Source organism: Plantactinospora sp. DSM 117369 (assembly GCF_053764795.1).
Map to the genome: position 1 here is coordinate 1,812,811 of NZ_CM132446.1, position 57,115 is coordinate 1,869,925.

Below are 57,115 nucleotides of genomic sequence, written 5' to 3' on the forward strand. Positions count from 1 at the left end.
TGTCCGACCCGGGCCAGCGGCCGGAGCGAGCCGGGCAGCGGCGCGTCCACCAGCAGCGGGGCCAGCCGGTCCAGTGTGGGCGGTACCGGGGCGCCGGGGCGGGACGGGGCCAGGGCCCGCACCGCACGGGCCAGTGGGCGGTGCCCGCTCGCCTGCCACAGCGCGACCAGACCGGGTCCGGCCGGGTCGGCCAGGGTGAGCCGACAGGCCCGGGCGACGGCGGCCGGGGTGGCCCGGCGCAGCGCGGTGAGCGCGTCGTGCGGGTCGGACGCCGGTGCCGCCGGTGCGCCGGCCAACCAGGTCGCCAGGACCGCCAGCGTCTCGACCGCCCGCACGGCTTCCGGCTCGGCGACCGTCGCCGCCGCCAGTTCGTCCAGGCGGTGACCGAGGTCACGCAGCACCCGTACGGCGGGTCGGGTCCGGGCGGCCCGGGCTGGCCGGTCGGAGGCGGTCTCGTCGTGCGGGCCCGCCCGGCGCGGCCGCGGGATCGCGCGCTCGGGCGGGGGGACGGCGCGGAGCCAGCTGGCGGTCCGGCGCAGCAGCACCGGATCGGGATCCTCGTTGAAGCGGGCCCGGATCTCTTCGAGCCGCCAGCCGCGCGCGCTCGGCCGCAGCTCGGCGTTGACCAGGATGCGGCCGTCCGGCGCGCGGAGGGCGATCAGCGCACTCCGGCCCCGGGTCGCGTCCTCGACGTAGTGCGGACCGGCGATGCAGTTGCCCATGTAGTGGGACCAGTCCGCCAACTGCCGGGCCGTCCGGGCCAGCTCGATCCGGGCGTCGGTGCCGGGCAGCACCGTACCGTCGAAGTGCTCGACCGGGGCCGGCACGGCGAAGGCGGCGGTCAGCGCGGTGGCGATGGTGGCGTCGTCGACCAGCCCGGCGACCAGTTCCGGCCAGCTCCGGCAGCGGGGCGGCACCTTCGCACCGAGGTCCACCAACTGTGCGGCGCCGGCCACGGCGAGCGGGATGGACTGCGACCGGGGCACCAGGGGCTCGTCCGGCGGTGCCGGATCGGTGTCGGCGGTCGGGCCGTGCCGGTGCGGGGAGATCACGGCGTGCGGGTGGCCGTTGAGCTGGGCGAGCGCGTCGGCGAGTTCGGCGTACCAGAGCAGGTCGCCGATGGTCTCGACCTCGGCCACCGGGCGGTGCGGTGCGGCGCGCAGCCGGTCGGCCAGCGCTGGGAGGGGCGGCGGCTCCGCACCGAGGATCGGCTGCTGGTCCCAGCGCTCGGCCCGGCCCGGCGACAGGTAACCCACCCGGTCCCGCCAGTCGGCCAGCGGCCGGCCGGCCCATCCGGCGAGCTGTTCCCGCAGCGAGACCGAGTCTTCGCCGACGAGCGAGCCGACGAGGTCGTCGACGGCCGCCAGCACCACCCGGCCGTAGTCGCCGGCCCGGGCCAGCCGCTGCCCGAGGTAGCTCGCCGCCCGGGAGTCGAGCGGGTCGCCGGGGCGGCTCCGGGCGAGAATGTCCCGCAGGTACGACCCGGGGCGGGCCGGCAGGCCGGTGAGGCCGGGCGTCCGGCGGGCCGACAGCGACGCCTCGGGCCGGGACAGTTCGGCAGCCGCCACCTCGATCTCGTGCCGGTGTCCGGCCAGGGCGGCGTCGAGGCCGCGGTCGACCGCAGCGACCGCGACCCGGGCCAGCACCGTCGCCGCCAGCGCGTCCCGGAGCACCCGGGTTGCCCGGGTCAGCCAGTATCCGGCCGACGGCTGCCACAGCGCGGCCCGCAGCACCGTCGGCTCGGGCCCCAACTCCCGGCGCAGCCGCAGGGTCAGCTCCTCCTCCTCGTACCGCCGGTAACGCGCGGTCAGGTCGGCGGTGCGATCCTGCCGGCCCTGCGAGGCGCGCAGCCGCTCCCGGCGGAGCCGGGTCGAACCGTCGGCGCAGACCCGCTGCCACAGGTCGGTCAGCAGGACGAGGCGGCGTGGCCGGGGCACCTCCCGGAGTACCCGGGTGAGCTGCCCGCCCACCACCGAAGGCAGCCCGACCGGGAACGGGTCGACCCCGTCCGGTGCCCGCAGTTCCAGTACCCGGACGAGATGTTCCGGCCCGAGTACGTCGCTCGCCGCGACCGCGAAACGCAGCACCGGCCACCGACCCTCGTCGAGTACGGCCTGCGCGGCGGCGCCGAGCGGCTTCGTCGCGTCCGGGCCGAAGAGCGCGACGAGTACCGCCCGCCGGTCGCCGAGCCGTCCGGCCAGCCCCGGCACCATGAGGGCGGCGAGTACGGCGTCCCGCCGGTCTCCGGCGGCACCCTCGGCGCGGGCCGAGTGGAACCCGTATCCGAGGTCGACGCCGGCTCCGGCGGCCAGCGGGCCACCGGCGGCGAGCAGCCGGGTGAGTTCCGCGATCGCCCGGTCGGCGGCCTCCGGCCCGGCCGAGCGGGGTCCGAGCACGACCGGACTGCCGGGGACGGCTTCCCCGTCCGGGTCGACGGCCCGACCCCGTGGACCGGGGGCCCAGATCCGCCGGTCCGGTCCGGGCACCACTCCGCCCGACAGCCGCAACGTCACGAGTTCATGATGCTGCCGCTGTCCACCCCATTTGCCGGTCCCGGATGACGCCCGATCGGGCATACCATGCGGTGGTGCCGCTGATCATGTCGTACTTTCCGCAGGTCAGGACCGATCCGACTGCGCGCCGGCCTGGCGGCGCCGGATGCTGAGCCCAGGCGTCGTCACCGCGTACGCGGGCGGGGGCCTGGACCGCGCGGCCGGGCTGCGGCGGGATCCCGACGGGTTGCGCCGGCTGTTCGCCAGTGATCGGGCCGAGGTGGTTCCGCTGTGGCGGGACCGCTGCCTGCTGGCCCGGCACGCCGGTGCGGGCGAGGACTCGTTCGCGCTGCTCGCCGGCTTCCTGGAGGTCGGCGAGAGCCTGGAGGACGCGGTCCGCCGGGAGCTGGCCGAGGAGGCCGGGATCGCCGTCGACTCGGTGCGCTATGTCGCCTCCCAGCCGTGGCCGTTCCCGGCCGGCCTGATGGTGGGCTTCTTCGCCACGGCCCGGGACGAGGTCACCACGGTGGACGGCGAGGAGCTGCTGGAGACCCGGTGGTTCAGCCGGGCGGACCTGCGGCACCGGCGGGTGGTACGCGGCCGGCTCGGCAACCCGGACTCGATCGACCGGCTGCTGCTGGAAGCCTGGCTCGACGGCGACCCGGATCACTGAACCTCTTTCCACCTCCCCTCGCGGTCCGTCGTGACCGCAAGTGGAAGTCGGGGCTCACCCGCCGCGCGGCTCAGGGGGAAAGGTTCACCCGTAGCCCCGGGACGCGGGTGTCCCCGCCCCGCGGGGTCGCGCGGGGCGGGGACGACGTGCACCGGTCAGCGCAGCCGTGCCGGTGCGGAGTCGAGCCCGCCCCGGACGCTGACCGCCCGTACCGTGACCGACTCGGCCTCGGTCTTGCTGACCCGCAGCGTCACCCGTTGCTTCTTCCCGCCGTCCAGGAAGAACTGCGGAGCCTCGCCGACCAGCCGCGCGCCCTGCACCTCGACGGTGTCCGGAGCCACGATCTTGACTTCCTTCGCCTGCTCCAGCGCGGTGGGGATCCGGCCGGTGTTGGTGACGGTGGCGGTGATCTCGTGCGTCGCGCCGTCGCTCTGCCCGTCCCGGAGCGTGCGCACACCGACCTGGGAGAGCGCCACCCGCGGCAGCGACTCGGTCAGGTAGATGTTGAACCGGGCCTGGTTCGCCGCCCACTGCCCGATCAGGTCCGGCGAGGGGTTCTGCGCCCAGAACTTCGGGTTGATCCCGCCGACCTCGACCGCGCCGAGCAACGGGTGCTGAATCTTCGTCCAGGGCAGGAAGCAGTTGGTCCGCCGGTTCTCGGCGCACCACCGCGACCGCTCCCAGTCGGCGAACCGCTGGTCTTTGTCGTAGTCGACGAAGTCGCCGCCGTTCCAGATCTCGTCGCCGTACCAGACGGCGCCGTACTGGAAGTAGCCGAAGTCCGGGCCGTGCCCGAAGAGCGGCTCCGGGTCGCCGCCGTTGCGGGTGGCGTAGTCGATGTAGACGCTGCCGGAGTACCGGTAGCCGGTGAAACCGACGCCGGCCCGGTCGAAGTGCTCGTAGAGCTTGCGGTCGCCGGCATACATGCACTCGACCGGGTCGCAGGTCGACGGGCCGCGCAGGTGCATCGGCACCCGGGTGTCCATGCTGTTCACCGCGCCGATGTTGGTGTGCGACATCAGCCAGGTGTAGACGTGCCGGGTCTCCGGCTCCGACAGCGGGTACTCGCCGGCGCCGACCTGGGTGAGGTTCCGGCCGGTCTCGTCGTAGCCGGGCATGACGTGCCAGTTGTACGGGTAGTTCCGGTGCAGGTCGAGGCCGCCGACGCCGTCCTCGTTGTCCCGGCCGTCGGCGTCGTTGTCGACCCCCTCGGAGAACATCAGGTAGTCGCCGTTGCCGGCCCCGACGCTGCGCATCACGACCTTGGCCGGATCCCGGTCGTCGACCACGTGGCTGCCCTTGCCGGCGCCCACGTACTGCCGTAGCTGACTGAGGTAGCCGTCGCCGTTGAGGTCCTCGCCGGGGTCCTCGTCGAGCTTGCCGTCGGCGTCGTTGTCGGTCGGCCGGACCGACGAGCGGTTGGTCTGGGCGGTGTAGAGGTAGAGGTTGTGCCCGTCCGGGTTGTTGACCGGCCGGATGTAGACGGTCTTCTCGTCGAGGATCCGGTCCACCTGCCGGTCCCGGCCGGCCCGGCTGATCAGGTGGTGCGCCAGCCAGAGCGAGCTCTCGGCCGAGGAGACCTCGCCGGAGTGCCGGTTGCCCTCGAAGAACGCGGCCGGCTTGTCGGTGTCCTTGCCGGTCGACTTGTCGGTGATGGTGAGCTGATAGATCGGCTCGCCGCTGAAGCTCTCGCCGACGATGTAGAGGTCGACGATGTCCGGCCGCTGGTGCGCCCACTTCTTCAGCCACCACTCGATCTCGATCCCGGTGTGGAAGTGGTCGAAGTCCAGCTGGCCCGGCTTCTTCGGCTGCACCTGCGGATACCGTACGACGGCGAAGGTGCTCTCGCCGTCCCGCTCGCCGGCGACGGTGATGGTCGGGGTGGTCGGGGTGACGCTGCCGGGGAACGGTCCCGGGTCCACCGCCGGCTGCAACCCGATCGTGTACGTCGGCGCCGCCGACAGTTCGGCGTCGTCGAGCGCGACCGGACCGTCGGTGCCCCACAGGGGCGTACTCGCCAGCACGACGGCGGCGCCCGCCAGCAGGGTCACCAGCTTCGAGGTCGGCCGCCGGACGGTTCGGGGTACGGGCGGCGGGATCGGCTCGCCGGCAGCGGGTTGGTCGGGTGAGGGTCGGGTGATCTCGGAGCCCACGGTAGATCTCCTGTCGTCACTTCGGTGACGGCCCTGCCGGGTCGGCAGGGGTAGTCACTTCCCGTGTCGGGGGCGCCACCCAACGTGTACTCACTGGTGATCATGCTAATCGAGGTGTGTGCCGGTGTAAATATCCCGTGCTCATGGCGGCGGTGACCGGCTGGGTCGGCGCGGCGCCGAACACCAGGGGGTCTGCGAGGCGGTCACGACATCTTCCTGGACGACAGCGTCAAGATCGCGGACGACTCGGTGAAGGCGATCGAGAAGCAGTTCGGCGTGGCGGATCAAGAGAAGCAGCTCCAGACCGCGCTCACCGGGCTCGCCGGCCAGGTGGAGGCCGAGGCCGCCAAGGCGATCGACCCGAAGGTCAAGGCACCGGTCCAGCCGCCTGACCGGCCGCTGGACCGGTGGCACCGCCCGTGCCGTGCCACCGGCCCACGCCGTACCGCCCGGACCTGGCGGCGTTCCTGCCTACCGGGGTAGACCCTGGTAGTCGGCCTGGCCGGCGATCTGTCCACCGTCGCCGGCGACCTCGCTGCCGGTGACGAACCGGGAATCGTCGCTGGCGAAGAAGAGCACGATCCCGGCGATGTCGTCCGGCTCGCCCACCCGGCCGAGCGCGATGTTGGCGGTGTCGAAGGTGACGCCGGCGGTCATCGGCGTGTTGATCTGACCGGGGTGCACGGCGTTCACCCGGATCCCGTACCCGCCCAGTTCCAGCGCGGCGGTCTTGGTCAGACCACGGACCGCCCACTTGGAGACGACGTACCCCGACATCCTCGGCACCCCCTGGAGGGCGCCGACGGAACCGATGTTGACGATCGAACCGCCGCCGGCTCGTTTCATCGCCGGAACCACGGCCTGGATGCCGTTGAAGACACCGATCAGGTTCACGTCCAGGGTGCGTTGCAGCCGCGCGGCGTCCCACTGCTCCAGCGGAGCCGGGTCTGCGATGCCCGCGTTGTTGACCAGGATGTCGACCGAGCCGAACCGCTGCTCGGTCCGTTCGACGACCCGGGCCCACTCCTCCGCGGACCGCACGTCGAGCTTCTCGGCGGCGGCGGTGGGGCCCAGTTCGTCGGCGAGGGCCCTGGCCGCCGTGACGGCTACATCGGCGATGACCACGTTCGCGCCCTCGGCGACGAGCCGCCGGACGGCCGCGCCGCCCATGCCCATCGCGCCACCGGTGACCACCGCTGTCTTTCCCGTTACTCGCCCCATCGCGAGCTCCTTTCTCACCCCGCACCATCCGGTGCGGGTGGTCTCACTCGGCGAAGTCGGTGCCTCGGATGACGGACTCCCAGGCGGCTCGTTCGTCCTGCGTCTGCTTGGCCGCGGCGTTGAGCCGGTCCAGGGTCTCGTTGCCCAGCGGCAACCGCAGCGGCGTGTGCTCGTCGGCCAGGGCGGTCAGGATCGCGGCGGCGATCTTCACCGGATCACCCGGCTCCCGGCCGCCGACCTCGTCGACGTGTTCGCGTAGCTTGCGCACCGTGCCGTCGTACGCGGGCAGATGCGCGGACTCGCTGATGGCGGCACCGGCGAAGTTGGTGCGCATCGGTCCGGGCTGCGGGATCAGCACTTTGATGCCCAGCGGGCCGACCTCCTCGGCGAGTGCCACCGAGAAGCCCTCCAGGGCGAACTTGCCCGCCGAGTACGCCGACATCCCGGGCACCGACATCTGTCCGCCGAGGCTGCTGACCTGCACGATCGCGCCGCTGCCCCGGTTGCGCATGTGCGGCAGGACCGCCCTGGTCAGGGCGGCCGGACCGAAGAAGATCAACTCCATGAGGCTGCGGAGTTCGATTTCCGTGGTTTCCTCGACCGCACCGATGTGGCCCCGGCCGGCGGTGTTGACGAGTACGTCGATCCGCCCGTACCGGGCGACGACCTCGGTCACGACCGAGTCGATCCGGGCCGGGTCGGTCACGTCCAGTTCCACCGCACGAGCCCGGTCCGGGTACGCGGCGACGACTTCCCCCGCTCCCGCCGTACGGCGATCGGTCAGTACGACCGTGTCTCCGGCGGCGAGCGCCGCTCGGGAGATCTCCCTGCCGAGGCCGGAGCCGGCTCCGGTGACCAGCCAGACGCGTTCCATGGTGACGGTTCCCTTCGATGCGGACCTGTCGCGGTGCGGTCGGTGTTCGATGGCGTGGCGTCGGGTGGTCCCGGGGTTCTCCCGGAGGCGCTCCGACGCCGGCAAGCGTAGTCAACGCAAGGTGACGCGTCACCCTTCCGTGAGAGGTGACACATCACCCTGCAAAACCGGGGTGGACCGCAGGTTGATCTAGTTCAGGATCTGCTGCCGGTGCGGAGGGCTCGGGAGGACTGTTCCGCCCGTCACTTCACCTGCGCATTGTCAGCTATTCCCCGGTGTCGGTGAGGCGGGCGCGTCCTCCCCTTCGATGGGCCGGTGAATCTCGACGTCCGGTGGAGGATCGATTCGAGTGCCGATGAGCTGGGCGAGGGGGGTTGACGAGTCACCCTTAGACGCGGGTGGGTGGAGGAGTCGCCTCAGTGGATGCGGCTTCGCGGTTCATTCGTCGAAGGGGTCGTCCTTCAGGTTCTCCAGCACGGTTTCCGAGATGGCGGCCAGTGTGTCGAGCTGGCGAGGGCTGAGCACGTCGATGAAGAACTCGCGTACGTAGCGGAGGTGCAGCCGGCTGGCCTTCTCGATCACCGAGCGCCCCTCCTCGGTCAGGGCCACGTGGTTGCCACGGCTGTCCTCGGCGCAACTGCGCCGCTCGACCAACCCGCGCGAGATCATCCGCGAGATCTGGTGGGTGAGCCGCGTCTTCTCCCACCTGAGGACTTCCCGCAACTCGAAGACCCGCAGCGGACCATGCGGCGACTGGTGCAGGGCGCTCAGGACGGCGAAGTCCGGCAGGGAGATGCCGGCCTCCCGGAGCAACTGCCGGTTCATGTGGCGCCGGACGTCCTCCTGCATCGTCAGGAAGCCGTACCAGGCGCGTCGCTCGCGCTCGTTCAGCCACTCGGGCTCAGTCACTCCCGCAACGCTACCGGCAGGGTGACCCCGCCCAGGAGCTGACGGCAGCCGGGTCACCTGCCGCGTCGAGCCGTGCCGGGCCGGCGGGCCGGGTGTGCTGCCCGGTCGGTCCGCCCGGTGGGTCGGGCCGTAGGGCGGCGCCCGGCCGGGGCCAGCGGGCATGATGGGCGGGTCGCGCCGGCCGATCCGGAGCCGGCGACGGACAACCCGGGAGACAGGAAGACATGGCCACTACTGCCGACACGACCATCGCCGCCCTCCGCTCGGGCCACGACGAACTCGCGGCACTGGTCCGCGATCTCGGCCCGTCCGACCTGACCCGGCCGTCCGGGGCCAGCGAGTGGCAGGTGTCGCAGGTGCTCAGCCATCTCGGCAGCGGCGCCGAGATCAACGAGGCCACCCTCGATGTGGCGCTGGGCAGCCGCCCCGCACTGGAGGCGGACTTCAACAAGCAGGTCTGGGCCCGGTGGGACGCGAAGACCCCGATCGAGCATGCCGAGGGCTTTCTGGAGGCCAACCGCCGGCTCGTCGAGCGGTACGAGTCGCTGGACGCGGCCACCCGGTCCAGCGTGCGGATCGACCTCGGTTTCCTGCCCGAGCCGGTCGATCTGGCGACCGCGGCCGGGATGCGGCTCAGCGAGTTCGCCCTGCACGAGTGGGACGTGGAGGTTGCCTTCAACCGGTACGCGACGGTGGCACCGGAGGCGGTGCCGCTGCTGCTCGACCGGCTCGACGGCCTGCTCGGCTGGATCGGCCGGCCGGACGCGGTCGGTGACCGGCCGGTGGAACTGGGGCTGCGGCTGACCGACCCGGACCGGTCCCTGGGGCTGCGGCTGACCGACCGGGTCGAGCTGGTGGAACGGCCGGAGCAGCCGGCCGGCGAGATCAGCGGACCGGCCGAGGCGTTCCTGCGGTTGGCCGCCGGCCGGCTGTCGCCCGAGCACACGCCCGACACGCTGACCGTGACCGGCAGGCTCGGCCTGGACGACCTGCGCCGGGTCTTCCCCGGCTACTGACCGGCACAATCCACCCGGTCGGCACGGTTCACCCGGTCGGTCCGGGCGGTGATCGGACAGAATCTCCGGCCTGGGTCCTCAGTCGAGGCCCCGCCGCCCCGGAGCCCAGAACGGCTTGACCACGATCTGGCGCCGGGACCAGCCCCGGTCCCGGACCAGATGGTCCCGGACGGCCTGACAGGTGCGGGCCTCGCCGGCCAGGTAGGCGGTGCCCGGCTCGCCGGGCAGGTCGAGTGCGCGCACCGCCGGGAGCAGCGTTCCGCTGTCGGCCGGGTCGGCGTCGCCCCGGTAGACCCAGTGGAGTTGCCGCCCGGCGGGCAGCGGTACCTCTCCGCCGGGGCGGTCGGTGACCAGCACGCCGTACGCCGGAGTCCGGGCGGGCAGCGCCCGCAGCATGGCCCCGAAGGCGACGGCGGCGGTCTCGTCGCCGACGAACAGGTGGTACGCCGACTCCCGCAGGGTCAGCCGACCCTCGGGACGGGACAGGCTGATCGACTGACCCGGCCGGGCGTTACGCGCCCAGGACGCGCCCGGCCCGTCGCCGTGGTCGAGTACGCCGAGGTCGAGGCTGCCCCGGTCGCGGTCCAGTGCCCAGACCGAGTAGCTGCGCCGGGCGTCTCCGGGGCGGCGCAGCCAGTCGCGTGGCGGCGTGACGTTGACGCGTACGTGCTGGCCGGGGAGCCACGGGACGGTCCGGAGCCGGTCGCCGGTGACGCGCAGCCGGCGCATCCGGTGGGTCACCGGCTCCACCTCTTCCACGACGCCGGACAGGAAGAGCAGGTCGGCGGGGCTTTTCATCTCGATCCTCTCTGGCCGCCCGGAATGGAACCGGGCGGTGACCGGATGGACGGGCTCGGCGAGGCGCGGCCGGCGAGCGTTAACTGACCGACTGTCGGTCGGTAACGGTGGACCCAACCTACCGACCGCTGGTCGGTTGTCAAGGCCGGCGTTAGGCTCCGGCGCTATGAGCGGCACCAGAGCGACGGCACGGCGGCCCCGCGCGGCCCGGGCACCGGCCGAACGACCGGCACAGATCCTGGACGCGGCGGCCCGGGTGCTGCTCCGGGACGGTGTCGAGGCGACCATCGACGGCATCGCCGCCGAGGCCGGCCTCGGCAAGGGCACCGTCTACGAGTACTTCGGCTCCAAGGCCCAGGTCTTCACCGCGTTGCGGAACCGCTGCAACGAGCAGATCCTGGCCGCCGGTGCCGCGGCGGTCTCGGCCGCACCGGACGCACCAGCCTTCGACCGGGTACGCCGGTTCGTCGCCGGGATGGTGGAGTTCGGGGTGGCGAACGCCGCCCTGATCGGGGTGCTGTTCCACGAGGCCGGCATCGAGGAGCGCGACGAACTCGGGCCGATCCGGGCCGGCCTGCTGGACCTGGTCGAGCGGGGGGTGCGCGGCGGCGAGCTGGCGGTCGAGGACCCCGCCTTCACGGTCGAATTCCTGCTGCACGGGCTGCACGGGGTGCTGGAGGGCGCCCTGGCGGGCGGCCTGGACGCCGGCCCGCTGCTCGACCGGGTGGACGGGGTGCTCGTCGCGCTGCTCAATCCGGTCCGCGCGCAGACCTGACCGGGGTCCGCGCACCGGGCCTGCTGCCGGTGACCGGGCGGTCGAGCAGTACTTGACAGTGCTCGTCAAGTACTTGACACTGAACGTCAAGTGAGGAGGGTGGCGTGCCGCCGACCCATGGCGAACTCGTCGAGCAACTTCTCCGGACGATGGACGTCCGGTTGCTCGATCCGCTGGAGATCCTGCTGGACGGGGACGACGTGGTCGACGCGCTGCGTACGGTGGTGCGGGTTCGGGCCGAGGCGTGGGCTCACCGGCTGGTCGACGGCGACGACCGGGAGGCGGTCGGCACCGCGATGCGGATCGTCTCGACGCTCTATCCCGGCGACGGCCCGTTCGAGCCCCCGCTCGACTGGTGGCGCAGCCCGCTGGGCCAGGTCGTCGCGCGCCGGGTCGGGCACCCCACCGCCGACTCGGTGACGTACGCGGTGGCCGGGGCGATGCTCGGGATCACCCGGCAGGGCGTCCACGACCTGGTCAACCGGGGAAAGCTGGTCCGTCATCCGGAAGGCGGTGTGCTGCCCTCCTCCATCCGCGACCGGCTACTGGAGGAAGGACGGCCCCGCCGTGTCTGATTTATCTGCCAGCTCCGAAATATCCATCAACTCTGGCCCGGTGCCGATCGTCGCCCGGGACTTCGGCGGGTCCGGCTCCCCGATGCTGCTGCTGCACGGCGCGGGCGGCAACCTCGTCACCATGTCCGGGCTGGCCGAGGGGCTGCGCCCGGCGCATCGGGTGGTCGCGGTGGACCTGCGCGGACACGGCCGCTCCGGCGACGGCCCGTGGAAGTGGGACGAGGTGCTCGACGACCTCGGTGCCGTCGCCGACGAGCTGGAGTTGACCCGCCCGTCGGTGGTCGGCATGTCGCTGGGCGGCATGCTCGCCAGCCTCTGGGCGGCCCGCCATCCCGACTGCCCCGGCGCGGTCAGCCTGGACGGCAACCCCACACCGAGCCGGCCGGAGGACCTCGCCGGCCTGGAGCCGGACCGGGCGGCGGCCGAACTCGCCCGGCTCCGCGAGGTCTTCGCCGGGATGTCCGCCGCGACGGCTCGGCCGCTCACCGCCGAGCAGGTCGCGGCGGCGGTTGCCGGACAGCGGGCCATGGCCCGTGGGTACGGCTCAGCCGAGGAGGTCTGGGTGGAGGCGTTCCGGCGCAACCTGGTGCCGGTGGACGGCGACACGAGCCGGCTGCGCCCCGATCCAGGGCTCACCGAGGAGTTGCGACTGGCCATGGAGTCGCTGGACCTCGTCCCGGTCTACCGCGACGTCCGCTGCCCGCTGCTGCTGGTGCTGGCCACGGTGGACATGCCCGAACAGCGCCCCTTCCACGACCTGTACGCCGCGCACCGGCGTCGGGTCCTGGAGCGGTTGGCGGCGGTCCGGGACAACCCGTGGCTGGAGGTGCGCGAACTCGACGGCGCCAGCCACGCCATGGTGGCCGAGCGCCCCGGCGAACTGGCCGAACTGATCACCCAGTTCCTCCGCCGGTAACCCGCCCGCCTCCTCCGGTCCGGACCCGAACGTCCCGTGCGTGGTGCCGGTCCGGCGTACGTGCTTGCGGATAGTGCCACTTGTTCTAGTAGAATGCGAACATGTTGTTTCGGGTGGCACCGGGCAGCGGCGTACCGCTGGCCGAGCAGATCGCCGGCAACGTGCGCCGGGCACTGAGCGACGGCGCACTCAGCCCGGGAGACCGGCTGCCGGCCGCGCGGGAGTTGGCCGGCACGCTCGACGTGAACATGCACACCGTGCTCCGGGCGTACGCGGTGCTGCGCGAGGAGGGGCTGATCGAGCTTCGCCGAGGCCGGGGCGCGGTGGTGACCGGTCAGGTCCCGCACGAGCGGGCCCGGGTGATCGAGTCGGTACGGGAGTTGGTGACGGCTGCCCGCCGGGCCGGCGTCGGCCTGGACGAGGCTGTCGTGCTGCTGCGGCAGCAGTATTCGAGAGAGGTGAGCCCATGAGGAGCGTCCGGTGGATGATCGGCAGCGGTCTGCTGCCCGCGGCCCTGGTCGGCGGTGCGGCGGCGGTGACACTGGCCTGGCGGAGCCGCCTCCCGGAGAGCCTGCCCAACTCCGGCGGCGTCGGTGACCGGCCGATGCTCAGCACGATCGGTGTCGACACCCTGGCCGGAGTGCTGCTCGGCGCCGCGCTCGCGGTCTGGGTGACCGGGTTGCTGGTCTTCGCGCTGACCCGCCGGCTCTCCTTCATCGGGCGGCACTGGCTTCGGCTCGGCGCCCAGGTCGCGGTGAACGGCACCGCCGCGGCCAGCGGCACGGTGCTGCTGATGATGCTCGGTGCCGCGCTGGACGCGCCGACGGCCGCCGACGTACGCCTCTCCTGGGGCTACTTCGCCGCGCTGATGGCGCTGCCGATGGTGGCCGCGGCGGTCGCCGGACTGCTGGCGTACCTGCTGGCCGGGGCGGCGCCCCCGGCGTCACCCGGCACCGGGTCCCCGACCCTGACCCGGGCGGCGGTCGGGCCCGACGTCCCGGAGCGGACCGTCGCGGCCGGGCCGGTGCTGGCGGCCGGGACCGACGAGCGGCTGCTCTGGTGGGAGTTCCGGGCACTGCGCCCGATGCTCTGGACGACCGGGGCGCTGGCCCTCACCGGGGTGCTGATGGTCGCCGTCCTGGTGCCGCTGGTCGGCGTCGCCGGCTGGGCCGGTGCCGCACCGATGGTCTCGGCCCTGGCGATGCTGCCGTTCACCCGCTACCGGCTGGTCATCGACGGCGAGGCGGTCCGGGTGGCGATCGGTCCGCTGCGACGGCGGGTGCCGATCTCCGCCATCGCCGCCGCCGAGGCGGACCACCTGGCGGTGGAGGACTGGCTGCTCCGCAGCATGCTGCGCGGGTCCACCGCCCGCGACCTGCCGCTGCTGCCCGGCCCGGCGCTGGCGCTCCGGCTGACCGACGGCAGCCGCCGGCTGGTCACCTGCCGGGACGTGTCGACCGCGGTGGCGATGGTGAACACCCTGCGGGCCCGCCGGGCCTGACGCGGCGGCGAGCGCGGGTCACCCGTCGGGGGTGCCCGCGTTCGCCGTCGTGCTCACTCCGGGACGCGCCGGTAGGCGCCGTCGCTGGCCGAGGTCGCCATCGAGGCGTAGGCGCGCAGTGCGGCGGAGACCGGCCGGTCCCGGTCCACCGGCGTGTACGGCCGCTCCCGCTTCTCCTGCGCGATCCGGCGCGCCTCCAGCACCTCCGGGGCCACCGCCAGCTCGATGCTCCGGGCGGGGATGTCGATGACGATCTCGTCGCCGGACTCGACCAGCGCGATCAGCCCGCCACCGGCCGCCTCGGGGGAGACGTGCCCGATGGAGAGCCCGGAGGTGCCGCCGGAGAACCGGCCGTCGGTGATCAGCGCGCACTCCCGGCCGAGGCCGCGTCCCTTGAGGAACGAGGTGGGGTAGAGCATCTCCTGCATCCCCGGCCCGCCCTTCGGGCCCTCGTACCGGATCACCACCACGTCACCGGCGACGACCCGCTTGCCGAGGATCGCGTCGACGGCGGCCTCCTGGGACTCGTAGACCTTGGCCGGGCCCCGGAAGGTGAGGCACTCGGCCGGCACCCCGGCGGTCTTCACCACCGCGCCCTCCGGGGCGAGGTTGCCGTGCAGGATGGCCAGCCCGCCGTCGGCGGTGTAGGCGTGCGCCCGGTCCCGGATGCAGCCCCCGGCCGCGTCGGTGTCCAGGGTGGACCAGCGGTTGGCGGTGGAGAACGGCTCGGTGGTGCGTACCCCGCCGGGGGCGGCGTGGAACAGCTCGATCGCCTCCCGGCTCGCCTTGCCGCCCCGGATGTCCCAGTCGGCCAGCCAGCCGTCCAGGTCGGCCGAGTGCACCGCGTGTACGTCCCGACGCAGCAGCCCGGCCCGGTCCAGCTCACCGAGGATCGCCGGGATGCCGCCGGCCCGGTGCACGTCCTCCATGTGGTATTTCGGGGAGTTCGGCGCGACCTTGGCCAGGCACGGCACCCGGCGGGAGATCTCGTCGATGTCCGCGACGCCGAAGTCCAGCTCCGCCTCGCGGGCCGCGGCCAGCAGGTGCAGCACCGTGTTGGTGGAGCCGCCCATCGCCACGTCCAGGGCGACCGCGTTCTCGAACGCGGCCCGGGAGGCGATCGACCGGGGCAGTACCGAGGCGTCGTCGTCGGCGTACCAGCGGTTGGCGATCTCCACGACGAGCCGGCCGGCCCGCTCGAAGAGGTCCTTGCGGGCGGCGTGGGTGGCCAGCACCGAGCCGTTGCCGGGCAGCGCCAGGCCGATCGCCTCGGTGAGGCAGTTCATCGAGTTGGCGGTGAACATGCCGGAGCAGGAGCCGCAGGTGGGGCAGGCGGAGCGTTCGATCGCGCCGAGCTGGTCGTCGGTGACCGCGTCGTTGGACGAGGCGATCATCGCGTCGATCAGGTCGATCTTGTCGTGCACGATCCCCTCGATCGCCACCGTCTTGCCGGCCTCCATCGGGCCGCCGGAGACGAAGATCGTCGGGATGTTCAGCCGGAGCGCGGCGAGCAGCATCCCGGGCGTGATCTTGTCGCAGTTGGAGATGCAGACCAGGGCGTCCGCGCAGTGCGCGTTGACCATGTATTCGACGGCGTCGGCGATCAGCTCGCGGCTGGGCAGCGAGTAGAGCATCCCGCCGTGCCCCATCGCGATGCCGTCGTCGACCGCGATGGTGTTGAACTCCCGGCCGACACCGCCGGCCTCCGCCACCGCGTCCGCGACCAGCCCGCCGAGGTCCTTGAGGTGGACATGCCCCGGTACGAACTGGGTGAAGCTGTTCGCGATGGCGACGATCGGCTTGCCGAAGTCGTCGTCGGTCATCCCGGTGGCCCGCCACAGCGCGCGGGCGCCGGCCATCGTCCGGCCGTGTGTGGAGGTCTTCGACCGCAGGTCAGGCATTCGACCAGTGTGGCACTCCGGGCCGCGCTCCGCCGCCTTCGCGGTCCGCCGGGTCCAGCCAGCGGGACGACGGCGGGGCCCCGACCCGGTCAGCCTCCGCCGGAGCGGGCCGGCTCGATCTGGCCCGATGATCCCGGTGATGCCCGAATGGGCGGTCTGTGCCTCTGATCGAGGAACCGGCGCGCGCTCCCCCATGGAGTGCGGTCGATCCGGCAGAGTGAACCCGTGCAACTCGTCTCCGGTGCGCCGGCCCTCGCCGTGGCGGCCGGCCTCGCATCCTGCTGCGGGCCGGTCATGCTGGCGTTGTCGGCGCACCGGCACACCGGTGCGCGCCGGACCGGGCACTGGCTGCTCGCGATCGGTGGCGCACTCGCGGCGGCCAGCGCCGCCCTGGGGCTGTTCGCGCTGGTCACCATGACCGAGCACTGGCAGCACGAGCAGGCCCAGCGCGGCGGCCTGGCGACCCTGATCGCGGCGGGGATGGCGGTCAGCGGGGCGCTGCTCTGCGCCGGTCTGCTCCGGTTGCCCGGCGTCGCCGAGACCCCCGCCGCGGCGCTCCGGCTGGTGCTGGACGGGCTGGTGATCGGGGCGGCGCTCTGGTTCGTCGGCTGGGTGCTGCTCACCGACCCGACCCGGGTGCTCGGCGACCTCACCCCGAGCGGCTGCCTGGCCATCCTGGTGGCCACCGTCACGGCCGCGGTGGCGGTCGGGCTGACCTTCATCGTCGGCGCCCGGGCGCGGGCGCCCCGGCGCGGGCTGCTGCTGGCCGGTACCGGCGTGACCGTGGTGACCGGGTCCGGGCTGGCCATCTCGGCCGGGATCTGCCAGGCCGGCCCGGTGGTCGCGCTGGTCGGGGCGGTGCTGCTGCCGATCGGCCTGCTGATGGTCGCGCTGGCCGGTCGGGCACCCGACCCCGCCGGCGGGCCGGACGGCGATGTCATCCGGCGCGGCACCTACGCCGTGCTGCCGATGGTGGCGATGGCCGTCTCCGCCGTCTACCACCTGCTGGTCGGCGGCAGCTTCACGATCCTGGCGGTGGTGGCCGGCATCGTCGAGGGGTTCGGCCTGGTCGCCCGGCAATACCTGGCGCTGGCCGACGTACGGGCCTACGCCGGTCGGCTCGCCGAGCGGGAGGCGCACTTCCGGGAACTGGCGCACACCGACCCGCTGACCGGGCTGGCCAACCGCCGGGGGCTGCTCCGGGCGGTGCAGCAGCAGGCCGACTCGGAGACGCCCTGGGTGCTGCTCGGGCTCGACCTGGACGGCTTCAAGAACGTCAACGACATGCGTGGGCACGATGTCGGCGACGCGGTGCTGATCGAGGTGGGCCGGCGGCTGAAGAGCAACCTGCGCCCCGGCGACCTGGCCGCGCGGCTCGGCGGTGACGAGTTCGCCGTACTGATGCGGGCCCGGCCCGCCGAGGCGCAGCGGATCGCGCAGCGGCTGCTCGGTGTGGTCGGCTCGGCGTACCGGCACGAGGCCGGGTCGGTCTTCCTGTCGGTCAGCATCGGGGTGGCGGACAGCGCCGACGCCGCCGACGTGGAGAGCCTGCTGCGCAACGCCGACCTGGCCCTGCGGTACGCCAAGCAGCGCGGCAAGAACCGCGTCGAGCGGTACGACGTGGCCTACGACAACCTGCTGCGCCGGCGTACCACGCTGGAGCACGAGCTGCGCGGCGCGATCGAGCGGGACGAGCTGCACCTCGCGTTCCAGCCGGTGGTGGCGGTCCCGTCGGTCCGGCCGGTCGGCGCCGAGGCGCTGCTCCGCTGGCACCATCCCGAGCTGGGCAACGTCGGCCCGGACGAGTTCATCCCGCTCGCCGAGGAGTGCGGGATGATCGCCAAGCTCGGTGCCTGGGTGCTGCACCGGGCCTGCCACCAGCTCTCCCTCTGGCTGGCCGCCGGGCACGACGTCTGGGCGTCGGTCAACGTCTCGCCCCGGGAACTGCACGCCCCGGAGTACGTCCTCCAGGTCACCGAGGCGCTGCGCGCCCACCGGGTGCCGCCCCAGCGGCTGGTGCTGGAGGTGACCGAGCACGCCGTGGCGACCGATCTGGACGAGCTGATCCGCCGGCTCCGGGCACTGCGGCTGACCGGGGTACGCATCGCGCTGGACGACTTCGGCGCCGGGTACTCCTCCCTCGGCCAGCTCCGCCGGCTGCCGATCGACATCCTCAAGATCGACCACAGCCTGGTCGCCGGCCCGGAGCCGATCCGGCCACCGGACGGCCGGGCCTTTGCCCCGATGGTGGACGTGGTGATGCGGCTCGGCCACCAGCTCGGGCTGGAGGTGATCGCCGAGGGGGTGACCAACCGGACGGAACTCGCCGCCGTGGTCGAGGCGGGCTGCCGGTTCGGGCAGGGCCAGCTCTTCGGCTGGGGAGTGCCGGCCGAGCATCTGGAGGCGATGCTGGAGGCGGCCAGCCCGCCCGAGGGGAGCGGATCGGAGTCCCGCCCGCAGGGCGACACCAGCACGTCCACCTCCCGGATCGGCGGCAACAACCGCAGCGCGCCCCGGCAGCGCAGACCGAGCGACGGGCCGGTGGACCCGAAAACCGACAGTGCCCAGAATGCGGGATCAGTTGACTCATCGCGTGAGATGCGTCAGGCTTAGCCACATGTCTGCGACCAGGTCCTTCCGAGTACTTATCTGAGCGCACTCTCGACTCCCGAGAGTGCGCAGGCCCCGTGCATCAGCACGAGGGCCGTTTTTATTGGCCACGTATCCCGCGCTGGCGGCGCAGTCGCCCCGGTTGGCGTTCACTCCTGCCGGTTTGTGTGGATCGGCCGCCGGCCGAGGCGGCCCGCCCGCACCGCACCGTACATCTGGAAAAGATCACTGCTCCGAGCCGAAGGCCTGAATAGCCATGACGAGACCCACACCCGAGACCCTGGCCAACAGCGCGCGGCGCCACCGGTCCGCCGCTGCCGAGGGGAGCAACGACCCCTCCGACCAGTTCCCCCGCCGACTCCGCCCGGGTGCCCAGCCGGCCGCTGACCAGGCCGGCCAGCTCGCCGAGCCGGTCCGGGCGGCCGGAACCGGGCAGGTGGTAGCACCGGTCCGGGTCTCCGGGGCCGGTTCGCTGGTGAAGTCGCTGGAGGCGCTCGGCGTCGATGTCGCGTTCGGCATCCCGGGCGGGGCGATCCTGCCGGCGTACGACCCGCTCTACGACTCGTCGGTGCGGCACATCCTGGTCCGCCACGAGCAGGGCGCCGGGCACGCCGCCACCGGGTACGCGCAGGCCACCGGCCGGGTCGGGGTCTGCATCGCCACCTCCGGGCCGGGCGCGACGAACCTGGTCACGCCGATCGCGGACGCATACATGGACTCGGTGCCGATGGTGGCGATCACCGGTCAGGTGGCCCGGCCGGCGATCGGCACGGACGCCTTCCAGGAGGCGGACATCCAGGGCATCACCCTGCCGATCACCAAGCACAACTTCCTGGTGCAGACCGCCGAGGAGATCCCGCGGATCCTGGCCGAGGCGTTCCACCTGGCCGCCACCGGCCGGCCCGGCCCGGTGCTGGTCGACATCCCCAAGGACGTGCTCCAGGCGCAGACCACCTTCAACTGGCCGCCCACCCTGGACCTGCCGGGCTACCGGCCGACCCTGCACCCGCACGGCAAGCAGATCCGCGAGGCGGCCCGGCTGATGACCACGGCCCGCCGCCCGGTGCTCTACGTCGGCGGCGGCGTGCTCAAGGCCGGTGCCACCGACGGGCTGCGCAAGCTGGCCGAGCTGACCGGCATCCCGGTGCTGACCACGCTGATGGCCCGGGGCGCCTTCCCGGACTCGCACCCGCAGCACCTCGGCATGCCCGGCATGCACGGCACGGTCGCCGCGGTCTACGCCCTGCAGAAGTCGGACCTGATCGTGGCGCTGGGGGCCCGGTTCGACGACCGGGTGACCGGCAAGCTGGACTCGTTCGCCCCGGGGGCGGCGGTCGTGCACGCCGACATCGACCCGGCGGAGATCGGCAAGAACCGCGCCGCCGACGTGCCGATCGTCGGCGACGCGAAGTACGTGATCGACGAGCTGATCGAGGCGGTCCGGGCGGCCACCGCCGGCCAGACCGCCGCGATCGACCGGACCGAGTGGTGGGCGCAGTTGAACGACCTGCGCGAGCGGTACCCGCTCGGCTACGACGAGCCGACCGACGGCACCCTGGCCCCGCAGTACGTGATCGAGCGGCTGGGCGCGATCGCCGGCCCGGAGGCGATCTACGTGGCCGGGGTCGGCCAGCACCAGATGTGGGCGGCGCAGTTCGTCTCGTACGAGAAGCCGTACACCTGGCTCAACTCCGGCGGCCTGGGCACCATGGGGTACGCCGTGCCGGCGGCGATGGGCGCCAAGGTCGGCAAGCCGGACACGGTGGTCTGGGGCATCGACGGCGACGGCTGCTTCCAGATGACCAACCAGGAGCTGGCGACCTGCGCCCTGGAGGGGATCCCGGTCAAGATCGCCGTGATCAACAACGGCAACCTGGGCATGGTCCGGCAGTGGCAGACGCTCTTCTACGGCGAGCGCTACTCCAACACCGAACTGGGCACCCACAAGCACCGCATCCCGGATTTCGTCAAGCTGGCCGAGGCGCTGGGCTGCGTCGGGCTGCGCTGCGAGAGCAAGGCCGACGTGGACAAGACCATCAAGGCCGCGATGGAGATCAACGACGCGCCGGTGGTGGTCGACTTCGTGGTCGGCAAGGACGCCATGGTCTGGCCGATGGTGGCCGCCGGCACCAGCAACGACGAGATCATGTTCGCCCGTGGGGTCCGCCCCGCCTTCGACGACGACGAGCTGTGAGGCCGGAGCGATGAGCGAGCGTAGTGAGCGAATCAGTCAACTCAGTGCGATTGTGCCTCATGACGGCACGGAGCGAAGCGGAGTGCCGGCATGAGCAAGCACACCCTGTCCGTGCTGGTGGAGAACAAGCCCGGTGTCCTGGCCCGGGTGAGTGGGCTCTTCTCCCGCCGGGGCTTCAACATCGACTCGCTGGCGGTCGGTGAGACGGAGAACCCGGACGTCTCCCGGATCACCATCGTGGTCAACGCCGAGACCTCGCCGCTGGAGCAGGTCACCAAGCAGCTCAACAAGCTGGTCAACGTACTCAAGATCGTCGAGCTGGACCCGGGCGTCTCGGTGGCCCGGGAGCTGGTGCTGGTCAAGGTCCGGGCCGACCGCTCGCAGCGGGCCCAGGTGCTGGAGACGGTGAACCTGTTCCGGGCCAGGGTGGTGGACGTCGCGCCGGACACCCTCACGATCGAGGCGACCGGCACCGCTGACAAGCTGGACGCGCTGCTGCGCGATCTCGAACCGTTCGGAATCAAGGAAATGGTGCAGTCGGGTCTGGTGGCCATCGGGCGGGGCTCCCGTTCGATCACCACCGGTTCGGCGCTGCGGGCCGCCTGAGCACGGCGGACCCCGCATAACGATTGGCAACGGCGGGCCCGGCCGGGTCGCGCCGCAGGAGAGGAAAGTCATGACCGCTGAGGTGTTCTACGACGACGACGCCGACCTGGGGCTCATCCAGAGCAAGAAGGTCGCGGTGCTCGGGTACGGCAGCCAGGGCCACGCCCACGCGCTGTCGCTGCGCGACTCGGGCGTCGACGTGGTGATCGGTCTGCCGGAGGGTTCCAAGAGCCGGGCCAAGGCGCAGGAGCAGGGCCTTCGGGTGCTGACCCCGGCCGAGGCGTCGGCCGAGGCCGACGTGATCATGGTATTGGCGCCGGACACCGCGCAGCGGTCGCTCTACGCCGAGGCCATCGCGCCGCACCTGACCGCGGGCAAGGCGCTGTTCTTCGGCCACGGCCTGAACATCCGGTACGGCTTCATCACTCCGCCGGCCGACGTCGACGTGGCGATGGTCGCCCCGAAGGGCCCGGGTCACCTGGTCCGCCGGCAGTACGTCGACGGCAAGGGCGTGCCCTGCCTGGTCGCGGTGGAGCAGGACGCCACCGGCACCGCCTTCCCGCTCGCGCTCGCCTACACCAAGGCGATCGGCGGCACCCGGGCCGGTGCGATCCGCACCACCTTCAAGGAGGAGACCGAGACCGACCTCTTCGGCGAGCAGGCGGTGCTCTGCGGCGGCGCCTCCGCGCTGGTGCAGACCGGTTTCGAGGTGCTCACCGAGGCCGGGTACGCGCCCGAGGTGGCGTACTTCGAGTGCCTGCACGAGCTGAAGCTGATCGTCGACCTGATGTACGAGGGCGGCATCGCCCGGATGCGCTACAGCGTCTCCGACACCGCCGAGTACGGCGACTACTCGCGCGGCCCGCGGGTGGTCGACGCCAGGGTCAAGGACGAGATGCGGAAGATCCTCTCCGAGATCCAGTCCGGCGAGTTCGCCCGGGAGTGGATCGCCGAGGACGACGCGGGCCGGCCCAACTTCACCAAGTGGCGGGCCGAGGGCGCGGCGCACCCGATCGAGGAGACCGGCAAGAAGCTGCGCGGCATGATGAGCTGGGTCGACCGTCCGATCACCGAGACGGCCTGACGTGGTGGTCGCTCCGGGCCGGTGAGCGTACCGGCCCGGAGCGGCACCGGCACGTGGTGGAGATCAATGTCGTTACCGGATCTTCCCCCCGGCGAGTTACCGGATCATTGCCATTCGGAGTCCAATCGCTACCCCGACCGTTGTCGTCAGGAAATGGTCGGCGGTTACGGGCGGTTAATGCGTCCGCTCGGGTACTGTCGCCGCATGCGTCTGGAGCAATCGCACCGCACCGAGCGTTTCGGCGCCGTCCGTATCCACGAACTCCAGCGTGTCATACAGCTGGACTCGGGAGACGCCACGGGGACCACCGGCGAGGGGATCGTCTCGCAGGCGGCGATGCGCGCGATCGAGCGGCAGATGGTCATCGTCATTCCCTGTATGAATGAGACACGCAGAGTAATCGAAGGCGTGCTCTCGGGGATTCCGCACGACTGCCTGATCGTGCTGGTCTCGAACAGCGCCCGACATCCGGTCGATCGCTACGACATGGAAGCGCAGACCCTGGAGCAGTACTGCCGGGCGACCGAGCGGCCGGCGATCATGGTGCACCAGCGGGATCCGGGGCTGGCTGCCGCCTTCAAGGCCGCCGGCATGCCCGAGCTGATCGACGACGACGGGCTGGTCCGGGCCGGCAAGGGCGAGGCGATGCTGATCGGCATGGCGGTCGCCGCGCTGACCGGTCGCAGGTACCTCGGCTACATCGATGCGGATAACTATGTGCCGGGTGCCGTGCACGAGTACGTCAAGGTGTACGCCGCCGGCCTGCACCTGGCGGCCAACCCGTACGCGATGGTCCGGATCTCCTGGCACTCGAAGCCGAAACTGCGGGACGGGCGGCTCTTCTTCAGCCGGCGCGGCCGGAGTTCCGAGATCACCAACGAGTTCCTGAACCGGCTGGTGGCCGAGTATTCCGGGTTCGGCACCGAGGTGATCGCCACCGGCAATGCCGGCGAACACGCGCTCAGTCTCGACCTCGGGTTGCGGATGCGGCTGGCCGGCGGCTTCGCGGTCGAGCCGTTCGAGTTCGTGGAGTTGTTCGAACAGTTCGGCGGGCTGCTCGACACCGCCCATCCCGAGGTGATGGCGAGTTCCGTTCCGGTACTCCAGATCGAGACCCGCAACCCGCACTTCCACGACAACAAGGGCGAGGACCACGTGCAGGGCATGCGGATGCAGGCGCTGAACGTGCTCTACCACTCGCCGGTCGCGCTGCCCGCGGTCCGCCAGGCGATCCTCGACTTCATGGTCGCCCAGCAGGCGCTCTCGCCCGGCGAGGAGCCGCCCCGGGAGCGGATCTATCCGCCGGTCGGTTCGCTCGACCTGGACCTGCTGCGCGACGTACTGGAGACCGAGGCGGGGACCTTCCGCCAGCTCGGTACCCGGTCGCTGGTCAGCCAGCTCCGGCCGCACCCCGCGCTGCCCGGACCCGAGGTCTTCACCTCGGCCTGAGCCGCCGGCACGCCGTCCCGTCCCGTCCCGTCCCGTCCCGGTCGGCCGCGGCGACGACCAGCGGTTCCGCCGGAGGTTCCGGGATTCGGCGGCGCCGTCGGCGTCGGCGGCACCCGCCCCGCCGGCGTGCCTTGTGAGGGCACTCACGCGGTTCGGCGCCGCACCGTGCGCAGCAGGGCGCCTACGATCGGCAGATAGGTGCGTCCGCACCGTAGGGAAGCACCCGTTTGGCGGAGCGCGGGACGCAGTGCGGCGCCCACGTGGCCGCAGACCTCGCCCGGACGACATATACGAGGACCAATGACTCCCGTCGTACTGATCGCTGAAGAGCTCGCTCCCGCCGCAATCGACGTGCTCGCGCACGACTTCGACGTACGCCACGTCGACGGCACCGACCGCCCGGCCCTGCTGGCCGCGCTCGCCGAGGCCGACGCGGTCATCGTACGCAGCGCCACCCAGGTCGACGCCGAGGCCATCGCCGCGGCACCCCGGCTCAAGGTGGTGGCCCGGGCGGGCGTCGGGCTGGACAACGTCGAGGTGGCGGCCGCGACCGCCCGGGGCGTGATGGTGGTCAACGCGCCGACCTCCAACATCGTCTCCGCCGCCGAGCAGGCGCTCGCGCTGCTGCTGGCCGTCGCCCGGAACACCGCGAGCGCCAGCGCCGCGCTGAAGGCGGGGGAGTGGAAGCGGTCCAAGTACACCGGCGTGGAGATCCAGGGCAAGACCGTCGGCGTGGTCGGGCTCGGCCGGATCGGCGTGCTCTTCGCGCAGCGGATCGCGGCGTTCGGCACCCGGCTGATCGCGTACGACCCGTACGTGCAGCCGGCCCGGGCGGCGCAGCTCGGCGTACGCCTGGTCGGGCTGGAGGAGCTGCTCCGGGAGAGCGACTTCATCTCGATCCACCTACCGAAGACCCCGGAAACGGTCGGTCTGATCGGTGAGAAGGAACTCGCCCTGGTCAAGCCCGGTGTCCGGATCGTCAACGCGGCCCGGGGCGGCCTGATCGACGAGCAGGCGCTGGCCGACGCGATCGCCGAGGGACGGGTCGGCGGCGCCGGCATCGACGTGTACTCGAAGGAGCCCTGCACCGCCTCGCCGCTGTTCGCCTTCGACAACGTGGTGGCCACCCCGCACCTGGGGGCCTCCACCGCCGAGGCGCAGGACAAGGCGGGCCTGGCGGTTGCCCGCAGCGTCAAGCTCGCCCTGCAGGGCGAGTTCGTGCCGGACGCGGTGAACGTGCAGGCCGGCGGCGTGGTCGCCGAGGATGTCCGGCCGCTGCTGCCGCTCGCCGAGAAGCTGGGCAAGGTCTTCACCGCGGTGGCCGGCGGGGTGGCCGCCAGCGTCACCGTCGAGGTACGCGGCGAGATCGTCGCCAACGACGTCTCGGTGCTGAAGCTGGCCGCCACCAAGGGCCTGTTCACCTCGGTCGTGGAGGAGCAGGTGAGCTACGTCAACGCGCCGCTGCTCGCCGCCGACCGGGGCGTCACGGTGGCCCTGACCACGCACGCGGAGACCATCGACCACCCGAACCTGGTCACCGTACGCGGCGCGCTGCCGGACGGCCGGACCGTGTCGGTCTCCGGCACCGCCGTGCACGCCGGCACCCGCGACGTGCTCAAGCTGACCGAAGTGGACGGCTTCGACCTGGAGCTCGGCGCGGACGGCATCCTGCTCTTCTTCCGCTACGTCGACAAGCCCGGCGTGGTCGGCACCATCGGATCGATCCTCGGCGAGGCGGGCGTCAACATCGCGGCGATGCAGGTGGCCCGGCGGGAGGCCGGTGGCGAGGCGCTGATGACCCTGACGGTGGACTCGGCGACCGCGGCGGAGCTGCTCAGCTCGGCGGCCGACTCGATCGGCGCGGTCGCGGCGAGCGCCGCCGACCTGCGCGACGAGGAGGCGTGACCGGGGCCTGACCCGCGGTGTCCGGACGGGGCGATCGCCGCCCGGCCGCCCCGTCCGGGTCAGCCGCTCACCGGGGTCGGCGGCGGATAGACCGAGCCGTCCTGCGGGTCGAGCAGCATCAGGCCGTGCTGTGCGGCCAACCGTTCGATGTCGAGCAGTACCTGGTCCGGACAGGACTCGTCGAGGTTCATCTCCACGTGGTCGACGGCGACGTGCAGTGGAGTCACCGCCCACGGCGTGCCCGGCCCCGGCCGGTCCGGATAGCCGGCGGTGATCGCCCGGTGGAACGCCGAGATCCGCGGTTCCGGTTTTCCCCCGACATGGACACCCTGCCGGCACCGCCGGTGTGCCGCGCGTACGTCCTCGGCGCCGGCGCCGGGCCCGAGCGCCCATACGATCAGATCGAAGCTCACACCGGGCTCCCGTGTCCCAAGAGTGTTGACAGATCAGAACTCACGGGGGTACAGGGTGCCACTGAGTCGGTGACCTTTTCTCGGATAGCCCGCCGACACGCGGAACGGCAACTCTTGCGGGGACTCACGCCGGGTCGATAGCGTATTGACGCGGATACCCGGCGAGTTCCTGGGCGTGGACTCGTCTTCGGGTGATGAGGCGTCGCGCCGGCCGGGTAGCCAGCACCCCCGTGTGCGCGAGCCACGCGCACTCGTCGCTGATCGGCCCCCGCGATCGTTGCCGAGATCGCGGGGGCCGATCGCGTTTCCAGTCCTCAGGCGCGTTCCACAAGGGCGCGCGATCCTCCGGCTTCCTGCCGGCGGGTCGGGTCAGCGGGCGGTGGCGAAGAGGGCCCGGTACCCGTCCCGGGTGGGGAACCAGTCGAGGCCGGGACGGCCAGCGGCGAACAGGGCGGTGGCGTACCCGTCGGCGACCGCGAGATCCGGGCCGGCGACCGTGGCCGCGACCAACTTGTCGGCCGGCTGCCCGGTGTGCGGGTCGATCACGTGGCCACGCCGGCCGGCGACGCCTGAGGTGCCGATCGCGCCGGAGGTCATCTCCAGCATCGTCGGCTGCCGGTCGCCCTGGGTCGGGTGGTGTACCGCGATCCGCCAGGGGCCGCCGTGCGGCGCGTGGCCGCGTACCACCAGGTCGGCGCCGCTGACCACGGCGTAGTCCTCGATGCCGGCGGCGCGCAGCCGGGCGGCGGCCCGCTCCACCGCCCAGCCGACCAGCAGGCCGCCCGGGTCGAAGCCGCCGGGCACCGCCCAGGCGTCGAACCAGCCGTCCGTGGCGGCCCGCATCGCGGCGCACCGGGCGACGATGTCGGCCAGTGGCGGGTAGGCGTCCGCGGAGATCTCGCCCCGGCGCAGCCGGGAGACCAGGCTGGCCGGCCGGGCCGGGCTGTAGGTGAGGTCGATCGCCCGCAGCTCGGCGACAGCGTCCCGCAGCGCGTCGCCGACGCCCCGCCAGCCGACCGCGCCCATCCCGTTCAGCACCAGGGTGTATTCGGCGATCGAGGTCTGCACGGTGTGTCGGGCGACCACCCGGTCGGTCAGGGCCGCGCCGGGCCGGACGTTGCGCCAGCCGGCGCCCAACCGCAGGTCCGGCCGTCCCCGGCCCACGGCGGGCGCCGGCGGCAGGCCCCGGCTACGCTGTCCCCGACCCCGGCCGCTTCCCGGGATTCGCATGTTCGCCCCCTGGATCCGCACGTTCGCCCCCTGGATCCGCGTCTAGCCCCGCCAGCCCGGTGGGCCGTTCCCCAGCCCGCGAGCCGTTCTTCGCGCTCACCCTAGGTAGCGAAGATGGCTAGAGCATGAGTGCTGGCTGAGAAGCTCCTGTGCAGTTGACTTTCCAGATACTGGGAGTGCCGTACCGGGACCCGGGACGGTCCCTTAACGTTCCCTAGACACGACGGAGGCAAGGGAGCTGGGACGTGGCGGTGGCGCGGATCGCGGTGGTGGCTGGCGACGGCATCGGGCCGGAGGTGGTCGAACAGGCCCGCAAGGTGCTCGGCGCCGTACTGCCCGGAGTCGAGGCCACTGAATACGATCTTGGGGCCGCCCGTTACCACCGGACCGGTGAGGTGCTGCCCGACTCCGTGCTCGCCGAGCTGGCCGAGCACGACGCGATCCTGCTCGGTGCGGTCGGCGACCCCACCGTGCCGCCCGGCGTGCTGGAGCGCGGCCTGCTGCTCAAGCTCCGCTTCGAGTTCGACCAGTACGTCAACCTCCGGCCGTCCCGGCTCTGGCCGGGCACCACCGGCCCGCTGGCCAGCGTCAAGCCGAACGAGATCGACCTGGTGGTCGTCCGGGAGGGCACCGAGGGCCTCTACGCCGGGGCCGGCGGCACGCTGCACCGGGACACCCCGGCCGAGATCGCCACCGAGGAGAGCCTGAACACCCGGCACGGCGTCGAGCGGGTGATCCGGGACGCGTTCGCCCGGGCGGGGCGCCGGGAGCGCCGCAAGGTCACCCTGGTGCACAAGACCAACGTGCTGACCCACGCCGGTTCGCTCTGGGCCCGGGCCTTCGCCGCGGTGGCCGCCGAGCATCCGGACATCGAGACCGAATACCAGCACGTCGACGCCGCCGCGATGTTTCTGGTGACCCAGCCGCAGCGGTACGACGTGGTGGTCACCGACAACCTCTTCGGGGACATCCTCACCGATATCGCCGCCGCGGTCACCGGCGGGATCGGGCTGGCCGCCAGCGGCAGCATCAACCCCGAGCGGACGTACCCGTCGATCTTCGAGCCGGTGCACGGCTCGGCGCCGGACATCGCCGGTCAGGGCGTCGCCGACCCGGCCGCCGCGGTGCTCTCCACCGCGCTGCTCCTCGACCACCTGGGCCACCCCGACGCGGCCCGCCGAGTAACCGAGGCGGTCGCCGCCGAGCTGGCCACCCGCACCTCGGGCTCGCCGCGGCGCACCGCCGATGTCGGAGACCGGCTCGCCGCCCACGCGGCGTCCTGAGCTGCCCGACCCGTTCCGCCCGAGACTCCGGCAGACCGCCGGATCTGCACGAAGGCGCGGGTGGTGCGGCTCGCCGGTCGCCCGGAGGGTCGAGGTTGAACGACCGTTCGGGTAAGTTTCAGGCACAACTCCCATGTTCCGGTCCGCCCGTGCCCGGGCACCGGTCCACTCTCTGGAGGTCAGCACGATGAGCGGTGGTGACAAGCTCGACTTCGAGATCCGTCCGAATCCTCAGCCGGTAGCCGCCGCCGAGCGCGCGGCGCTGATGGCCAACCCGGGATTCGGACGGGTCTTCACCGACCACATGGTCACGATCCGGTACGCCGAGACCAAGGGCTGGTACGACGCCCGGGTGGAGGCCCGGGCGCCGATCCCGATGGACCCGGCCAGCGCGGTGCTGCACTACGCCCAGGAGATCTTCGAGGGGCTGAAGGCGTACTCGGCGGCGGACGGCTCGGTGACGATGTTCCGGCCGGACGCCAATGCCGCCCGGTTCGCCGAGTCGGCCCGCCGGATGGCCATGCCCGAGCTGCCCGAGGCGGCGTTCCTGGACTCGCTGCGGCACCTGGTGGAGATCGACCGGGAGTGGCTGCCGACCTCCGAGGAGGGCAGCCTCTACCTGCGGCCGTTCATGTTCGCCAACGAGGTCTTCCTCGGGGTGCGCCCGTCCAGCGAATACCTCTACATGGTGATCGCCTCGCCGGTCGGCTCGTACTTCGCCCGGGGCGTGCAGCCGGTCAACGTCTGGGTCTCGCCCACCTACACCCGGGCCGCGCCGGGCGGCACCGGCGAGGCGAAGTTCGGCGGCAACTACGCCTCCTCGCTGGTCGCCCAGGCCGAGGCGATCGAGCACGGCTGCGACCAGGTGGTCTTCCTGGACGCCGTGCAGCGCCGGTACGTCGACGAACTCGGCGGCATGAACATCTTCTTCGTCTACGACGACGGCACCCTGATCACCCCGCCGCTCGGCGGCACGATCCTGCGCGGCATCACCCGGGACTCGTTGATCACGCTGGTCCGGCAGTCCGGCGGTACGGTGCTGGAGCGGCCGGTGGCGTTCGACGAGTGGCGGGCCGACGCGGCCAGCGGGCGGCTGCGCGAGGTCTTCGCCTGCGGCACCGCCGCGGTGATCACCCCGATCGGCCAGGTGCGCTACCCCGACGGGGAGTTCCCGATCGCCGACGGCAGCCCCGGCGAGGTCACCATGCGGCTGCGGCAGCAGCTGGTCGACATCCAGCGGGGCCGGGCCGAGGACGGCAACGGCTGGATCCACCGGATCGGCTGAGCGGGCGGCCGCATCGACTTCGTGCGGGCGGCCCCATCGGCTGAGCGGGCGTGCCGGCACCGGGCCGGCCGGGTCCGTGCGGACCCGGCCGGTGCCGGTGGGGTGGCCAGCTCGGCGGGTGGGCCGGCTCAGTCCAGCAGGTGGGTGCGGAGCGCGTCGATCCGGGCCGGGGCCAGGCCGGCGCCGACCAGGTAGTCCGGCACCGAGCCGTGCCGGTCGCGCAGCTCGGCCAGGAACAGGGTCATCGCCTCGGCCGGTGAGGCGAGGAACGGTGCCGGCAGCGGCGGCTCGTCCGGCATGGTGCTGGCCAGCCACTCGCTGAACCGGGCCGAGGCGGCGGTGCTCCGGGCGTAGTCGTCGGCGATGTCGGCGTCGGCGACGCCGAGCAGCGACAGGGTCAGCGCGCAGACCACCCCGGTCCGGTCCTTGCCGGCCACGCAGTGCACGAGCACCGGAGCGGCCTCGGCGTCGGCGATCACCTCGATCGCCGCCACCAGGCCGGCCGAACCAGCGGTGGCGAGGTCGTGGTAGCGGTCCGCCAGCCAGCGGGCCAGCCCCAGCTCCTCGGAGTACGCCGACTCTTCCCACAGCGGGTGCTCGGGATGGATGTGCTGGTAGACCAGGCCGTCGTAGGCGGGTACCCGGCCGTGCCGGCGTACCTCGGCGGGGCGGCGCAGGTCGACCACGGTGCGGATGCCGAGCGCCTCGAACGCCTCCCGGTCGACGCCGTCGATCCGGTGCGGTGAGTCCGACCGGTACAACCGGTGGCGACGGACCGGTCGGCCGTCGAGCCCGGGAACGCCGCCGACGTCCCGGAAGTTGAAGAGGGTTTCGAAGGCCGTCGTACGCGTCGAAGTTCCGTCCACCCGACCACCGTAGTGCCTGTGCCGGACCACCCCGCCCGTGCTTTCCGGTGCGGGAGGCCCGCGGTGCTCGGACGGATGGACCCCGGAGACGCCGCTGGCCGGCGGGGCGGATGCCCCACCGGCCAGTTGACTGCGGGCCGCGTGTCACATGGCGCGGCCCGGCGGAACCGTCCAGCCCGAGGGGCCGTACGTCCCGCCGTAGTAGCCACCGAGCTTGTCCCGGTAGGCCGGATCCTCGTACTCGGCGCCGTCGAACTCCGGGGCGGCCTTGATCTGGTCCTTGCTCCGGTCGACGTACACCTTCCGGTCGTCGTGGTCGACGTGGTTCACCACGCCGGCCGGCAACATGACCTTCTTGCCGAAGATCCACGGGCCGGTGTCCACCACCAGGTAGCTGGCGTTCACGTCGTGGCTGGCGCTGTCGATCTTGCCAATGCCGCCGTCGGTCGCCTCCACCTTGTAGCCCACCAGGTCGGCGCCGGTCACTCCGGCGTCGTCCCGGTAGCGCCACGGGTCGAACTCGCCCGCGGGCGTGCCGCCCACGAACGCGCCACCGCCGCCATGGATCAGGGGATCCGGCGTCTGTTGCTGCGGGGTCGTCTGAGGATCGAGCCTGTCCACTGGCTATCACTCCTCTTCTCGACTGTCTCGACGTTTCTCCGCTGTCCCGAAGACACCTACCCACCGTGGTCGATACCTACACGCAAGAAACGTCGACGGCTCCGCCCACGGCGGCGCGACCCGGGTGCCGCGCCGGCCGGGGCGGCGAGGTGACCGCCCGGCGCCCCGGACCTGCGGGCCGGGCCGTCCGGTCCCGCGATGTGGATTTTTTCTCCCAGAATCTTGCGACCGTGGCAGAGTACGTTCCGTGACCTGCTCCGCACTCATTATTGGCATCTAGCGCGCCGGCATCCTCCCCCGCCGAGCGCGCAGACCTCCCGCATCCGCGGGGGGTCATTTTGTTTGTCGGGCCAGGAAGGCATCGGAGCAGGGGCTGCGCCCTTCTCGAAGGAGATCAGATGACGTACCAGGTGTTCGACACGACGCTGCGCGACGGCGCGCAGCGCGAGGGGATCAGCTACTCGGTCGTCGACAAGCTGGCGGTGGCCCGGCTGCTCGACGAGTTCGGCGTCGGCTTCATCGAGGGGGGCTGGCCGGGGGCGATGCCGAAGGACACCGAGTTCTTCCGCCGGGCCCGGACGGAGCTGGACCTGAAGCACGCCGTCCTGGTCGCCTTCGGCTCCACCCGCAAGGCCGGCGTGGCCGTCGACGCCGATCCGCAGCTTCGCGCGCTGCTGGACGCCGAGACCCCGGCGGTCTGCCTGGTCGCGAAGTCCGACATCCGGCACGTCGAGCGCGCGCTGCGCACCACCGGAGCGGAGAACCTGGCGATGGTCCGGGACAGTGTGGCCCACCTCGTCGCGCAGGGACGGCGGGCCTTCCTGGACTGCGAGCACTTCTTCGACGGCTTCCGGCACGACCCGGCGTACACCTCTTCGGTGGTGGAGACCGCGCTGGAAGCCGGCGCGGAGGTCGTGGTGATGTGCGACACCAACGGCGGGATGCTGCCCTCCCAGGTGACCGCGGCGATCGGCGAGCTGACCGAGCGGCTCGGGATCTCGCCGGCCCGGCTCGGCATCCACACCCAGAACGACACCGGCTGCGCGGTGGCGAACACCATCGCCGCGGTCGAGGCCGGGGTACGCCACTTCCAGGGCACCGCCAACGGCTACGGCGAACGACCCGGCAACGCCGACCTGTTCGCGGTGGTCGCCAACCTGCAACTCAAGCTCGGGCTACCGGTCCTACCGGACGGGTGCCTGGAGCAGATGGTGCGCGTCTCGCACGCCATCGCAGAGATCGCCAACATCGCCCCCGACACCCACCAGGCCTACGTCGGGGCCGCTGCCTTCGCCCACAAGGCGGGGTTGCACGCGAGCGCGATCAAGGTGGATCCGCTGCTCTACAACCATGTGGACCCCGCCGTGGTGGGGAACGACATGCGGATCCTGGTGACGGAGATGGCCGGCCGGGCCAGCATCGAGCTGAAGAGCCGTGAACTCGGTCTGGACCTGGCCGACCATCCCGAGGCCGCGGCGCGGGTCACCAAGCGGGTCAAGGAGCTGGAGGCCGGCGGCTGGTCGTTCGAGGCCGCCGACGCCTCGTTCGAGCTGCTGGTCCGCGCCGAGCTGCCCGGGATGAGCGCGCCCCGGCCGTTCGCGCTGGAGTCGTACCGGGTGCAGGTCGAGCACCGCGAGGACGGTGCGGTGGTCTCCGAGGCGACGGTGAAGCTCCGGGTACGCGGCGAGCGGGTGATCGCCACCGCCGAGGGGAACGGGCCGATCAACGCCCTCGACGAGGCACTGCGGGTGGCGCTGCTCCGGCACTATCCGGAACTGCGCGGGTTCGAGCTGGCCGACTACAAGGTTCGGATCCTGGAGGGCAGCCACGGCACCGGTGCGATCACCCGGGTACTGGTGGAGACGGCCGACAGCGGCGGCCGGGACTGGACCACGGTGGGCGTACACCCGAACGTGGTGGAGGCGAGCTGGCACGCACTGGTCGACGCGCTGACGTACGGGATGGCGCGTACCCCGGCCGAGGTCTGAGCCGACGGACCCAGGGACGGCCCCGCCGCGGTGACGACCGCGAGCGGGGCCGTTCCGTTCCCGGGCGCACCTGTCGCGCTTTCCGGAAAAGCGAAAATGAACGTGAGATCCGAGAGCGGTACGCATTCTCGGAAATCGAGCACGGAGTGCGGCGGCCCGTTGTGTGCGGACCAGGCGGATGCCCCGGACAGGTGAAACCGCTATTGACCTGCTGCTTTGCCGAATGCTATGTTCGCTCATGGTTGTTGAGTGGCCACTCTGAGTAGTATCTGCTGGTGAACGCGGAATGACGATCGGTGCCGGTCGGGCGTTCAGCGAGCGAAACAATCGTGCGTCAAGGACTGACGCAGCCTTCCTGTCCGCCGGTGACTCGCCTCGAAAGTGCCCATGGCAATTGTCGGGTAGTCAATTTCGATCGCGAGTCTCGCCGGGCGGGGGCGTACCCGGAACAGCAGGTCGACAGTTCGGACCATCTCCATCGTCGGAGACGACCATCACCATCGTGGGTAGAAAGAAAGAGATGACGTCATGGCCAGAATCTTTGGACGTAAGACGATCCTGCTAGTCGTCGGAGCACTCGCGCTGACCCTCGTCGGTGGCGGCATCGCCGTCGCCGGGCCGAGCCACCGCGCCGACCCAGACGCGGTCCGGGTCAACGGCAAGATGGTCCAGCAGCCGCCGGTGACCCAGGCCGACATCGACCTGGCCAAGGCCGCGCTACTCAAGGGCGACGCGGGCGTCCAGGCGTCGAGCGCGCAGCTCTTCGCCGTGGTCAGCGCCAACGGCGGCCTGATCCGCAGCAACCAGGCCGTCGAGGCGACCTCCCTGGGCCTCGGCCTCTACCAGGTGGTCTTCAACGTGCCGGTGGCCGCCGGGGCGTTCGTCGCCACCCTCGGGTTGACCGGCAGCGTCGGCACCTCACCGTCCGGCTTCATCTCGGTGGTCGGCCGGACCAACCTGGCCCAGGGTGTCTTCGTGCAGACCTGGAACGCGGCCAACCAGCCGGCCAACCGGAGCTTCCACCTGGCAGTGTTCCTGCCCTGACCCCCGGTGCCGCCGGCCTCCGTGTCCCCCCGAACGGACACGGAGGCCGGCGGCGTCTGGTGGGGGTGGCCCAGGGGGCACGGGGTCGCCCGGTCCCCGGCGATGGCACCGTCGGAGCCGAACCGCCGATATCCGGGCTCGGTCAGCGAGCCGGGAGGACAAGTTCGGCCAGTACCGGGCGGTGGTCGGAGCCGGGCAGCCGGAACACCGCCACCCGGTCGACCGCGATCCGCCGGTCCACCAGTACGTGGTCGATGGTCACCGGTGGGATCGGGTCGCCGTCGTACGGGCCCCAGGTGCCGGTGAGCCCCGCCCCGACCGAGTCGGCGGCGTCGGCGTACCCGGTGTCGAGCAGGTCGCGCAGCGGGGCGTGGTCGAGAGTGGCGTTGAAGTCCCCGGCCAGGATCCGCAGCGGCCCGTCCGGAGTGGCCGGTGGCTGGGCCCGCAGGTCGGCGCGCCAGGCCGCCAGCCAGGCCAGCGTGGCGGGCGCCATCGGATGCACCGACTCCACCAGCACCGCCGGCCCGTCCGGGGGCTGGAGCGTGGCGTACGCCTGGGAGAAGCCGCCCCCGTTGCGCCGGGTACCGGTCTCCCGGAGCGGATGGCGGGCGTACAGCGCCGACCCGGTCGTGCCGACCTCCGGATTGACCTGCCGGTACGGCAGCAGTTCGGCCAGGCCCAGCCGGTCCAGTGCCGCCTCGGCCTCGGGGGTGAACTCCTGCGCGGCGAGCACGTCGACCCGGGCGCTCCGGACCAGCGCGACGAGCGCCGCCGGCTCGGCGGCCCCGGCGAGCAGGTTGGCGGTGAGTACCCGCAGCGGCGTGCCCTCGGCGGCCGGTTGACGGTCCGGCAGCGCCCGGGGCGCGACCAGCGCGACCAGCACGAGCGCGGCGGCGGCCGCGGCGCCCGCCGGCCACCAGCGCCGGGCGGCCAGGGCCAGCCCGAGCGGGACCAGCGTCCAGGCCAGCAGGTACGGCGTGAACGCCAGCAGTTGCACCAGCGGGCCCCGCTCCAGCCCGGTCAGCCGTACCGCCAGCAGGCCGAGCACGGGCAGCACCAGCAGCCAGCAGAGCCCGGTCAGCAACCGCCGGCGCGTCCGGCTCGGCGCGGCCGGTGGCGGGGGTTCCGGGTCGAGATCGACATCCACACCGGCACGCTAACCCTCGGGTGTGGAGAGCCGGTGAAGAACGTGTGCGGGGTGCCGATCTAGTGCCCGCCGGGCCAGGTGTTGGTCAGCACCCCGGTCAGCGCGTCGTACCGGTGCACGGTGGTCCGGTGCGCCCCGCCCGACTGGTGGTCCTTCACCTGGCTGACCAGTACGCCGATCTTCACGTGGTCCCGGCTGACCACCGAGCGCCACGGTACGCCGTCCCGGGCGACGTCGACCTGGTGCGAGAAGTTCCCGTCCGGGGCGGTGATCGAGTAGCGCGGCCCGGCCGGCGGGTCGATGTCCAGCCCGCCGTCGGACCGGATGGTGAGGGTGACGACCAGGTTGTTGTCGAGGTCGTGGATCTGCGCCGGGTCACCGGCGTAGAAGCGGCTGCGGCCCTGGCCCTGGATGTCCATCCCGTTGTAGTAGGTCTTGCCCTGGGCGTCGACCCAGAAGTGCGGCACGTGCGCCTTGGGCGCGCCGTAGGTGAGGCCGGGGTAGTACGCGAGGTGCCAGTGCGGCGGGTTGTCCGGGTGCAGGACGTTGTTGGTCTCGAAGCCCATCAGCGAGAAGAAGTGCCCCTTGCGGCGTGCCTCGGCGACCAGCCCGGAGTCCCGGAGCGCCGCCTCGCTGGCGATCATGTAGTTGATCACGGAGGCGGCCTGTGTCGCCGGCCAGGCGACGGTGGTCCACGGCCCGGCCACCCGGTCCGGGTCGTTGTGCTCGATCCGCCAGTGCAGCCCGGTCGAGGTGTCCGGGCTGAGCATGCTCCAGACCTGCACGGTCGCCTGGTTGGCGTTCACCGACGACCAGGTCACCGGCAGGGTGAAGCTGATCCGGTAGGGCGTGCCGGGGTGCCGGCGGATCGCCAGCCGGGTGTCCGAGGCGACCACCGAGCCGACCCAGGTGCCGGGCCAGTCGACGGTGACGGTGACCGCCTCGCTGCGCGGCCCGCGGACGAAGGAGTAGTACTCGGCCCGGCTGGCCACCTGGGTCGCGGTGCCGGGAACGAGCTCGTAGCCGACGGGCAGGGTGATCCGGGGCGTGCCGGGCTCACCGGGGATCGCCTTGACCAGCCGGAAGCCGGCGTAGCTCGGCGGGGGAACCGGATCGGGAGCCGCCGCCGCGGGTGCCGCGAAGACCGCCACCGAGGCGACCGCCAGCAGCACCGCTCCGCACCGTCGCAGCAACACAGCGCCTCCTGCGTTTCGTCCCGTCCCGGCTCCGCTGACGGGTTTGTGTGCCGCCGATTTTATTGGTACGCCGGAGGTTTCCGGCGCCCCGAGTTATGCGTGTGACGGAACTTGTCATGACACTGTGGTGGCCGGGGGTTTGCCGCCGGTGACCTCGGGAAGCCCGCACCGTGACGGACATGTCAGACACCGTGGCCACCCGCCCCAGGCCGGTCGAGACGGCCTCCGCCGGCCCCGAGCTGGAGCAGGCCCTCTTCGAGGTCAAGCGGGTGATCGTCGGGCAGGACAGGTTGGTGGAGCGGCTCTTCACCGCGTTGCTGGCCGACGGGCACTGCCTGCTGGAGGGCGTACCGGGGGTGGCGAAGACACTCGCCGCGCAGACCCTGGCCGTCGCGGTGGGCGGGAGTTTCTCCCGGATCCAGTTCACTCCGGACCTGGTGCCGTCGGACATCGTCGGTACCCGGATCTACCGGGCCTCCTCGGAGAGCTTCGACGTGGAACTGGGTCCGGTGATGGCGAACCTGGTACTGGCCGACGAGATCAACCGGGCGCCGGCCAAGGTGCAGTCGGCGCTGCTGGAGGCGATGGCCGATCGGCAGGTCTCGATCGGCGGGCGGAGTTATCCGGTACCGGAACCGTTCCTGGTGCTGGCCACCCAGAACCCGATCGAGTCGGAGGGGGTCTACCAGCTACCGGAGGCACAACGCGACCGGTTCCTGCTGAAGATCCTCGTCGACTACCCCACCGACGTCGACGAGCTGGCCATCCTCTACCGGATGAGCGCGGAGCGGCCGACCGCGCGGGCGGTACTGGATCCGGAGCGGCTGCGCGCCCTCCAGGACCGGGCCTCCCGGGTTTTCGTGCACCACGCGCTGGCCGAGTACGTCGTACGGCTGATCCTGGCCACCCGGGATCCGGCCCGGTTCGGGGTGCCGGAAGTCGCGCCGCTGCTCGCGTACGGGGCGAGTCCGCGGGCCACCCTCGGGCTGGTCGCCGCCGCCCGGGCCCAGGCCCTGCTGCGCGGCCGGGACTACGTGCTCCCCGACGACGTACGCGAACTCGCCTCCGACGTGATCGCGCACCGGCTGGTGCTGTCGTTCGACGCGATCGCCGACGGGGTACCGGCGGAGTCGGTGGTACGCCGGCTGGTCGAGGCGGTCCCGCCGCCCCGGATCGCGCCGAGCCGCGAGGAACAGCGGCGCGGCCTGGCGGTCGCGTGAGCCGGGCCAGCCGGACGGGTCGGGACGCCCGGACGGGTGGTCGGATTCCCCGGATCGGCTCCGATGGCGCCCAGCGGGCCAGTGGCGACCCGACGCTGGGCCAGCTCGCTCCCGAGCACCGGCTGCGCCGGCTGGAACTGCTGGTCACCCGCCGGCTCGACGGGCTGCTGCACGGCCAGCACCTCGGCTTGCTCCCCGGCCCCGGCAGCGAGTACAGCGGCGCCCGGGAATACCGGCCCGGCGAGGACGAGGTACGCCGGATGGACTGGGCGGTGACCGCCCGGACCACCCTGCCGCACGTCCGGGAGGTGGACGCCGACCGGGAACTGACCACCTGGCTGCTGGTCGACTCCACCCCCAGCATGCACTTCGGCACCGCCGAGCTGGACAAGCGGGAACTCGCCGTGGCCGCCACGGCGGCGGTCGGCTTCCTCACCGCCGGGGTGGGCAACCGGCTCGGCGCACACCTGCTCGACGGCACCGGCATCCGCCGCTTCCCGGCCCGGACCGGTCGGACCCATCTGCTGGGCCTGCTCACCGTGCTGCTCGCGGCACCCCGGCGCGACACCTCCGGCGCCGCCCCGTCGCTCGCCGACGCGGTCACCACGCTGCACCGGGCCACCGCCGGCCGGGGCCTGGCGGTGCTGGTCTCGGACTTCCTCGACGGGCTGCCCGAGACCGAGGGCGGCCCGCCGGACTGGGAGCGGGCCGTCCGCCGGCTCGGCGTACGCCACCAGGTGCTGGCGGTGGAGGTGGTCGACCCGCGCGAACTGGAGCTGCCGGACATCGGACTGGTCACCCTGGTCGACCCGGAGACGGGCCGGCGGCGCGAGGTGTCCACTGCGGACCGCCGGCTCCGGGAGCGGTACGCCGCCGCAGCGGCCGGCCAGCGCGAACTGGTCCGGCAGGCGCTGCGCCGGGCAGGCGCCGCGCACCTGTCCTTGCGTACCGACCGGGACTGGATCGCGGACATCGTCCGACACGTACACACCCAACGGCGGCTGGCCGGCGCGGCCCGGCCGCCCGTGGCAGCGGTACGGGGAGGCGCGGCATGACCTGGCAGTCTCCGGAGCGGCTGTTCCTGCTGCTCGGCGTGGTCGGGCTCGGCATCTGGTACGTCGTGCTGCAACGCCGGCGCAGCCGGTACGCCGTCCGCTTCACCAACCTGCGGCTGCTGGACCGGGTCGCGCCGGACCGGCCGTCCTGGCGGCGGCACCTGCCGGCCGGATTGTTCCTGGCCATGCTGGCGCTGCTGGTCGTCGGCTTCGCCCGGCCGGAGGCGGAGGTCAGGGTGCCCCGGGAGCGGGCCACCGTGATGGTCGCGGTGGACGTCTCCACCTCGATGCTGGCCACTGACGTCGAACCGGACCGGCTGGCGGCGGCGAAGTCGGCGGCGCACCGGTTCGTCGAGACGCTGCCCGACGAGTTCAACGTCGGGCTGGTCGCCTTCGCCGGCAGCGCGGCGGTACTCGTGCCGCCGGGCACCGACCGCTCGGCGCTGCACTCCGGGATCAGACGGCTCGCCGAGGGCAGCACCGGAGTGCAGGGCACCGCCATCGGGGAGGCGATCGGCACCTCGCTGGAGGCGATCAGGACCTTCGACGCCCAGGCCGCGAAGAACCCGCCACCGGCCCGGATCGTGCTGCTCTCCGACGGGGCGAACACCTCCGGACGCGATCCGATGTCCGCCGCCGACGAGGCGGTAAAGGTGAGCGTACCGGTGCACACCATCTCGTTCGGCACCGCCGCAGGCTACGTCGCCCGGGGCGGCCGGCCGATCAGGGTACCGGTGGACGGCCAGACCCTGCGGGCGGTCGCCGAGCAGACCAAGGGCGGCTACCACGAGGCGGGCAGCAGCGCCGAGCTGCGTGCCGTGTACGAGGACATCGGGACCTCGGTCGGCTACCGCACGGAGAAGCAGGACATCTCCGCCCGGTTCATCGGCATCGGGCTGCTGCTGGCCCTGGCGGCGGCGGGTGGCTCGATGGCGTGGTTCTCCCGGCTGCCATAGACCGCGCCGGACCGGCTCGGCCCCGCCGAGGCGGACGGACCGGCACCCCTGCTGCCCTGATCCGACGATGGACTGACGAGGAGTGAGCTATGGCAACGCAGACCGGACTCGGCGAACCCCGCGGTCCATGGTTCATCTCACCCGACCTGGAACCGGACGGGCGCGGCGTTCCGGGCGTACCCGGTGAGGTGCTGGCGGCCGACCGGGCGGCCCGGCGGCGGCGCGCGCTGCTCGCCGCGCTCGCGGTGGTCGCGCTCGCCATCGGCTCCGGCGGCCTGGCCGGCGGCTACGTGGCCAGCCAGGAGACGACGGAGCGGGGCAGGGCGGCGCAGGCCGCCATCCCGGCCGACCTGGTGGCCGCCGCCGCGCAGGTGGTGCCCGGCGTGGTCTCGGTGATGGTGGCCGGGGGTGGCAAGTCGGCCAGCGGCTCCGGGTTCGCCATCGACGACCTCCAGCACATCGTCACCAACGACCACATCGTGGCCCGGGGCGGCGGCGGGGAGCCCGGCGGCGCGGTGATGGTGGAGACCTCGGACGGGCGGCAGTTCCCGGCCCGGCTCGTCGGCCGGGACTCCAGCAGCGACATCGCGGTGCTCCGGGTGCCGCCGTCGGCCGGACTGACGGCACTGCCGCTGGCCAAGCCCGGCGCCACCCGGGTCGGTGAGCCGGTGCTCGCGGTCGGCTCGCCGCTGGGGCTCGCCGGCACGGTGACCGCCGGCATCGTCAGCGCGCTGGACCGCCAGGTGAAGCTGGGCGAGAACCGGCACAGCGCGGTGCAGACCGACGCCTCCATCAATCCCGGCAACTCCGGTGGTCCGCTGGTCAATGCCCGGGGTGAGGTGGTCGGGGTGAACACCGCGATCGCCACCATCGACGGCAGCGGCTCGATCGGGATCGGCTTCGCCATCCCGATCGAGCAGGTGCAGCAGACGGCGGACACCATCATCGGCAAGGGCGGCTGAGCCGTACGGTTGACATCATGACACCCCTGACCATCCGACCCGGCCTCGTCATCCCGGAGGCGGAACTGCACTGGCGGTTCTCCCGGTCCAGCGGCCCGGGCGGACAGGGCGTGAACACGACCGACTCCCGGGCCGAGCTCTCCTTCGACGTGGCGAACTCGACGGCGCTGCCGGAGCGGCTCAAGGCCAGGGCGCTGGACCGGCTGGGCGGCCGGCTCTCCGACGGCGTACTGACGGTCTCGGCGTCGGAGCACCGAGCCCAGCTCCGCAACCGGGAGGCCGCGCAGGCCCGGCTCACCGCGCTGCTGGCCGACGCGATCGCGCCACCGCCGCCGCCGAGACGACCCACCAAACCGAGCCGCGGTGCCAAGGAGCGCCGGCTCGCCGAGAAGAAGCGCCGCAGCCAACTCAAGCAGCTACGCCGCCCCGACGCGGACTGACCTCCCGGGGCCGGTCAGGACGTCAGGGCGGCCAGGGCCAGGTCGACGTCCCGCTCGGTGGAGTAGAGGTGGAACGAGGCGCGTACCCGACCGGCCCGGACCGCGGCGCGGACACCGGCCGCCGCCAGCTTCTCCGCCGCATCGGGTACGTCGACGGTGACGATCGCGCTGTCCCGGGGCGGCTGGCCGAGGCCGGCCAGGAACCGGTTGGCCAGCCCGACGTTGTGCTCCCGGATCGCCGGCAGCCCCACCTCGACGAGGAGTTCCAGGGCCGGAGCCGCGCCGACGAAGCAGAACCAGGCCGGGGAGAGGTCGAACCGGCGGGCGTCGTCGGCCAGCCGTAGCGGCGGGCCGTAGTAGGAGGCGTGCGGGTCGGAGCCGGCGTACCAGTTGGCGGCGAGCGGGGTGATCCGGTCCCGGACCCGGGGACCGAGGTAGCCGAACGCGGCGCCGCGCGGCGCCATCAGCCACTTGTACGCGCCGACGGCGACCACGTCCGCCCGGCCCGCGTCGAACGGCAGCCAGCCGCAGCCCTGGGTGGCGTCGACCACCACCAGCGCGTCGTGCGCCTCGGCGGCGGCCAGGATCTCGTCGTACCGGGCGACGGAGCCGTCCGCCGACTGGACCAGGCTGAACGCGACGAGGTCGGTGTTGTCGTCGACCGCCTCGGCGAGCCGGTCCGCCGGCACGGTGCGGACCCGCACCCCGCGCTCGGCGTGCACCAGCCAGGGAAAGAGGTTGGAGGTGAACTCCACCTCCGGCGCCAGCACGGTGGCTCCGGCGGGCAGGGCGGCCCCGACCGGGGCGAGCAGCTGGGAGACGCTCGCCCCGACGGTCACGTCCGAGACCGGTACGCCGACCAGCCGGGCGAAGGCGGCCCGGGAGCGGTGGGTCGAGGCGTCCCACCCCTCCCAGGAGGTACGACCGGTGCGCCAGTCGGCGAGGGCGGCCTGGAGCGCCTCCCAGGCCGGCTCCGGCGGCAGCCCGTAGCTGGCGGTGTTCAGCCAGCCCGGCTCCGGTTTCCACAACTGTTGTGCCCCAGAGAGATCCACTCGGCCAGCGTAGTACCGCGATCCACGAGGTCGTGTAACGGCGATTACACTTCTTTTGTAGCGGCGCTACGCGAGGTGTTATCGTCGTTTACGTGGACGCGAGAACCCGGATACTGCACGCTGCGGCCGAGTTGCTGGCCCGGTCGCCGGAGGCGGACGTCTCGACCCGGGCGGTCTGCGAGGCCGCCGGGGTGGGCGCACCCGCGCTCTACCGGCAGTTCGGCGACAAGGAGGGGTTGCTCGCCGCCGTGGTCGACTTCGGTTTCGAGCAGTACCTGGCCGGCAAGCGGGCGGCGGTCCCCTCGGACGACCCGGTGCGCGACCTCCGCGACGGCTGGGACAACCATGTCGCCTTCGCGCTGGAGAACCCGAACTTCTACCGACTGATGTACTCCCCGGGGCTCTCCACCCCGCCCGCCGCCGCGACCGAGGCGCACCAACTGCTGCTCGGCGTACTGGAGCGCTGCGCCGCGGCCGGACGGCTGCGGATCAGTCCCCGGTTGGCGGCCCAGATGGTGATGCCGGCGAACGCCGGTGTCGCCTTGCTGCTGATCACCCGCCCGACCATCTATCCCGACGTCACCCAGGTGGCGACCCGGGTACGCGAGGCGATCGTCACCGCCATCGTCACCCCGGACGCCTCCGGCGGGCCGGAGCAGTCGGCCGGACCCGGTGGCAACGTCGCGGTGGCCGCCGCGAACCTCGGCGCGCTGCTGCCGGCACTGCCGGACAGTCCACTGTCGCCGGCCGAGACCGCCCTGCTGCTGGAGTGGCTGACCCGACTGGCCGACCGCCCGGCCACCGCCTGACCCGGTCGCCCGCCGAACCCCCGGCGGCTGACCCGGCCGGCCGAGCCGGAAGGACGGCACGACGAAACCCGGCGGACGTCGCAGCCGGCGACGCCGCGCACCCCGAAACCGCGAGAACAGCAAGGAGAACCCTGTGTCCACCCCGTCCATCCCCGCCACCCCGAACGGTCGTACCGCTGTGGTCACCGGCGGCTCCCGCGGCATCGGCCGCCGGGTCGTCACCCGGCTCGCCGCCGACGGCTTCGCCGTCGTGGTCGGCTACGCCGGCAACCAGGTCGAGGCCGAGGCCGCGGTCAAGGAGGTCGAGACGGCCGGCGGCCGGGCGATCGCCGTACGGGCCGACGTGGCCGACGAGCACGCGGTCGCCGCACTCTTCGACACCGCCGAGCGGACCTTCGGCGGCGTCGACGTGGTCGTGCACGCGGCCGGCCGGATGCCGCTGGCGCCGCTCGCCGAACTCGACCTGGCCGACCTGGACGACCTGCACCGGACCAACATCCGGGGTACCTTCGTCGTCGACCAGCAGGCGGTACGCCGGCTCCGCCCCGGCGGCGCGCTGGTCAACTTCTCCTCCTCGGTCGTCGGCCTCGCCTTCCCCAACTACAGCGCCTACGCCGCCAGCAAGGGCGCGGTCGAGGCGATGACCCTGGTACTGGCCCGGGAGATGCGCGGCCGGGACGTCAGCGTCAACGCCGTCGCACCCGGGCCGACCGCCACCGACCTGTTCCTGCGGGCCAACAACGAACAGCGGATCGCCCAGCTCGCGGCCCAGGCACCGCTGGAGCGGCTCGGCACTCCCGACGACATCGCCGAGACGGTGGCCTTCCTGGCCAGCCCGGCCGGGCACTGGGTCAACGGCCAGGTGCTGCGGGCCAACGGCGGAATCATCTGACCCGAGCGGTGCCGGGCCGGCTGGCGGCCGCCGCCGTCGGCGTGGCTCACCGTCAGCCGAGCTCGGCTGCCGCCGCCAGTGCGGCGAGCAGCCGGGCCCGGAGCGGGGCGGCCCGCTCGGCGAAACCGCGCTGGGCGGCGGCGTACTCGGCCCGGCCCTCGGGGGTCTCCACCCGGACCGGCGGATAGCCGAGCGCGGCCAGGTCGTACGGGCTGGCCCGCATGTCCAGGGTGCGGATCTCCCGGGCCAGCGCGAACGCGTCGGCGACCAGTTCGCCCGGCACCAGGGGGGAGAGCTTGTAGGCCCATTTGTAGAGGTCCATGTTGGCGTGCAGGCAGCCCGGCTGCTCGTTGTCGGCTTGCGTCTCGCGGCTCGGGGCGAGCAGGTTCAGCAGTCGGGCCGGCGGGGTGAAGAACCGGTACGCGTCGAAGTGGCTGCACCGGATCCGGTTGCCCTCCACCACCCGGGCGGTCTGCTCGGGCGAGAGCCGCAGCGGCCAGGCGTTGTGCCGTACCTCCGCCTGGGTCTGCCGGTAGACCATGGCCCACTCGTGCATCCCGAAGCAGCCGAACTGGCCGGGCCGGCCGGCGGTACGGGTCAGCAGGGTGCGGATCCAGTCCACCGAGTCGCCCCGGCGCCGGCGTACCGCCTCGGTGTCGAGAACGAGGCCCGCGTCCCCGGCGCGGTAGTCCCGGCCGAACTCGGCCGGGTCGGCGTCCCGGAGCACCACTCCGGCACCGGGATGCCAGCGGCGAAGCTGCGCCGGCCGGTGCGAGTAGTAGGTGAAGAGGAAGTCCTCCACCGGATGCCGGGTGCCGCTGCCCCGCCGGGCCAGGTGCGGCACCAGCCACTCGTCCACCCGCCGCTCGTGGGCCGCCCGCCGGGCACGCCACTGCGCCGCGTCGAGCACGACGGTACGGGCGAGGGCGGCGGTCACCGCTCCAGGGTACGGCGCCCGCCGCGCGGGTCTGCCTAGTGCGGGACGTCGACGCTGACCCCGGCGGAGAAGACGGCGCTGCGCAGCTCGATCCGGGTCGGTTCGACCGCACCGGTCGAGGCGAACACCAGCGGCATGATCATGCGCTGGCCGGCCGGTACCGGTTCGGCGAACGGGTCCTTCCCGGCGTTGGCGATCTGCGTCGCCGCCACGTCGGCACCGACCCAGTCCCCGTTGGGCAGGTACGCCCGCTGCAGCGTGCCGTGCCACTGCTGGCTCTTGTCGGTCAGGTTGCGTACCCCGAGGATCGCCTGGCAACCGCCGGGTGCCGGCGGGCAGACCAGCCGGTAGACGGTGAACTCGAAGGCGCTCTCCCGCAGGCTCGTACCGACCGGCCCGGCCACGGTCTTGCCCACCCACGCCCCGCTGGACGGCTGCCGGTTGCCGTTGATCGCGCTCACCTGGCTCGACCCGGTCCACGCGGTGAGCGCGGCCAGGGCCACCGCCAGCAGGGCGGCGGAACCGACCGCGGCCCACGCCGGCGGCCTGGGACGCCGTCGAGGCGGCCGGTAGGTGGTGGCCGGATGCGGGGCGGGGCGGGCCCGGCCGACCACCGGGGCGAGTTCCTCGTCGGTCGGCTCCGGCGGCTCCGGTACGGGCTCCTCGGCCGGCTCCTCGGCGTCGGCCGGCGCGGCGGTGCGGGGCGGTACCGGCGCCCGCCCGACGTAGCGGGCCCCGCCGGCGATGCCGACCAGGCCACCTGACTCGTCATCACCCGGCTCGTCGGCTGCGGCCAGCCCGCCGTCCCGGAGCAGCCCGCCGCCGTCCACCACCGCGTCGTCGACCGGCCGCCGCTGTTCCAGCGGAGCCCCGCCCCTGGTCGCACCCGCCTGCTCGCCCGGGATCTGGTGATCCTGGGCCCAGGTCTGGTGATCCTCGCCCCCGGCCTGGTGATCCTCGCGCTGGGACCGGTGAGCGGACGCACCGGCCTTCCCGGTCACCGGGGGCTCCGCGGGGGCGGCCAGCTCCGCCGCGCCGCCGATCCGGGGGTGGCCGGTGGCCCGCCGTACGCTCTCCGGCACCGGGATCTTGTGGTCCCCGCGTACCCGGGCCCGGGCCCGGGCGATCGGGTTGCCGGACCTGCGGACCCGCCGGGCCGCCGCCGCGGCCTGCTTCTCGGCGGCGCGCTGCTCCGCGGCGGCCTGCTTCTCGGCGGCGCGCTGCTCCGCGGCGGCCTGCTTCTCGGCGGCGCGCTGCTCCGCCGCTTCCCGCTTCGCGGCCCGTTTGGCCGCCCGCCGGTCGGTACCGTCGCCAGGCGTGGTGTTGACCTGGTTGGCAGCGCGGCGCCGGCGCAGTCGCCGCCACCAGAGCGCACCACCGGCCGCGGCGAGCAGCACCAGCACCGCGAGCGCGGTACCCAGCAGGGTGCCACGGCGCCACCAGGGCGGGGAGGCAGCCGCCTGCGCCTGCGCCGAGTCGTCCGAGCCGGGACCGGCGGCGGCCGCCCGGGCCTGGTTCCAGGTCGCGGTCGCGCAGTCGTACGGCATGTTGCCGCCGGCGACGAAGGCGCAGGCCGGGGCGGTGACGTCGGCCCCGCGGGCCGGCGGTACGAGGGTGGTGCTGAGCAACGCAGTGCTGCGGGCGCCGAGCTGGACCTGCCAGACCACCTCGGTACCGAGCTGCCCCGGCATGGTGCCGGGCGCGCTCGCCGCGCCGCCCTGGCTGATCATGGCCGGGGTGGCGCCCGGTGGCAGTTCCTGCCGGACCGTCGTCTTCACCATGCCGTCGGTGCCGTTGCGCACCCGGATCTCGTAGCGGGGCGCCGGATCGCCGGACGTGCTCATCGCGAGGGTGATCAGCGGGCTGGTCGGCCGGATCGGGGCGTTGGCCGCCCTGGCCGGGGCGTTGCCCGCTCGGGCCTGGGTCGCCTTGGCAGGGGCGTTGGCCGCCTGGACGGGGGCGCCGGGCGCGGTGGCGGCCAGCAGGCAACCCGCGATCACCGCCCCCACCGCACGTAGTCGGATCGATGCAGGCATCACGAAGTCTCCTCCCGCCCCGAACGCTAAGCCGGACGGGCGGCCGGCTGGCGGGGAAGGATCGAACCGCCGCCAGTGGCTGGCCTGCTGCGGTATGGTGCCGCCGCGCCGCACGCGGCGCCGGCACCAGCTCCCGGTGGGGATAGATTGGCGGCGTGCGTATCGCTCGTTTCGCTCATGCAAAGGGAATGTCGTTCGGCGTCGTCGAGGGTGACCCGGAGGCCGGTCCCGAGGGCCTGACCGTGGCCGAGATCGAGGGCCATCCGTTCGGCGAGATCCGGTTCACCACCGCCCGCTGGGCGCTGGCCGACGTCCGGCTGCTCTCGCCCATCCTGCCGAGCAAGGTGGTGTGTGTCGGACGCAACTACGCCGAGCACGCCGCCGAACTCGGCAACGACGTACCGGCCGAGCCGCTGCTCTTTCTCAAGCCGTCGACCTCGGTGATCGGTCCCCGGGACGCGATCCGGCTCCCGACCCAGTCCAAGCAGGTCGAGCACGAGGCCGAGCTGGCCGTGGTGATCGGGCCGCCCGGCGCGCGCCGGGCCGACCGGGCCGCCGCCGCCCAGGCCGTCTTCGGCTACACCTGCGCCAACGACGTGACCGCGCGGGACCTGCAACGCTCGGACGGGCAGTGGACCCGGGCCAAGGGCTTCGACTCGTTCTGCCCGCTCGGCCCGTGGATCTCCACCGGGATCGACGTCAGCGACGTCGAGGTCCGCTGCGAGGTGGGTCGGGGCGCGGACGAGATGGAGGTACGCCAGCTCGGCCGGACCAGGGACATGGTCTTCGACGTTCCGACCCTGGTGTCCTATATCTCGCACGTGATGACGCTGCTCCCGGGCGACGTGGTGCTGACCGGCACACCGGCGGGGGTTAGTCCGATCGTCGACGGGGATACCGTCACGGTCCGCGTCGGCGGCATCGGCGAGCTGTCGAACCCGGTGGTGACCCTCGACTGAGGTCCGGCGGGGGCGGCGCCGGTACGGCGTCGCCCGGTACCGACCCGATTTGGTCTGCACCACCGGGTCCGGTAAAGTTCGCTTTCGGTGCGACGAGCACCGATGGGGTATGGGGTAATTGGCAGCCCGACTGATTCTGGTTCAGTTAGTCTAGGTTCGAGTCCTGGTACCCCAGCCACCGAAACCCGAAAGGGTGCCGGTAGCTGGTCTCTGGTAGAGTTCAGCAGCGTTGATCGCAAGGTCAACAACGGGAAGTCCTGGCCCCGTCGTCTAGCGGCCTAGGACGCCGCCCTCTCAAGGCGGTAGCGCCGGTTCGAATCCGGTCGGGGCTACGACCGACGGCCCGCGTCACTCCGGTGGCGCGGGCCGTTTCCGTTCCGTACGCCACGTCCGCACGCCTCCCGGGAATGCGCGCCTTCCGCACGTCATCGACATGCCCTCGGCGTCGAGGATCTCCCCCGGCCGAGCGGGGCGTCAGCCAGTTCCCGATGTCGAGCATGGCACACCCGGCCCGACCTGGTACTCGAAACGAACCACTTGGCGTGCCGGTGCTCGGACCGGTACGGGCACGGATGCCGGTGTTCTCCGACGGCCGCCGGTCCCGCGCCCCGGTGGCCCGCGATCCAGCGCGCTCCGCGCCCGCCGCTCCGCCCCCGTTACCAACGCCCGACGCCCGCGAACTCCCGTGCCTCCTCGCCGGCCATGAATCGACATGCCCTCGGCAGTCGTCCTGGCGTCGGCGGCGAGGTCTCTCCTCAGCCGAGCTGGCCGACCGCCGCCGGGACTGTCGAGCTGGGTGCACGGAGGGGGCAGCCGAGTGGGTGCACGGACGAGACTGTCGAGCTGGGTGCACGGACGAGACTGTCGAGCTGGGTGCACGGACGGGACTGTCGAGCTGGGTGCACGGACGGGACTGTCGAGCTGGGTGCACGGACGGGGCAGCTCGACAGTCCGCCGGGCGGGAGTCCCGTCCGGCGTCGGCGTCGGGTTGCCGGCCGGGTGGGTGTCGGTCGGCTGGCGGCCTGCCGCGTGGAGGCGGCCCCGGGCAGAGTCCACTCCGGGCTTGAGTCCGCCTCGGGGTGAGTCCGCCTCGGGGTGAGTCGGCGGGCTGAGTCGGCCCCGCGCCGGTCATTCGCCGCCCGGCCGCCGGCAGGAGTCGGGTTACAGGCCGCTCAACCGTTGGCCGGCCCGGACCACGGCCATCGCGTGCCGGTCGCCGGGTCGCCGGCCGAGCCGCTCGATCGGCCCGGAGATGCTGATCGCGGCGATCACCCGCCCGGTCCGGTCCCGGATCGGCGACGAGACGCTCGCCACTCCGGCTTCGCGTTCGGCGACGCTCTGCGCCCAGCCCCGGCGGCGCACCTCGGCGAGGGTGCGGCCGGTGAACTTGCACCGGGGGAGCAGCGGCATGACCGCCTCCGGCGGTTCCCAAGCCAGCAGGATCTGTGCGGCGGAACCCGCGGTCATCGGCAGCACCGAGCCGACCGGCACCGTGTCGCGCAATCCGCTGGCCCGCTCGGCGGCGGCCACGCAGATCCGCTCGTCCGCCCGGCGCAGATAGAGCTGGGCGCTCTCGCCGGTCGCGTCCCGGAGCGCCGAGAGCAGCGGCTCGGCCGCGGTCAGCAGTACGTCGGGGGCGGCGTTCGCCAACTCGCCCAAACGCGGCCCTGGGCGCCAGCGTCCCTGGGTGTCCCGGACCAGCATCCGGTGGATCTCCAGGGCCTGGGCCAGGCGGTGGGCCGTGGCCCGGGGCAGCTTGGTGCGATCGACGAGTTCGGCCAGGCTGGCGCCGTCGACGCAGGCGGCCAGGATGACCACCGCCTTGTCGAGAACGCCGACACCGCTCATACTGTGTCCCACAAGCCGAAACCTACCTCCCAGAATTTAGGATGTCCAGATGGTGGGAGTCACTCCAGAGCCGTCCTCGCCCAGGACCTTGGCCGAGAAGGTCTGGGATGCTCACGTGGTGCGATCCGCTGACGGTGAGCCGGACCTGCTCTATATCGACCTGCACCTGCTGCACGAGGTGACCAGCCCGCAGGCCTTCGACGGGTTGCGGATGGCGAATCGTAAGGTGCGCCGGCCCGATCTCACGCTCGCGACCGAGGACCACAACACCCCGACCGGTTACGACGACCCGTCGTTCCGGTCCCGGCGCGGTGACCTGCTCACCATCGCCGACCCGACCTCGCGGACCCAGATCGAGACGCTGCGCCGCAACTGCGCCGAGTTCGGCCTCAAGTTGCATCCGCTCGGCGACGACAACCAGGGCATCGTGCACGTGATCGGGCCGCAGCTCGGGCTGACCCAGCCGGGCCTGACCATCGTGTGCGGCGACTCACACACGGCCACCCACGGGGCGTTCGGTGCGCTGGCCTTCGGGATCGGGACCAGTGAGGTCGAACACGTCCTGGCGACCCAGACCCTGCCGCAGATCCGCCCGAAGACCATGGCGGTGACCGTGATCGGCGAGCTGGCCCCCGGGGTCACCGCCAAGGACCTGGTGCTGGCGCTGATCGCCCAGGTCGGCACCGGCGGCGGTCGCGGTCACATCGTGGAGTACCGGGGCGAGGCGATCAGCAGGCTCTCCATGGAGGGCCGGATGACCATCGCCAACATGTCCATCGAGTGGGGCGCCAAGGCCGGGATGATCGCGCCGGACGAGACCACCTTCGCCTATCTGTTGGGGCGGCCGAACGCCCCGCAGGGCGCGGACTGGGACGCGGCGCTCGAGTACTGGCGGACCCTGCCGACCGACGAGGGCGCGACCTTCGACAGCGAGGTGGTGCTGGACGCCAGCCGGATCAGCCCGTTCGTCACCTGGGGCACCAACCCGGGTCAGGGCACCGCGCTGGACGCGGCCGTGCCGGACCCGGAGGACTTCGTCACCGACGCCGAGCAGACCGCCGCCCGGCGGGCCCTGGAATACATGGACCTCAAGCCCGGCACCCCGCTCCGGGACGTACCGGTGGACGTGGTCTTCGTCGGCTCCTGCACCAACGGCCGGCTGGAGGACCTCCGGGCCGCCGCCGACGTGCTGCGCGGACACCGGGTGGCCGACGGGGTGCGGATGCTCGTCGTACCCGGGTCGGCAGCGGTCCGCGAGGCGGCCGAGCAGGAGGGGCTGGACCAGGTCTTCACCGAGGCGGGTGCCGAGTGGCGGTTCGCCGGCTGCTCCATGTGCCTGGGCATGAACCCGGACACCCTCAAGCCGGGCCAGCGTTCGGCCTCGACCTCCAACCGTAACTTCGAGGGCCGGCAGGGCCGGGGTGGGCGTACCCACCTGGTCTCGCCACCGGTCGCCGCCGCCACTGCCGTGGTGGGCCGGCTGGCCGCCCCGGCCGACCTGTGAAGGGCTGACCTGACATGGACAAGTTCACCGTGCACACCGGTACGGCGGTCCCGCTGCGCCGGTCCAACGTGGATACCGATCAGATCATCCCCGCCGTGTACCTCAAGCGGGTGACCCGGACGGGCTTCGCCGACGGCCTCTTCAGCGCCTGGCGGGAGGATCCGGCATTCGTACTCAACGATTCCTCATATTCTGGGGCGTCGATTCTCGTGGCCGGCCCCGAGTTCGGCACGGGCTCCTCCCGCGAGCACGCCGTGTGGGCGCTGCGCGACTGGGGGTTCCGGTCCGTCATCGCCCCCCGCTTCGGGGACATCTTCCGGGGGAACGCCCTCAAGGAAGGGCTCCTTCCGGTCGAGCTTGAATTGAAGGCCGTCGAGGCGTTGTGGGAGTTGGTGGAGTCCGACCCGACGGTCCGGATCACCGTCGACCTGACCGCCCGGGAGGTCCGGGCCGGGGAGGACACCTGGTCCTTCCCGATGGACGACTTCAGCCGCTGGCGGCTGATGGAGGGCTTGGACGACATTGGACTGACCCTCCGGCATGAGGCGGACATCACCGCGTACGAGGGCCGGCGATCCCCCTTCCGGCCCGTGGTGGCATAGGCCGAACCGCCGACCGCACAGTCGTTTTCGCCCCCGCCGGTTCGCCCGGCGGGGGCGAATCCGTTGCGACACAATGGGTTTTTTCGAGCAGATGTTTGTGTCCCGGTGGCACAGGGCATACCGTGCGCGCAGAATGGCTCGCGTTGAGTCCAGTTGCACATTGGGAGGGAAGTCGTGAACAAGGCCGAGCTCATCGAGGCTCTCGCCGCTCGTCTGGGAGACCGGAAGACGGCGACGTCGGCGCTCGACGCGGTCCTCGCGGAGGTCCAGGCGGCGGTCACCAAGGGCGATCGGGTTGCCATCACCGGGTTCGGGGTGTTCGAAAAGCGCGTGCGCGGTGCTCGAACAGCCCGCAACCCTCGTACCGGTGAATCGGTGAAGGTGAAGAAGACATCGGTTCCGGCCTTCCGGCCGGGCGCCGGGTTCAAGGAGATGGTGGCTAGCGGCAAGGCCCCGAAGAACACCGTGGCGGCGAAGAAGGCCGGCGCGGCGGCGACGGCCAAGTCGACCACTGCCAAGAAGACGACGACCAAGAAGGCGGCACCCGCCAAGACGACCGCCACCAAGGCGGCGGCGAAGAAGACGGCTCCGGCGAAGAAGGCCACCGGCGTCAAGAAGGCCACCACGGCCAAGAAGACGACGGCGGCGAAGAAGACGACGGCGGCCAAGAGCACGTCCACCCGCGCCACGGCGACCAAGAAGGCCACCACGGCCAAGAAGGCTCCGGCCAAGAAGGCTCCGGCCAAGAAGGCCGCCAAGCGCTGATCCGGGTACCGTCAGGGCGCCTCCGGCTCGTCCGGGGGCGCCCTTTCACGTTGTCCGGCACGGAAAACCCGGACCGCGCGGTCTCGTCCCCCGATGTCGGCAGGGCGTTAACGCCGCTCAGTGGCCCCTGGGCGGCCTGAAAGCCCGAGCCGGACCTTCGGGGTACCCCTCGACCGACAGCCCCGGCAGGGCCGGGTAGGGCCGGGCAGGGATGTGCGAGCGGCGAACCGGGCGGGGCGGTCAGGGTGCGATGGCGGCGAGGCGGTCCGCGCCGTCTAGCCGGCTCAGCCCGACCAGCCGGTCGCCGCTGAAGGCGAGCAGCCAGCCGGTGCCCTTCCTGGTCCGGAAATCCTCCACCGACCGGGGAAGCGCGACCGGGCCGCTCGGGAGTACCGGGTCGGTCGGTGCGGCGGACGCGGCGGCCAGCCGGGCCAACGCCTGCGGGATCACCTTTCCCTGGCTACAGACCACCGCCGGTTCGCCGGCCCGGGCCAGTTCGAGCAGGGCTCCGGCGGCGGCCAGGGCGTTCTCCTCGCCGTCCTGCCCCGGCTTCGGCTCGTCGTACGCGGAATCCACCTCGATCGGCCGGTCGAGCAGTTCGGCCAGGGGCTGCAGCGTCTGTACGCAGCGCCGGGGCGCCGCCGAACGCAGGCGTACCGGGCGGAGCAGCGCGAGCAGTCCGGCCAGCTCCCGGGCCTGGGCCAGACCGGCGCCCTCCAGCGGGCGGGCGGTGTCCGGCCCGGACCAGGTGCCCCGCTTGCCCGCCGGGGCGTGCCGGACCAGCCCCAGCACCACGGTCACCGGTGGCAGGGCGGCGAAGTCCTCCAGCACCCGCACGTCGTGCGGGTAGCTGACCAGCCGGGTGGCCTCGTCCAGCGGCAGCCAGCGTACGGCGTCGACCTCGGTCTCCGGCTGGAAACCGCCGTCGCCGGCGGCCCGCATGGACCAGAACTCGACCGTCTTCGGCGCACCGTCGCGCATCCGGTAGTGCACCGGGGGCAGCCGCACCTCCGGCACCCCGCGTACGTCGGCCTCCTCGGCCACCTCGCGCACCGCGGCGGTCAGCGGATGTTCCCCCGGGTCCAGCTTTCCCTTCGGCAGCGACCAGTCGTCGTAGCGGGGGCGGTGCACCAGGCACACCCGCACACCGTCGTCGCAGTGGCGCCAGACCACGCCACCCGCCGCGCGGACCGGTGTCACCCCAGCCATGCCGTCCGGCGTCCCCGGCTCGCCCGGCGCCACGCCTCGGGGAAGGCCGCCCGGGCGGTACGGACGGCGGCCCGCTCCCGTTCCACCAACCGGCCGGCGGTGACCGCCACCGCATGGTCGGCCGGGTCCTGTGCCGCGATCGACAGCCAGGTCTCGGCGGCGACCGCCGCGTCCTGGTGCTCGCCGAGCACGTCCTGCACCTTCGCCAGCGCCCTGGCCAGCTTCGCCGCGTCGCCGCCGAGCACCCCGGCGACGGCGTCGACGGCGTACCGGGCCCGCTTGCCGTTGATCCGTACCGCGTGCCAGCGCTCGTCCGGGGCGGCCGGGTCGAGGTCGGCGGCGCCGTCGACCTCGTCGTCGCCGTCGGTCAGCCGGTGCCAGGGGCGGGCGACCAGTCGGGGCAGCACCTCGTCGGCGGGCCCGTCGGCCCGGGTGGTCAGTTGCGGCGTCCGGGTGGCGTCGACCAGCGCCTCGACCAGGGCGTGGTAGCGCGCCGAGCCCAGCGCCTCGTCGACGTCGGCCAGCGCCGTTTCGTGCCGGGCCACCAGCACCGCGTCCATCCGCTCCACCGCCGCCGGGTCGAGCGGGCTGAGCGGGTCGGCGGCGGCCGTCCGGGACAGCCGGGCCCGCAGCACCTCGGCGTCCCGGGCCTGCCCCAGCACCCCCGCCAGCCACTTCAGCTCGTCCCGCAGCGGCTTGGCCCACGCCGTGCGGACCAGCGGCCCGAACGTCCGCAGGTCGCTGCGGAGCCGTCGGCAGCCGACCCGCATCTGGTGTACGGCGGTGTCGTCGTCGCCGATCGGCGCCCGCAACCGGACCAGCGGATCGTGTGCGAGCAGCCGGCCGACGCTGCGGCGGACCGCCGCCGCCACCACGTCACCGGCGCTGGGCCGCTCGGGCAGCTCGCCCGGGGGCACCAGGTCGGGCGCCGCCTCGGCCGTCGCACCGAGTGCCCGGACGTGCTTCGGGGTGAAGTCACCGGTCCGGGCGCCGGCCGCGGTCAGCGCCGACCCCACCGCGTCGAGCAGGTCCCGTCCGCCGTCCTTGCGCTCCACCTCGATCTCGCGGAACGTCGACCGGACCTGCTTGCCGTCGCGCACCTGCACCGCGTCGTCGGCGAGTTCCGCCAGGGTCCGGTCGGCGCCGTCGCGCAGCTCGTACGCCCGCCGCACCGTGCGGACCACCGTCGCCGGCTTGAGTTCCGCGCCCCGGGAGTACGCGGTCACCAGCGCCACCAGGTCGGCCGGAACGCTCTTCGGCCGGCCCGTCCGGGAGATCTCGTGCCGTACGCCGGGACTGTCGGACGGGAGTTTGACCGTCCAGGGCAGCTCGTCACCCTTGCGGTGCCGTAGCGACACCCCGGCCCGGGCCAGCCGCAGGTCGGTGGTGTCGAGGTAGGTCGCGGTGAGCGTCACCGGGGGCAGTTCCACCACCCGTACGCCGTCCGGCAGGACCGCGGACAGGTCGGGCAGGGTGAACTCCGGGTCGACGTCGTACTTCCGCTCCTCCTCCAGCATCGGCCAAGCCTAGTCCGGAATGTCGGCTCCGCCGAGCGCCCGTCGCTCCCGGCGGCTCACTTGGCGGCTCCGGCGACCCGGCGCAGCTGCGCCTCCTGGAGGTTCACCAGCGGTGCCTCCAGGGTGCCCTTGCGTCGGGTCCAGCAGCCGTCCCCGGTCAGGTCGAACGCCTCCACCTGCGGGCTCATCGCGGCGGTCAGCAACTCGTCCAGCTCGGCCCGGGCGGTCGGGTCGGTCACCTGCACCAGCGCCTCCACCCGGCGGTCCAGGTTGCGGTGCATCAGGTCGGCGGAGCCGATCCAGAACTCGACACCGCCGTCCGACCCGCCAGCACCGCCGGTCGCGACGACCCCGCTGCCGAACCGGAACACCCGGGAGTGCTCGAGGAAGCGGCCGAGGATCGAGCGCACCCGGATGTTCTCCGACAGTCCCGGTACGCCCGGCCGCAGCGTGCACATCCCCCGGATCAGCAGGTCGACGTGCACCCCGGCCCGGGAGGCTCGGTAGAGCGCATCCACGATCGCCTCGTCGACCAGCGAGTTGACCTTGAACTGGACCAGGGCCGGCAGGCCCTGGTGGGCCCGGTCGATCTCGCCCTCGATCCGCTCGATCAGGCCGCGCCGGATGCCCTGCGGCGCCACCAGCAACCGCCGGTACGACGTCTGCCGGCTGTACCCGGTCAGCACGTTGAACAGGTCGGTCAGGTCGGCCCCGATCTCCGGGTCGGCGGTGAGCATGCCGAAGTCCTCGTAGAGCCGGGCGGTCTTCGGGTGGTAGTTGCCGGTGCCGATGTGGCAGTACCGGCGGATCTGATTGCCCTCCTGCCGGACCACCAGCGCGGTCTTGCAGTGCGTCTTGAGTCCGACCAGGCCGTAGACCACGTGGCAGCCGGCCCGCTCCAGCACCCGGGCCCAGCCGATGTTGGCCACCTCGTCGAACCGGGCCTTGATCTCCACCAGCACCACCACCTGCTTGCCGGCGGCGGCCGCGTCGATCAGCGCGTCGACGATCGGGGAGTCCCCGCTGGTGCGGTAGAGGGTCTGCTTGATGGCCAGCACGTTCGGGTCGGCGGCGGCCTGCTCGATGAACCGCTGCACGCTGGTCGAGAACGAGTGGTAGGGATGGTGCACCAGGATGTCGCCGTCGCGCAGGGTGGCGAAGACGCTCCGCGGCACCTCACCCTCGGCGAGCCGCGGATGGGTGGCCGGCACGAACGGCGGGTCCTTCAGCTCGGGCCGGTTGGACTCGTTGTAGACCTGCCAGAGCGCGGTCAGGTCGAGCAGCCCCGGCACCCGCAGCACGTCCTGGCTGTCCATGTCGAGTTCCCGGACCAGCAGGTCGAGTACGTGGTCGGAGACGGAGGCGGCCACCTCCAGGCGTACCGGCGGGCCGAAGCGGCGCCGGGCGAGTTCCCGTTCCAGGGCTTGCAGCAGGTCCTCGTCCCGGTCTTCGTCGACCTCCACCTCGGCGTTGCGGGTGACCCGGAACAGGTGGCACTCCACCACCTGCATGCCGGAGAAGAGCTGGTCGAGGTGGGCCGCGATCAGGTCCTCCACCGGTAGGAACCGGTAGCCGGGCGCGTCCCGTTCGACCCGGACGAACCGGGGTACGTTGTTCGGCACCTTCA

Annotated in this window: 48 protein-coding genes, 2 tRNA genes and 1 pseudogene (2 of these 51 running past the window's edge); 31 read left to right on the plus strand and 20 right to left on the minus strand. The window is 72.6% G+C overall.

What is annotated here, in order from left to right:
- A protein-coding gene (locus ACSMXO_RS08105; RefSeq protein WP_455417256.1) for a hypothetical protein crosses the window boundary here: on the minus strand, positions 1-2,513 show its 5' portion. The gene continues 433 nt to the left of window position 1, outside the view; the window shows 2,513 of its 2,946 coding nt (coding positions 1-2,513); its start codon is at positions 2,511-2,513; its stop codon lies beyond the left edge, outside the window.
- 214 nt (positions 2,514-2,727) lie between these two features.
- Here ACSMXO_RS08105 and ACSMXO_RS08110 point away from each other — a divergent pair.
- Positions 2,728-3,165: pseudogene (locus tag ACSMXO_RS08110) on the plus strand (NAD(+) diphosphatase); the annotation flags it as partial.
- Positions 3,166-3,320: 155 nt separating this feature from the next.
- On the opposite strand, the gene ACSMXO_RS08115 reads toward ACSMXO_RS08110, so the two are convergent.
- Complete coding sequence (locus tag ACSMXO_RS08115) at positions 3,321-5,318, minus strand: M14 family metallopeptidase (protein WP_455417257.1); 1,998 nt, start codon at positions 5,316-5,318, stop codon at positions 3,321-3,323.
- A 249-nt stretch (positions 5,319-5,567) separates the two neighbouring features.
- Between ACSMXO_RS08115 and ACSMXO_RS08120 the strand changes: the two genes are divergently transcribed.
- Positions 5,568-5,801 (plus strand): hypothetical protein, encoded by a 234-nt coding sequence (locus ACSMXO_RS08120; RefSeq protein WP_455417258.1) that lies wholly within the window; start codon positions 5,568-5,570, stop codon positions 5,799-5,801.
- Here the strand turns inward: ACSMXO_RS08120 and ACSMXO_RS08125 are convergent.
- The 3 genes from ACSMXO_RS08125 to ACSMXO_RS08135 form a co-directional block, all read right to left on the minus strand.
- Positions 5,790-6,539, minus strand: a complete 750-nt coding sequence (locus ACSMXO_RS08125; RefSeq protein WP_455417259.1) for an SDR family NAD(P)-dependent oxidoreductase — start codon at positions 6,537-6,539, stop codon at positions 5,790-5,792. The genes ACSMXO_RS08120 and ACSMXO_RS08125 overlap by 12 nt on opposite strands.
- Before the next feature lie 43 nt (positions 6,540-6,582).
- On the minus strand, positions 6,583-7,413 hold the full coding sequence (locus tag ACSMXO_RS08130) for an SDR family NAD(P)-dependent oxidoreductase (RefSeq protein WP_455417260.1): 831 nt from the start codon (positions 7,411-7,413) through the stop codon (positions 6,583-6,585).
- A gap of 438 nt (positions 7,414-7,851) precedes the next feature.
- Positions 7,852-8,322, minus strand: a complete 471-nt coding sequence (locus ACSMXO_RS08135) for a MarR family winged helix-turn-helix transcriptional regulator (RefSeq protein ID WP_346256211.1) — start codon at positions 8,320-8,322, stop codon at positions 7,852-7,854.
- Between the two features lie 224 nt (positions 8,323-8,546).
- Between ACSMXO_RS08135 and ACSMXO_RS08140 the strand changes: the two genes are divergently transcribed.
- Positions 8,547-9,338, plus strand: a complete 792-nt coding sequence (locus ACSMXO_RS08140; RefSeq protein WP_455417261.1) for a maleylpyruvate isomerase family mycothiol-dependent enzyme — start codon at positions 8,547-8,549, stop codon at positions 9,336-9,338.
- A 78-nt stretch (positions 9,339-9,416) separates the two neighbouring features.
- Here ACSMXO_RS08140 and ACSMXO_RS08145 read toward each other — a convergent pair whose 3' ends face one another.
- Entirely contained in the window at positions 9,417-10,136 is a 720-nt protein-coding gene (locus tag ACSMXO_RS08145; protein WP_455417262.1) for a siderophore-interacting protein, read from the minus strand.
- A 166-nt stretch (positions 10,137-10,302) separates the two neighbouring features.
- Between ACSMXO_RS08145 and ACSMXO_RS08150 the strand changes: the two genes are divergently transcribed.
- The 5 genes from ACSMXO_RS08150 (at position 10,303) to ACSMXO_RS08170 (ending at position 13,903) form a co-directional block, all read left to right on the plus strand.
- Entirely contained in the window at positions 10,303-10,911 is a 609-nt protein-coding gene (locus ACSMXO_RS08150; protein ID WP_455417263.1) for a TetR/AcrR family transcriptional regulator, read from the plus strand.
- Positions 10,912-11,015: 104 nt separating this feature from the next.
- On the plus strand, positions 11,016-11,486 hold the full coding sequence (locus ACSMXO_RS08155) for a hypothetical protein (RefSeq protein WP_455417264.1): 471 nt from the start codon (positions 11,016-11,018) through the stop codon (positions 11,484-11,486).
- A gap of 40 nt (positions 11,487-11,526) precedes the next feature.
- Complete coding sequence (locus ACSMXO_RS08160; protein WP_346256216.1) at positions 11,527-12,402, plus strand: alpha/beta fold hydrolase; 876 nt, start codon at positions 11,527-11,529, stop codon at positions 12,400-12,402.
- A gap of 101 nt (positions 12,403-12,503) precedes the next feature.
- Positions 12,504-12,872, plus strand: a complete 369-nt coding sequence (locus tag ACSMXO_RS08165; RefSeq protein ID WP_455417265.1) for a GntR family transcriptional regulator — start codon at positions 12,504-12,506, stop codon at positions 12,870-12,872.
- Complete coding sequence (locus ACSMXO_RS08170) at positions 12,869-13,903, plus strand: hypothetical protein (RefSeq protein WP_455417266.1); 1,035 nt, start codon at positions 12,869-12,871, stop codon at positions 13,901-13,903. Before ACSMXO_RS08165 ends, ACSMXO_RS08170 begins: the two co-directional genes overlap by 4 nt.
- A 53-nt stretch (positions 13,904-13,956) precedes the next feature.
- On the opposite strand, the gene ilvD is transcribed toward ACSMXO_RS08170, so the two are convergent.
- Positions 13,957-15,804 carry a dihydroxy-acid dehydratase gene (gene ilvD, locus ACSMXO_RS08175; RefSeq protein ID WP_455417267.1) on the minus strand — a complete coding sequence of 616 codons (1,848 nt, stop codon included), beginning with the start codon at positions 15,802-15,804 and terminating at the stop codon, positions 13,957-13,959.
- A 294-nt stretch (positions 15,805-16,098) separates the two neighbouring features.
- Here ilvD and ACSMXO_RS08180 point away from each other — a divergent pair, with 294 nt between their 5' ends.
- From ACSMXO_RS08180 to serA, 6 genes are all read left to right on the plus strand, one after another.
- A complete protein-coding gene (locus tag ACSMXO_RS08180; protein ID WP_455419193.1) occupies positions 16,099-18,417 on the plus strand; it encodes a putative bifunctional diguanylate cyclase/phosphodiesterase in 2,319 nt (772 codons plus the stop codon).
- Between the two features lie 253 nt (positions 18,418-18,670).
- Complete coding sequence (locus tag ACSMXO_RS08185) at positions 18,671-20,608, plus strand: acetolactate synthase large subunit (RefSeq protein ID WP_455417268.1); 1,938 nt, start codon at positions 18,671-18,673, stop codon at positions 20,606-20,608.
- 90 nt (positions 20,609-20,698) lie between these two features.
- The gene (gene ilvN / locus ACSMXO_RS08190) at positions 20,699-21,214 is read left to right on the plus strand and encodes an acetolactate synthase small subunit (RefSeq protein WP_101370234.1); all 516 of its coding nucleotides are present in this window, start codon (positions 20,699-20,701) and stop codon (positions 21,212-21,214) included.
- Between the two features lie 70 nt (positions 21,215-21,284).
- Positions 21,285-22,298, plus strand: a complete 1,014-nt coding sequence (ilvC, locus tag ACSMXO_RS08195; protein ID WP_346256221.1) for a ketol-acid reductoisomerase — start codon at positions 21,285-21,287, stop codon at positions 22,296-22,298.
- Between the two features lie 204 nt (positions 22,299-22,502).
- Positions 22,503-23,747 carry a mannosyl-3-phosphoglycerate synthase gene (gene mpgS, locus ACSMXO_RS08200; protein ID WP_455417269.1) on the plus strand — a complete coding sequence of 415 codons (1,245 nt, stop codon included), beginning with the start codon at positions 22,503-22,505 and terminating at the stop codon, positions 23,745-23,747.
- 300 nt (positions 23,748-24,047) lie between these two features.
- On the plus strand, positions 24,048-25,652 hold the full coding sequence (gene serA, locus ACSMXO_RS08205; RefSeq protein WP_346256223.1) for a phosphoglycerate dehydrogenase: 1,605 nt from the start codon (positions 24,048-24,050) through the stop codon (positions 25,650-25,652).
- A gap of 59 nt (positions 25,653-25,711) precedes the next feature.
- Here the strand turns inward: serA and ACSMXO_RS08210 are convergent, their stop codons facing one another.
- Both ACSMXO_RS08210 and ACSMXO_RS08215 read right to left on the minus strand, forming a co-directional pair.
- Positions 25,712-26,065: a hypothetical protein gene (locus ACSMXO_RS08210; protein WP_346256224.1), complete on the minus strand. Its 354-nt coding sequence runs from the start codon at positions 26,063-26,065 to the stop codon at positions 25,712-25,714.
- Between the two features lie 369 nt (positions 26,066-26,434).
- Positions 26,435-27,295 (minus strand): FAD:protein FMN transferase, encoded by an 861-nt coding sequence (locus ACSMXO_RS08215; RefSeq protein ID WP_346256225.1) that lies wholly within the window; start codon positions 27,293-27,295, stop codon positions 26,435-26,437.
- A 251-nt stretch (positions 27,296-27,546) separates the two neighbouring features.
- Here ACSMXO_RS08215 and ACSMXO_RS08220 point away from each other — a divergent pair, with 251 nt between their 5' ends.
- A complete protein-coding gene (locus ACSMXO_RS08220; protein WP_346256284.1) occupies positions 27,547-28,578 on the plus strand; it encodes a 3-isopropylmalate dehydrogenase in 1,032 nt (343 codons plus the stop codon).
- A gap of 187 nt (positions 28,579-28,765) precedes the next feature.
- Positions 28,766-29,863 carry a branched-chain amino acid aminotransferase gene (locus ACSMXO_RS08225; protein ID WP_346256226.1) on the plus strand — a complete coding sequence of 366 codons (1,098 nt, stop codon included), beginning with the start codon at positions 28,766-28,768 and terminating at the stop codon, positions 29,861-29,863.
- Between the two features lie 128 nt (positions 29,864-29,991).
- Here the strand turns inward: ACSMXO_RS08225 and ACSMXO_RS08230 are convergent, their stop codons facing one another.
- Both ACSMXO_RS08230 and ACSMXO_RS08235 read right to left on the minus strand, forming a co-directional pair.
- Entirely contained in the window at positions 29,992-30,729 is a 738-nt protein-coding gene (locus ACSMXO_RS08230) for a tyrosine-protein phosphatase (protein ID WP_455417270.1), read from the minus strand.
- 144 nt (positions 30,730-30,873) lie between these two features.
- Positions 30,874-31,350 carry a PRC-barrel domain-containing protein gene (locus ACSMXO_RS08235; protein ID WP_455417271.1) on the minus strand — a complete coding sequence of 159 codons (477 nt, stop codon included), beginning with the start codon at positions 31,348-31,350 and terminating at the stop codon, positions 30,874-30,876.
- Positions 31,351-31,748: 398 nt separating this feature from the next.
- Here ACSMXO_RS08235 and cimA point away from each other — a divergent pair, with 398 nt between their 5' ends.
- Both cimA and ACSMXO_RS08245 read left to right on the plus strand, forming a co-directional pair.
- Positions 31,749-33,338 (plus strand): citramalate synthase, encoded by a 1,590-nt coding sequence (gene cimA, locus ACSMXO_RS08240; protein WP_455417272.1) that lies wholly within the window; start codon positions 31,749-31,751, stop codon positions 33,336-33,338.
- A 528-nt stretch (positions 33,339-33,866) separates the two neighbouring features.
- A complete protein-coding gene (locus ACSMXO_RS08245; RefSeq protein WP_346256229.1) occupies positions 33,867-34,382 on the plus strand; it encodes a hypothetical protein in 516 nt (171 codons plus the stop codon).
- Between the two features lie 142 nt (positions 34,383-34,524).
- Here the strand turns inward: ACSMXO_RS08245 and ACSMXO_RS08250 are convergent, their stop codons facing one another.
- Positions 34,525-35,463, minus strand: a complete 939-nt coding sequence (locus tag ACSMXO_RS08250; protein ID WP_455419194.1) for an endonuclease/exonuclease/phosphatase family protein — start codon at positions 35,461-35,463, stop codon at positions 34,525-34,527.
- A gap of 125 nt (positions 35,464-35,588) precedes the next feature.
- Positions 35,589-36,725, minus strand: a complete 1,137-nt coding sequence (locus tag ACSMXO_RS08255) for a hypothetical protein (protein ID WP_455417273.1) — start codon at positions 36,723-36,725, stop codon at positions 35,589-35,591.
- Positions 36,726-36,895: 170 nt separating this feature from the next.
- Between ACSMXO_RS08255 and ACSMXO_RS08260 the strand changes: the two genes are divergently transcribed.
- The 5 genes from ACSMXO_RS08260 (at position 36,896) to arfB (ending at position 41,358) form a co-directional block, all read left to right on the plus strand.
- A complete protein-coding gene (locus tag ACSMXO_RS08260) occupies positions 36,896-37,945 on the plus strand; it encodes an AAA family ATPase (protein ID WP_455417274.1) in 1,050 nt (349 codons plus the stop codon).
- Positions 37,946-37,998: 53 nt separating this feature from the next.
- Positions 37,999-39,000 carry a DUF58 domain-containing protein gene (locus ACSMXO_RS08265; RefSeq protein ID WP_455419195.1) on the plus strand — a complete coding sequence of 334 codons (1,002 nt, stop codon included), beginning with the start codon at positions 37,999-38,001 and terminating at the stop codon, positions 38,998-39,000.
- The gene (locus tag ACSMXO_RS08270) at positions 38,997-39,956 is read left to right on the plus strand and encodes a VWA domain-containing protein (protein ID WP_455417275.1); all 960 of its coding nucleotides are present in this window, start codon (positions 38,997-38,999) and stop codon (positions 39,954-39,956) included. The genes ACSMXO_RS08265 and ACSMXO_RS08270 overlap by 4 nt, the downstream gene beginning before the upstream one ends.
- Positions 39,957-40,045: 89 nt before the next feature.
- Positions 40,046-40,918, plus strand: coding sequence for a S1C family serine protease (locus ACSMXO_RS08275; RefSeq protein WP_455417276.1), 873 nt, complete (start codon positions 40,046-40,048; stop codon positions 40,916-40,918).
- A gap of 17 nt (positions 40,919-40,935) precedes the next feature.
- Positions 40,936-41,358 (plus strand): alternative ribosome rescue aminoacyl-tRNA hydrolase ArfB, encoded by a 423-nt coding sequence (gene arfB, locus ACSMXO_RS08280; protein WP_346256234.1) that lies wholly within the window; start codon positions 40,936-40,938, stop codon positions 41,356-41,358.
- A 14-nt stretch (positions 41,359-41,372) separates the two neighbouring features.
- On the opposite strand, the gene ACSMXO_RS08285 is transcribed toward arfB, so the two are convergent.
- A complete protein-coding gene (locus tag ACSMXO_RS08285) occupies positions 41,373-42,410 on the minus strand; it encodes an aminotransferase class V-fold PLP-dependent enzyme (protein ID WP_455417277.1) in 1,038 nt (345 codons plus the stop codon).
- Positions 42,411-42,502: 92 nt separating this feature from the next.
- Here ACSMXO_RS08285 and ACSMXO_RS08290 point away from each other — a divergent pair, with 92 nt between their 5' ends.
- Together ACSMXO_RS08290 and ACSMXO_RS08295 are read left to right on the plus strand one after the other, a co-directional pair.
- Positions 42,503-43,219, plus strand: a complete 717-nt coding sequence (locus tag ACSMXO_RS08290) for a TetR/AcrR family transcriptional regulator (protein ID WP_455417278.1) — start codon at positions 42,503-42,505, stop codon at positions 43,217-43,219.
- Between the two features lie 133 nt (positions 43,220-43,352).
- On the plus strand, positions 43,353-44,111 hold the full coding sequence (locus ACSMXO_RS08295) for an SDR family oxidoreductase (protein ID WP_346256237.1): 759 nt from the start codon (positions 43,353-43,355) through the stop codon (positions 44,109-44,111).
- A 52-nt stretch (positions 44,112-44,163) separates the two neighbouring features.
- On the opposite strand, the gene ACSMXO_RS08300 is transcribed toward ACSMXO_RS08295, so the two are convergent.
- Both ACSMXO_RS08300 and ACSMXO_RS08305 read right to left on the minus strand, forming a co-directional pair.
- Positions 44,164-45,048 carry a 3-methyladenine DNA glycosylase gene (locus tag ACSMXO_RS08300; protein WP_455417279.1) on the minus strand — a complete coding sequence of 295 codons (885 nt, stop codon included), beginning with the start codon at positions 45,046-45,048 and terminating at the stop codon, positions 44,164-44,166.
- Positions 45,049-45,083: 35 nt separating this feature from the next.
- A complete protein-coding gene (locus tag ACSMXO_RS08305; RefSeq protein WP_455417280.1) occupies positions 45,084-47,084 on the minus strand; it encodes a hypothetical protein in 2,001 nt (666 codons plus the stop codon).
- Between the two features lie 155 nt (positions 47,085-47,239).
- Here ACSMXO_RS08305 and ACSMXO_RS08310 point away from each other — a divergent pair, with 155 nt between their 5' ends.
- The 3 genes from ACSMXO_RS08310 (at position 47,240) to ACSMXO_RS08320 (ending at position 48,375) form a co-directional block, all read left to right on the plus strand.
- A complete protein-coding gene (locus ACSMXO_RS08310) occupies positions 47,240-48,043 on the plus strand; it encodes a fumarylacetoacetate hydrolase family protein (protein ID WP_455417281.1) in 804 nt (267 codons plus the stop codon).
- 103 nt (positions 48,044-48,146) lie between these two features.
- Positions 48,147-48,221, plus strand: a tRNA-Gln gene (locus tag ACSMXO_RS08315).
- 81 nt (positions 48,222-48,302) lie between these two features.
- Positions 48,303-48,375: transfer RNA gene (locus ACSMXO_RS08320), tRNA-Glu, on the plus strand.
- 829 nt (positions 48,376-49,204) lie between these two features.
- On the opposite strand, the gene ACSMXO_RS08325 is transcribed toward ACSMXO_RS08320, so the two are convergent.
- The gene (locus tag ACSMXO_RS08325; protein WP_101370253.1) at positions 49,205-49,891 is read right to left on the minus strand and encodes an IclR family transcriptional regulator; all 687 of its coding nucleotides are present in this window, start codon (positions 49,889-49,891) and stop codon (positions 49,205-49,207) included.
- A gap of 49 nt (positions 49,892-49,940) precedes the next feature.
- On the opposite strand from ACSMXO_RS08325, the gene leuC reads away from it, so the two are divergent.
- The 3 genes from leuC to ACSMXO_RS08340 all read left to right on the plus strand — a co-directional run bounded on the left by leuC (position 49,941) and on the right by ACSMXO_RS08340 (position 52,762).
- A complete protein-coding gene (gene leuC, locus ACSMXO_RS08330; protein ID WP_455417282.1) occupies positions 49,941-51,395 on the plus strand; it encodes a 3-isopropylmalate dehydratase large subunit in 1,455 nt (484 codons plus the stop codon).
- Between the two features lie 14 nt (positions 51,396-51,409).
- The gene (leuD, locus tag ACSMXO_RS08335) at positions 51,410-51,997 is read left to right on the plus strand and encodes a 3-isopropylmalate dehydratase small subunit (protein ID WP_318395435.1); all 588 of its coding nucleotides are present in this window, start codon (positions 51,410-51,412) and stop codon (positions 51,995-51,997) included.
- Positions 51,998-52,171: 174 nt separating this feature from the next.
- Positions 52,172-52,762, plus strand: coding sequence for an HU family DNA-binding protein (locus tag ACSMXO_RS08340; RefSeq protein ID WP_455417283.1), 591 nt, complete (start codon positions 52,172-52,174; stop codon positions 52,760-52,762).
- A 240-nt stretch (positions 52,763-53,002) separates the two neighbouring features.
- On the opposite strand, the gene ACSMXO_RS08345 is transcribed toward ACSMXO_RS08340, so the two are convergent.
- The 3 genes in view from ACSMXO_RS08345 to ACSMXO_RS08355 are tightly spaced (at most 56 nt apart) and all read right to left on the minus strand, a layout consistent with a single transcriptional unit that may run on beyond the window.
- Positions 53,003-53,971, minus strand: a complete 969-nt coding sequence (locus ACSMXO_RS08345) for an NUDIX domain-containing protein (protein ID WP_455417284.1) — start codon at positions 53,969-53,971, stop codon at positions 53,003-53,005.
- Positions 53,959-55,488, minus strand: a complete 1,530-nt coding sequence (locus ACSMXO_RS08350; RefSeq protein WP_455417285.1) for a CYTH and CHAD domain-containing protein — start codon at positions 55,486-55,488, stop codon at positions 53,959-53,961. Before ACSMXO_RS08350 ends, ACSMXO_RS08345 begins: the two co-directional genes overlap by 13 nt.
- Positions 55,489-55,544: 56 nt before the next feature.
- A protein-coding gene (locus tag ACSMXO_RS08355) for an RNA degradosome polyphosphate kinase (protein ID WP_455419196.1) crosses the window boundary here: on the minus strand, positions 55,545-57,115 show its 3' portion. The gene runs 661 nt beyond the window's last position; the window shows 1,571 of its 2,232 coding nt (coding positions 662-2,232); the start codon falls outside the window, past its right edge; its stop codon occupies positions 55,545-55,547.

What these genes read in the sequence shown, in the direction of transcription:
- ilvD (WP_455417267.1), bottom strand. Translation starts at nt 15,804, where the DNA reads ATGCCTGACCTGCGGTCGAAGACCTCCACACACGGCCGGACGATGGCC.
- ACSMXO_RS08275 (WP_455417276.1), top strand. Translation starts at nt 40,046, where the DNA reads ATGGCAACGCAGACCGGACTCGGCGAACCCCGCGGTCCATGGTTCATC.
- ACSMXO_RS08325 (WP_101370253.1), bottom strand. Translation starts at nt 49,891, where the DNA reads ATGAGCGGTGTCGGCGTTCTCGACAAGGCGGTGGTCATCCTGGCCGCC.
- ACSMXO_RS08140 (WP_455417261.1), top strand. Translation starts at nt 8,547, where the DNA reads ATGGCCACTACTGCCGACACGACCATCGCCGCCCTCCGCTCGGGCCAC.
- ACSMXO_RS08150 (WP_455417263.1), top strand. Translation starts at nt 10,303, where the DNA reads ATGAGCGGCACCAGAGCGACGGCACGGCGGCCCCGCGCGGCCCGGGCA.
- ilvC (WP_346256221.1), top strand. Translation starts at nt 21,285, where the DNA reads ATGACCGCTGAGGTGTTCTACGACGACGACGCCGACCTGGGGCTCATC.
- ACSMXO_RS08165 (WP_455417265.1), top strand. Translation starts at nt 12,504, where the DNA reads ATGTTGTTTCGGGTGGCACCGGGCAGCGGCGTACCGCTGGCCGAGCAG.
- ACSMXO_RS08145 (WP_455417262.1), bottom strand. Translation starts at nt 10,136, where the DNA reads ATGAAAAGCCCCGCCGACCTGCTCTTCCTGTCCGGCGTCGTGGAAGAG.
- ACSMXO_RS08345 (WP_455417284.1), bottom strand. Translation starts at nt 53,971, where the DNA reads ATGGCTGGGGTGACACCGGTCCGCGCGGCGGGTGGCGTGGTCTGGCGC.
- mpgS (WP_455417269.1), top strand. Translation starts at nt 22,503, where the DNA reads ATGCGTCTGGAGCAATCGCACCGCACCGAGCGTTTCGGCGCCGTCCGT.
- arfB (WP_346256234.1), top strand. Translation starts at nt 40,936, where the DNA reads ATGACACCCCTGACCATCCGACCCGGCCTCGTCATCCCGGAGGCGGAA.
- ACSMXO_RS08180 (WP_455419193.1), top strand. Translation starts at nt 16,099, where the DNA reads ATGCTGGCGTTGTCGGCGCACCGGCACACCGGTGCGCGCCGGACCGGG.
- ilvN (WP_101370234.1), top strand. Translation starts at nt 20,699, where the DNA reads ATGAGCAAGCACACCCTGTCCGTGCTGGTGGAGAACAAGCCCGGTGTC.
- ACSMXO_RS08170 (WP_455417266.1), top strand. Translation starts at nt 12,869, where the DNA reads ATGAGGAGCGTCCGGTGGATGATCGGCAGCGGTCTGCTGCCCGCGGCC.
- ACSMXO_RS08185 (WP_455417268.1), top strand. Translation starts at nt 18,671, where the DNA reads ATGACGAGACCCACACCCGAGACCCTGGCCAACAGCGCGCGGCGCCAC.
- leuC (WP_455417282.1), top strand. Translation starts at nt 49,941, where the DNA reads ATGGTGGGAGTCACTCCAGAGCCGTCCTCGCCCAGGACCTTGGCCGAG.
- ACSMXO_RS08225 (WP_346256226.1), top strand. Translation starts at nt 28,766, where the DNA reads ATGAGCGGTGGTGACAAGCTCGACTTCGAGATCCGTCCGAATCCTCAG.
- ACSMXO_RS08125 (WP_455417259.1), bottom strand. Translation starts at nt 6,539, where the DNA reads ATGGGGCGAGTAACGGGAAAGACAGCGGTGGTCACCGGTGGCGCGATG.
- ACSMXO_RS08130 (WP_455417260.1), bottom strand. Translation starts at nt 7,413, where the DNA reads ATGGAACGCGTCTGGCTGGTCACCGGAGCCGGCTCCGGCCTCGGCAGG.
- ACSMXO_RS08245 (WP_346256229.1), top strand. Translation starts at nt 33,867, where the DNA reads ATGGCCAGAATCTTTGGACGTAAGACGATCCTGCTAGTCGTCGGAGCA.
- ACSMXO_RS08215 (WP_346256225.1), bottom strand. Translation starts at nt 27,295, where the DNA reads ATGCGAATCCCGGGAAGCGGCCGGGGTCGGGGACAGCGTAGCCGGGGC.
- ACSMXO_RS08350 (WP_455417285.1), bottom strand. Translation starts at nt 55,488, where the DNA reads ATGCTGGAGGAGGAGCGGAAGTACGACGTCGACCCGGAGTTCACCCTG.
- serA (WP_346256223.1), top strand. Translation starts at nt 24,048, where the DNA reads ATGACTCCCGTCGTACTGATCGCTGAAGAGCTCGCTCCCGCCGCAATC.
- ACSMXO_RS08270 (WP_455417275.1), top strand. Translation starts at nt 38,997, where the DNA reads ATGACCTGGCAGTCTCCGGAGCGGCTGTTCCTGCTGCTCGGCGTGGTC.
- cimA (WP_455417272.1), top strand. Translation starts at nt 31,749, where the DNA reads ATGACGTACCAGGTGTTCGACACGACGCTGCGCGACGGCGCGCAGCGC.
- ACSMXO_RS08305 (WP_455417280.1), bottom strand. Translation starts at nt 47,084, where the DNA reads ATGCCTGCATCGATCCGACTACGTGCGGTGGGGGCGGTGATCGCGGGT.
- leuD (WP_318395435.1), top strand. Translation starts at nt 51,410, where the DNA reads ATGGACAAGTTCACCGTGCACACCGGTACGGCGGTCCCGCTGCGCCGG.